The organism is Paenibacillus sp. J22FR21, from assembly GCF_056269135.1.
Genome location: NZ_JBWDNJ010000009.1, coordinates 173015 through 226588 on the forward strand (window position 1 = coordinate 173015; position 53574 = coordinate 226588).

The window sequence follows — 53574 nt, forward strand, 5'->3', positions numbered from 1 at the left end:
TCGATATCATTCGGGGTTGGCACTGATGGATCATCGATATAAATCAGATCCAAGGTTGTCCCTTCAACAACTTTATGTAACGGTACCTTTCTGTTATAAGGATCAACAAAACCGATTATAAATTCTGGCGGATGATTCTCACCAGGAGGGGCAATGATGGCTTGCTCATAGAAAAAGGTTATATACACTTCCGGCAGCGCCGTGGTCAAATTCACGCTTGCGGTCGATCCCGTCGTAACAGTACTAGAAAAGGAGACATAAGATACGTTTTTCCCCTTGACCGTTCCATACGAACTGTCAGCTGCAATCGACCTAGAGTGCGGCAAGGTTGTCACCGGAATTAGCTCTTCACTGCCCTGCTGGCTATAGGTACCGGTAGGACCTGTTCGCACCATATGACGTACGTGAATTTTACCGGCACTGACTACATCGTAGAAGTAAGTTAAATTTACGGTTTCAAAATCACCTAAGTATGGGTTAATGGAATAATCTCCTGCTGTATATGGCGGCAAGAGATCTGGGGCACCTGATTCGATTTTTTTCTTATATCCAGCGTAATTGAAACCAGTTTCAGTTGGATGAATCGGATTATAATTTTTATTCTTTTCGAGAATATCTGTATGATCATGAAAAACGGAATCCAAACTCTGCCCATCGGTTGAGTAGTGCTTTACAATTGCCTCTCCTCCCCCTTCGGGCTTCTTCTCATAATAAAGATTGAGATAATAGGCATCATAAGTTGCATCATATGTCACTGTAGGCGGATTACCTGGTGTGATTACGCCTCCAGATGGTGAAGAGACAGTGCTCTTTTTATAACCTTTATATTCGTATTCTGCATTGGTTGCAGGAACTAGAGTATATGGGCTACCACCTAAATTAGTAGACTGGTCCACAAACAAACTGTCAATATTGGTTCCATCAGTGGTTTTGTGGTGGACTTCCATATATCCATTCAATTCAAATGTAAACAGTACAGGAAAGAAATAGCGATAACCCTTTACATTAGGAGAACAACCGCTACATGCTCCATCCTGCAAACGAATATCATATGGATCGCTTGTAGTTAGATCTCCAGATATTGAAACTGAAAAGGATACTGAACTTGTTCCATACCCAGACACGGTTGATTTACTCGGACTAGATGGATTATTTCCTACATAATCCTTATAGTTTAACCACGACTCTCCTGCCCTTGATTCCGAAAAGACGGTCTGTTGCATTCCGGAGTTTTGGTCAAACCTTGAAACTGTTACATTTTTCACGGTTCTACCAGCGAACGTGAAGGTGTATGGATTGGTGATAGTAACGTCTAACTGGCCCTTAGAGTACGGGTCCCAATTGCCACCAGTCGAATCTGACCAAATATCTACATACACGAACCCAACTGCAAATCGTTTGTTGGAATTAAGATATTCTCCGTTAGCGTCCTTTTCCCTTACTGGAGTAACACTAGGGTTTGCACTAGAAGCAGAAGCTCTTTGAATGGATATTAAAGGGAACATGGAAAATACTAGTGAAACAATTACAACATAGGATATAATTTTTTGAAGTATCTTTTTTCTTTTCAATGAAATTACCCCCACGGATTATCTATCAAAATCACACTACCCGTACCGTCTTTAAGCCGATTAGAAGTGCGAATTCCAATATATTCAACCTTGTTTTCTTCAAAGCTTTTGGAATTGCCTAGCACTGATACATCATTAAAATTAATATGAATCCCTTTCGAAACATGATCTCTTAAATAATTTAATGCAACTCCCTTTTTAGGAGCAGTATTTTTCTTCAAGTAAAAGAGATCTGAACTCCTCTCAAAATTTGTTTTTATTATTGTCCGAAGATATACATTTTCAGTAGAATCATATGCAAGATCAAGTTTAAAGTAAGTAACCACGCCTATTTTAAATGGAAAGTCTGCATTTCTAACAATCGATGCTTTGGTGTAGTCTCCTAACCCATCATCTAAAAGGTATTCCCCACCTTTGAAATATGCTAAATATGGCTTTATATTAACTGGGGAAATAATATCATTTAGCTCTGGGACTTCCTTACTTCCAATCCAAACAAATCTCAATTCAGAATCCCACTCAATCGCCACACCAAGTCCTTCACTGATCACTCGAATCGGTACAAGTGTGCGTCCTTTTTCAACAATAGCTGCCTGTGACAGTGATACGCTTTTCCCATTTATTACTGCCACATTCGATCCGATAGTTAGCTTGATAGTCTTACTACCTTTGGTAACAAGGATCGTATTTCCCTGTTGGGCCACGGTCGCTTGTAATTTCTCAGAAACATACCGAACAGGGATCAGCACAGTACCGTCCACCATTTTAGGCTTTACATCGAAAACAATTTTCCTAGCGTTGTATAGAACTTCGATACTTAAATCCGACTTAACTATGCTTGTAGCTGCTTGCGTTACAGAAGTAGAACCAAGTGGTACAGTCAGCGAAAGAGCCAATACGGTTGCTAGTAATTTCTTTTTCATAGAAAACAATCCCCTTCTATAATTGAATGGATGATGATATTTCTGAATACACGTTGCTCGGATACTCAAGTGACCCATCGTTCTCCCTTGGTTGCTGGCCAAGCACGATATTTAGTTATTTTATATCCTTAATTTAACTATAACATCGTTTCGTGGGTCCTTCATTTTTGGACCCACCTATTCTCGCCTTCGCGCAAAAAGCACCGACAGGCATGGTTGTCCCATACGCTGACGGTGCTTCCGCAGCTTCCTTCAATTTGAACTTTTTTTATTTTAGTATTTTGTTGAATGAAAATTCAATTGCTATTTTTCATCATTGAAGACATTGTTTATGTCCCATTCTTGATGGCCTTAAACCGATCGGCAGCAAATATAAGCTACCATTAATTTATATATCGACCATTCCGGAAAAATCTTGAATATGTAGAATTTCCGTTTTTCAGAACTACTGTTCCATCATATACTCCATCACGGAAACTTCTTTCATGTGGGCTATTTCGTCCGACATACTCGTCGGAAACATATAGCCGCTTATGGCCCCATTTATTTGAAAGAGACTGGCTCGTAAAAAGACTGCTAGTACCCTTTATATTCATGAGAACTTCCCACTATAAAACTCCGATCCGCTGAAATAGCAAACGGCCGCGGATGCCTCATAGAGATAATAGCAACAACAGCTGGACCATCAATTATATCAACATAGCCATAGGTCGCGTTATTGTATGTGCATGGGAATCCTGCAGGACTTCCAGGGCATCCGGTTTCAAGCTTATCAAATACCAACAATTTTACTTGATCGGTTGAGCGAAACATGTTTGGTGCGATCGGAAGATTGCTCGTATTTAACTTCAAATTCTTTTGAAGGGTTGCCATAAGTACGTTCTGTGTATTTGCAGAAAAAACAATCTTCCCGTTCTGTGCAAGTTCGTTCTTGTCGATTTGCAATGAAGCATCATGGGTCGCAAGATCGAGTGTGTTTTTCAGTCGATTATATGCTGTTGCAGTCGTATGATTATCCATTTGCCATATCCAAAGCATTGTACTTATTGCTGATGTGAATAGTAAAAATATTGCCCATTTCATGGTTACTTCGCCTCTTTACGGAATGTATTCCGACATTTCGGTAGCGCTAAATTTATAGTTGCCCGAAGGTGAATCCGAACCGAACCAATTCATTAATATAAACATCGATCCAATTGGGTATTGAACAGAAACATTTACGTCTGTGCCTCGGGCTACCCTACCTGATGTTGTTCCAGTTACTACGAGATTTGCGGTTTTAAAATTAAGTGACTGTAGCTCATTCTTCATGTTATTGATGAGTGTAGGCGACAAATATCCATCCCTGGCTGCGAGTTTAACATATTTGTGTGTCGTGTTTTCTAATACTACGCCCCTCATATGGACTACTTCATTCATGAATGGTTGGAACATGAAGAATACCATAAAAGGAAACACAAGCAGTAAGGTTATGGCTTGCTTCACAAGATTTCGGAGGAAAAGTATTTCACTTCTCCTCCTTCACCTCCTACTGGAAAATAGTTTGGTAATGCTGTTGTGCCCGGTTCTTTGTATCCTTTCCATCCTGCCAGACCGCAGGGAATGCAATTGCGACCAGGCAACTCAGGGCAAGTGCGATTAAAAGTATTTTTACAATGATTTCCTTCATACTCCAACGCCCTTTCTAATTGCGTTACCGTGGGACATTTTTCTCCGAAAGCTTTGTTGATAGATTGGTTTCCGATGTCTTTGCTGTCGGGAATAAACTCAAAAAGATAAAGGCTGTAAAAGCTGAGCATACAAGACCGATAACAAGTATCTTTACAATGATTTCCTTCATTGTAGGATCACCCCACCGATTAGTTTTGCGGTATCGTGGCGCGTGTTACTTGTGCGTCCTTACGTCCATCGACGGCATTGCTATCGCCCCAAAGTCCGGCTGCTACGAAAAATGTGAATGCGGATAAAGCAATGGCGATAAGTAGAACTTTTATAATTACTTCTTTCATGAGTAGAATCGTCCTTTCATCAGCTTATTGATTGGGGGCAATTCTGCTGCCCCCTAAATGTCATTAGCTTTGCGGAATAACGGATCGGGTCACTTCGTTATCTTTTCTGGTATCCGTAGTGCCACTATCAGCCCAAAGACCGGTTGCTATAAAGAATACAAATGCGGACAATGCGATTGCAATAAGTAGAACTTTAACGATTACTTCTTTCATGGATTTAGTCTCCTCACTCATAATGGTTCGATATATTCAGTTAACACAGGAAAGCGCCTTTGTTCAGAACATTAATTTTGGGGAATTGTAGCGCGTGTAACCTGAGTGTCTTTGCGACCATCTACCGCGCCGCTATCTCCCCAAAGCCCTAAAGCAACGAAAAAAGTGAATGCACTTAATGCGATTGCAATAAGTAGAACTTTAATAATTACTTCTTTCATGGGAATATCCCCCCTTCTATAAGATGTATATATTAATATTTTGAAACCAGCGCTAAGGAGGAGGCGCCAAGCTGTTCGTAACCCTTGTATGCGAACGATCGCGGATCGTCTTGCTGTCTCCCCAAAGTCCCGTTTCGCTTGCAGCGTAAACGACAATTGCCGAGAGAGCGACGGCGATCAGTAATACCTTCATGATGACGGGTTTCATCCTAAACCTCCCTTGATTAGTTCATGTTATATGTGGCGCCCATCATGTCCTTGTATTCCAGGTAATAGACATACATCCCACATATAATGACCATCATTACTCCCGAGAAGGTCAACACATAAGCGATAACGCCTCTGTCTTTCATGGCCCCTCGGTAAGCTTCCTGTCGTTTCTTTTTAAGTTCCTCGTACTTTTTTTCTAATAGATCAGCAACTTCATCCGGAGAAGATTGCTCCACTTGGTAAAGAATTTCTGCAAGGGATTCCGCTTCCGGTGTGCCTACTATTTTTGCGAAGCTCTGAAATGCCTTTTCCTTGTTGTACGGATCCAGCGGATATTCTTCAAGGAACCGATCAACGGCAGGTTTAACATAGTTCAAGAAACGACGCATATACAGAAACATGTGATAGACAGTTTGCTTTGTTGTATTCTTATCAGCGTACTCATTTGAGATGAGCTGCTGAAGAATGAAAATCTCAGAATTCTTTTTTCGCTGAAACTGTACCTTTACTGCTTTCAGCAGGTATTCGATCGGAAAGGATTCACGGAGCTGTAATGCAATGTACATAAGTACCAGAATGAAAAGTCCGAACACAGGATAACGTTGGTCCATATTCATCAGGAATCGGATATTGAGAATTGCCGCTAGAATTAGTAACGTAATATCTCGAAATAAACGGTACTTGGTTGGCGAAAAGCCTGCTGCGAGCAATCCCGCTTCTTCGAACTGCTGCAGCATATCTGGCCTTTTATAGAACTCGACAACTCCTTCTTTCTGAACGTCGAAGTAATGCCGCATTTGAGTCCAAATCGACAGCCTTCCGGGGGCAATGCTCAGTCGGGCAAGCTGAAGTACATATGAGACGAATATGAGAGGCAGGATATACAAACATAAAAGGATTATGGTATTTACATCCATGTCCTCACACCTCATTCCGTGGTTTTTGGATAATATAAGCAACTAAGGCGCAGATTAGCGTGAATAGTAGTGTAAACACGATCATTCTTATGCCCGGTGTCGTGTGAAAGTAATAGTGCCAGGATTTTCCTAGTGACGGGTATTGGTTGAGATAGATTACTGCTGGGAATAGAAATGCTGGCATGTATGCTAGTTGGATCGTTTCCCTGTTCTCGGATTTGATTTCCTCTGTTATCTTGGCCACTTCACTCATATCGGTAACGAGCCATCTAAGACCTTGCTCAATGTTGTCGCCCTGCTCTTCCGATTTGTGGATCAGTATTCCAAGTTGAATTGCCCAAGTTGTCTTTATTCGGAATATGAAAAGCTCGATCGAATCCTCAATTTCTGCATTGGCCGAGCCTTGCAGAGCAGGTAGCAGCCCAACAAAGGCATTTAAGATATCGCCATTCAGACCTTTTGTGGTTTCAAAGACCGCGTAATACAGGTTTCCTCGATATTCGGAGTATTTAAGAATCAACGTGTTTACAGCAGGAACAAGATCGTAACTATTCTTGACCCGAACCCGGTGCAATCTCATTCGCATAAAGCAATACGGTAGAGAACTGGCCATTATTGATATTAAGATCAACCATCTATCAACAAAGTCCGAGTACTGAAAGGTAGTCCTATTAAACAATCCCGTCCAAAAACCATATACAAGGTATGTCGCCACGAACGAACCTATCGTCATGAGGATGAATTGCTGTAGCCGCTCCTCATCGCTTTCTTCGCCAGTCTTGATCGAACGAGATAGTAGTACCAGGTGCCTCGCCCATTTTGCAGCAGGTTTATTAGTTTTGCTCTTTTCAAGAGATGCAGGAAGGCCTCTGAACCGAACCACCCTTAAAGCCTTTGTAACAGGAAAGACCAATTTGGCTAACAAATATGCCGTTACTAACGGGACTCCCGCGATCAAAACAGATCGTATGACAGGATCAAGAATCACCTTAATTTTTTCCATTATTGAATGTGGATTCATTGTTCACCTCACCGCTTAAACGGATTATTCATTGAAAGCTTTTCAAGAAGCTTTACCATTTGCACGGTTTCCGAAGGAGCGTATTTCTCCATAATTGATAGGATTCGTTCAGGTATGTAGCTGGAATATCTCCAAGTGCTGTCTTTACGATCCCATTCCACCAAGTCGTGCGTTTTGAACTCTTTCGTGTTCGGATTCCAGTCGAATACAGATAGTTTTACAAGACGTTTGCTCCGGTCCTTCAACTCTTCCATAACGATTGCAAAGTGAATGTTTCTGGATGCTCGTTCGTATTGAGCTTGATATGCTTTATTCGGATGCTCGTCCAAGATAACGTCTGCCAGCTGCGAAGGAATATTATCGGGATCGGGAGTGTGATAGGTGGTAAGCGCGCCCGGTAATCCCCGCTCACATGCTTTCAAGAATATTTCGGCTTCCAGGGAGCGCAGCTCCCCGACAATGATATACTCATAATCGCTTCGGAGAACCAAATCGAAAATCTTAGTTTTATTCTCCTCAGTCAAGATGAACTCCATGACTTTGTGCTTCGGATAATGCTCGGATATCTTCAATTCATCAAAGTCTTTTTGAATTATGAGCATCTTGTCGTAGCTCTTTCGTTCGGCAATCATTGCCGAGAGCAAAGTACTCTTCCCACTCTTAACAGGTCCACAGATCTTTGTTGTGCCACGGCCCTTTGAGATTGCCCTAAGAATGTCCACCATTTCATTAGGAAAGGTTCCGTATTCTGCAATATCCTCCAAACTCACTCGTTTGATCGTATAATGCCTGAAAATGATCGTCGGACGTCTAGTCCAAGGCGGAATTATGATCGTCACACGAGTACCGTCTGCCATGTCGATTTGGAGTGAAGGATTATGCTGGTTCAGAGAAGTAATTGGGTTTCGTAGGCTCAATTGCTTCGCAACCCTCAATACATCAGATTCAGAAGCATATGAGATGTCCTGCAACTCATCAAGTTGGCCAGGAATCTCGAAGAAAATGTTGGTCCCAATTATACTAGCCGCCTGTGAGTCTTGGTATCTTTCGTGTTTCCACCATGTCGAGATCGGTCCAAGACCATATGTTTCTTGATAGAATGCCTCCACAATGTCGGTGTAATAAGATGGGTAAGAACTTCCAAGTAGGTTATTTCTTCGCAAATACTCTTCAATTTCACGCTTGAACCAGTCAATTGCTGTCTTGGAACCGATGATGGCTTCATGTTGTTTGGTGAGCCATGAGGTCTTTTCGTGATCCTTACTTTTTTCGAACCGATCCGTAAAATGGTCAATAATTGAACGCTTAATCTTATTGAACAAGGAATCGGATTCAACGCGAGGGCTCGGATCAGCTTTTCGTTCTTCCTCTTCAAGAATTTGCTGTTCCTGTAGGTAGTCACGGATGCTAAACCTTTCTTCACTCCAGTCCCAACTTTTTACGACGACAGTAGCTTCTTCCATAACCCCGTTTTCTCCTTCGCTGTCTTTCTTCCTTGATTACCCATCAGTCGCCCAACTACAATTTCACCGAGAGCATCGAAAACATCATTTGCCTTCTTTTTCACGCCTTTATTCCGACTCTCGCAGAGCAATTTCTTCTCAATCTCACAAATCATCCCTTCAACGCCGAAGTCAGATATTGTTGCAATTACCGGCACCTCCATGCTGTTTTGGAGAGCCTTTGAATCAATTGGGAGATCCAAATTATTTCTGTTTACAACCAAAAGGAACTCATCTGATGTAATTCCTAATAGTCGGAGAATGTCGTTATTCATTTGACTCCACATTTTGGCCGATACCGGCTGCTGATTACCTACGAGTAATTTAACTTCGGATTTAATCAGGCCTTGCAGGGTTACGTTATTGCATGGCGAGAACCCGACATCGAGAATGACAATATCAAACTGTTCAGCAGCCGCTGTAATAACATGCTCGACTTCCTCAGTTCTAAAATAACCCCGTTTCGTGAAATCTTGGTTCCCCGCAAGGTAATGGAATTTTCTTGAGTCATCATAATGCATATAATTTATCAGTTCACTCGGCTTAATTCTTTGCCGGTTATCAACGATTGCTGCGTACATCTCGTCAAAGGTGTTTCCAACATAATTGTCAACAAAGGCAGTACCTGGATTAAATTGGTTTAGCCCGAGAACACAAACGGATTGTTCATTACTTTCTGCCAGTTTCTTCGCAAGGCTTAAAGCTACGGTTGTACCTCCAACTTGCGGATGTGTCCCTAAAACCGCGCATACGTTTCTGAGCCCTCTAGCCTTGCTTGATATCCCCAAAATCCGTTGGATGATTTGAGAGGTCGATTGCCTAGGATGGATCGGCTTTATTCCATGCTGCTTACAGAGGGCTATTTTGTTCTCGATGATTGATGTCTTTGGACTATTCGAAATCAGATAATATGTTTGAGTTGACTTAAAATCTTGTGCAAATGCGGTTAAGGTTAGTGGCTGTACTTCCCGATCTGAAATAATCAGAATATCATATTCCTCATTCCGAGATGCCTCTGAAGCTTTTGCGGTAATAAAATCGGATTCCGGATCAAAATGCTGATATTCCCTACGAAGATTTGTATCTTCGCCGATAAACAGTATCTTTTTCATTGAGTTGCCTCCTATTACTGATAACTGATGACGAACTTATAATTGTTCTGTACCAGCTTGTTTATCATTGCCCATTGTTCCGGATTAACGGCGACTTCCAGTCGAGCTCCCAAGTTGGAAGAGTTAATCCTCGGAGTCGAATCACTTAGTGCAGTCGAGTTCGGGGGAAGTGAGTCAGTGATTTCGTTTGCCGTGTTGTCTTTGAAGTAAGCAACTGTTATCCCTAGAAGTTTCTCTCTTGCAACAGCCAGTAATGGTGCGTTCGGATCTTCTTTGATTCCTGCATTTACGTTAGCGCTCCCTTGCACACTGTTATCTTGCTGGTTCGCGGTTGCCGTGAAATCAACCCTTGCACTTTTTGACATATCGACTATAGGCAACAGTGACACCTTATCCAAGCGACGGAGGGATTTCGGGAACGACATAACCCATTCTGTCGGAATTTCGATAATCATTTCCCCATCTTTCTTTACTACCGTATTAATCTTATCTGCTGTAAATTGCTCGTTTATCCCCATCGGAGCTTGTGCTTCCTTTCCGATGATTTCTTCAGGATTCACTAAAACACCGGTAACCAGATCGCTTAATCTAACTCGTTTAATCGTTAAGTCCTCCGATCGAATGACCGTATGAATCGGGATTTCACTAACTGTGACAACCACTTCTTTTGAATCAACCTTTTCCGAATAATTCTCTACGTAATAATTAACCCCCGCTATATGCCCTATGAAGACCACCGCGTAGATAATCAACGCAATAAGCAACCTCACCAATTGCGGTAATTTGAAAAACCAATTTCTCAAGTCATTCATCCTTCCGATTTGTTAATTAAGCACCTGTTTTACCCCGATTTCTACGTCAACATCCGAGTACGGGGCCCTGATATACCCATCGATACCGGCAATGATGCTTTGAAGGATTTCATCTTCAGACTTTCTCTCAGTGATCCATAGCACTTTGCAGCCGATTGATAACTTATCAGATCGAAACTGCTCAAATTTCAAACGGTCTAAGTGCTCATTCAAAGCGATGATGCACAAATCAGAATGCAGAGGTCCGACATCATCAAAACCTTTAAACTCGACGACTTCGATTGTTAACCCCATTGTGTTGTTCAGCAGCATAGGAGTTATTCCCGTGTTTCCGATCAACACTGCGTTGATGGGTTTAATTTCTTCCACTTCCACGGACATGTTGATGTTTGAAAGAATTACTCTGTTACGGCCTTGCTCTTTTGCTGTATACACTCCATCATCAGCGGATTTGATCCATTCCGTGATGGTCATACCGGTTTTCCACTCGCAAACTCCGCAAGAGAATGTAATGAAGTATTCCTTTCCTTCATGCTTGGAAATTGCTGTCTTTCTTACATACTCCAAGATTGAATGCATCCTTTCGGAAGCTTGTTTACCATTCGCATTAGGAAGAAGTACGACAAACTCCTCTCCTCCATAACGTGCTACAATATCCGAGGAACGTATCTGCTCCTGTAATGCAGCACTCATACCTTGAAGGACTAAATCCCCTATGTGATGTCCGTAGTTATCATTGATCGATTTAAATTTATCTGCATCGATAAACGCTAACGAAATTGGATATCCATTTCTTTGCGATCTTTGCAGTTCCAGCATGATCTGATGATCAAAGTAACGTCTGTTATACGCTTTGGTTAGCGGATCCCGAAATGCCAACTCTTCGAAGCTTCCAATGCGCTTGATCCAACCCTTGACTCTCGCCAGCAATTCCTTATGGTTTACTGGGTGAAGAAGGAAGTCATCGGCTCCTTTATTGAAACATTCGATCCGAAATACATCTTGGTTATTCCGAGACAGGATGATCAGAGGCAGCCATTTTGTTTCTTGCTGACCTTTCAAGCTAGCAATAAAATCAAGATGATCTTCGTTTGGACCGTCATATGATAAGAGTATTGCTTTTATACTCATTGTGCTTAAGCATTTAATTGCTTCTTCTAAAGAAGGTTTTATGATCGGCGTTAACCCGCCATCTGATAGGATTTCTGCTATCACGGCAGCGGTGGTCGGGTCTTCCTCTATGAGCAGTACAAGCAGTTCCATTCAAGTCCCCTCCCTCAACCGCCAAACAATTTGCTGATAATTCCACTACGCCGTTTTCTAAGATGACTGATCGGGTAATCTTTTGGAACAATCCGCTTGATCACTCCATATAAGGCATAAATTAATTCGTCACGAATGATCTCGTCATCGGCAAGTAATTTGCTGTTCCAGATCGAATCAATCACAGAACTATACGGTAACTCTGGAATCACTGATATCGGAGTAAGTGGTAACGAACGTAACCATTCGTTTCTGTTGGCTACCTTTACATCCCGGTTGGCGATTATGTTTGCCGGCTTACCTAGATTCCGAATTTCGAAAATTACGTCTGTGTTCTTCTTAGTTTCTTGCTTATAAAAGCGAACCGGAAGCAGTGGGTCAACTGTTATCAGTAACTCATCGGCGCTAAGACAAATGTCTCGAACAGATGGGTCGTTCCAATTGTGCGATACATCAAGAAGTACGATTGGTTCCTTAACGTGATAAAGCATCTTAAGGGTATCGTCGGCAGACCAATCATTTGCCTTTTTCAGCCCTTCCGGATGAATTGGATACCAGGTCGTATTCCCGTCTCTCCACTCCTCGTTGCGATTTACGATAACCCCATTTTGTTGAACTTGCTCCGATAAAAATTTATAATCCTTGGGACATTTTTGTTCGCCAAATAATAATGAATATAGGACCGGATCACCTGCAGGATGCTCCACAACTGCGTTGCTAATGCCTATGTGATGGAGTATTCGGGAGATCGCCATTGTCACGAAAGTCGAGCCGGATCCAGAATATGCGCTACCAATTGCAAAAAGCTTTGGCTGAACTTTTATTTCTCTTACTTTCTCTACGTACTGAACTACTTGCCTTTCAATAATCCGTTCCCGCTCAACGATTTTTTCCTTTTCAATTACAACCGGTTTAGTCGTTGTCTCTACGGCTACATTAATGCTTCTCGCACCTTCCACTGCTACAGTTCGATTTCGCCATTGAATGTCAGGATCAACTTCGCGCAAATGCTTAACATCGGAAAACGTTTTAGGTTGTTCCATTAATACAACGAATTCGTCGATGCTAACATTAGATGAAGTGTTTCGAGTGAAAATGTTATAAATGCCAAATGATACAAGGTCGGCTAGTAAAGGGTGTCCTTCGTTTTCGTCACTAAGGAAAATGAAACTAATGTCAGTTTGGCGTTCACGGATCGTCAAAATCGTATCCGAAAGGAGCTCTAAACGTTTACCAAGATTGTTTTTTCCAATTGAGCTGGAGATGATCAGTCCATAAATGTGTGTCCCTTGGGCGATTTTCTCCTCAATTGTTGAAAGCAAATGTTCGAGGACTACGACGATTTCAATCACCTTTAATCCTCTAAGCTCAAACTTTTTCTTCAATTGCTCGGCAAACTTGAGATCTTGGCTTGCTATGATGACGTTTTTTGCGGGCGCTCCGCTTTCTTCCACATTAACTCCCCCCTTCCACTACTGAGCTTCCTTACTATTCAAATTCCAGATTTTATATCCTAACGATCGCTCAATTGCAGATTTTAATTGCTCGTCTGGATATTCTAAGCCTGCTTCGATTCGACTTATCTGCATTTGGTATGTGAGCTGCTTCGGATTTGTCTCATTAATGGCCATTGCTAGTTTTTCCTGGCTCATCTTTTTCCGGACTCTGCAAAGTTTCATCACTTCACCTGGATGTAGATCCACTTTTGCTTATATCTCCTTTCTTCGAAAGCAAAAAAGCACGCCGAGTAACCCTTTCGGGTATCTCGGCGTGCTTCGCCTACAATATGTTTCTATTCGGTTTGTTTAATTAAACAAAGACATTTCTTATATTACTGCTGGAAACTATTGGTGTCAATGTTTAGGCGCCCTTTTAAACCAACTCATGAACCCGCCGCTGCCTTTTTCTTTGTTTTTATCAGCTACGTTATTCGCCGCAGCGATGAACGACCGTATTTCAAAGGCAATATCACTATTGTCTTCCTGAAGCTTTAACAGATTATTCTTCGCATCCTCTACTTCTGATTTCGCTGCAGTCGGATCAATCATTACATTGTATAAACGTTGGCACTCTTCTTTTATAAGTCGTTCTCTTTGCTGTTTTTCTTCTAGCTTTACCTTAACAATCATATCATCGGCCTTATCTCCATAATCACGAATAATATAAAGTAACTCCGATGGATATTCATGCTCCAACTTCCGGATTTGAATGGCCATCTCTTCCATTTCCGAAGTGCTTGAAGCCGTTTTAATCAAGTCGTAGATTGCTCCCGCTTTACTCCGACACTCATTTCTCATCTCTTGCGCTTTTTTATTTTCTGTCGTTTCAGAGTCTATTCTCTTTTTAATTTCCGTAACACTTTCGGAAACGCCTACAACATTTTCATATTTTTGCTGGATGTCATCAAGAACCTCGCGGTTCCGTTCACCTTGACCCTTGAGTTGGATGATTTCGTCACCCAGTTGTTCAAGCTTTTGTTTTGTTTCCTCTGAATCAGCTGGTAGCAGTAGTGATGGAGCCATTTCTTCAACTTGTTTCTCTATCAGCATCCGCAAATCAACATGAAGCTTACCATCGGTCCCTTGTGAAATAGCGCCTGCAGCTGTCAATTGCGTGAATAATGATTCCATGAGTTGTTGATATAAAACATCCTTTTGTGTCCTCGGCGCTGCCGGCGTATGAGGCTGAACGCTGATCGGTGGCCTTTGACTCACTGATGGACTGTAAGCCTTTGCCCCTGCTGTCTCATAAATTAGTGCTGGTTTCATTCCATACTTTCTTAATAGCAGTGCCATTTTGAGTTTTATAACAGCTTGATAGTCAATGATAATTGTCCGTCCAATGCTTCTTGTTTGTAAGTAGTTAGCTAGCTCTTTTACAAACGCTCGCATTATCCCTGGTGTTGATAGATAACGGGTGGTATCTGCTTCAACACAAAACCACTTTTCGAAATCCGTTGTAGTATACTCATGCCGCTCAACAAGGACAGAGAGGGTTTCATGGTCAAATAATTCATCTATTAGATTCATCCGCTGAACGGCATCAAACAGCGGATCATTACCAAACTCCGCTTCAAGCCGCTCTCTTGTTATTTGTTCAACCAGCACAAAATTTGCCCCCGATCTAAATCCGGTAACTTCTACTATCATTTTATAAGATTTCATAAGAATTTATCAATGTAAATTTTCAGATATTTTATTCTCTTTTAGTATATTTGACTTATATTTGTCCTCATTTATAATAATTTAAATTTATTTTCACTTTTCTTCTTTTGTTTAAACTTATTTTGATTTTTTTAAACAAATTTATTAAATTTTATGTTCATAAATTCGAATAAATTTTCATAAATTCCGTTGGAAAGGGGCGTCCGGCCCTAACCCATCCCGTTTCGAGTCATAAAATCATATAAATTTTCATAAAACCACTCAAAGAAGAGGGGACATACACTGATTTCAAAAAACTTAGGTGTAATAACTGCGAACATGCCAAATAGCCCGGTAGATGTGACCTCCGTGCCAAGAGAACATTTTGAAATGACTGGAACCTCAACAGAAATGAGATAGTATGGCGATATGTACCAACCCTGAACGCGCGCGTTTATTCGTAAGCCTTCAGACCAAAATCCTTTTCAGGAATACCGATTCTATTATCTGGACGAGCTCACCGTTACTCCCGGGTTTTATGATTCCTATGAGTGTCCCATAAAATCTTATAAATTTTTATATACAGCACTATGTTCTTATTAATTCTAGTGTTCTCTCATTTCAGCGACTTAACGCGGCGTTACGCTGCATAACGCCGCGTGATCACACTTGCCCTTGTTTACCCCTACCCCAGGAGTACTGCGATGGGGGAGGGCGGCCTTCCCGGACATTTCTAAACTCATAACAACTGGGATGATATAAGAAGACATTGCTACTCATATTGCTGGTTATAAACCACTTGATGTAAATGTATTACGAAATGACCAGACCATAGAATTCAGATTATTTTACGAATAATAAGATCAATAAAAAAGCGACAGATTTGGACTCATACTCGTCCATGGCTGTCGCTTTTCGTATCCTTTTTATAGGTCGAAATTGGAGTTCCTCTTAGTCTTTTCCTCTTGTTTAGGGCTAAACAGATCAAAGTCGTCATTTACAATGCCCTTAACGGCAACCGCTTCTTTTTTCTTCACTTCTTTGAATCCGGAAAGATCAATTACAGGGCGGTTGCTGCGCTGTTCTCGTTTGGTTTCTAACTCGCGTTCTTCCTGCTCGATCTCACTTAGCATCTTTGCAATCCTTAGTGGGAGCTGGGAGGATACGACGCCGGCATAGAGAATTGCCTTAGGCTTTTCATCAACGAGCTTATTTTTGCTTGTAATTGTTCCCCATTTTGCATTCTCGATCAGACCAGAGTGAGGCTTCTCCGCATTGGCGGCAAATTTACCGAATCTCTCTTCAAGTATCCGGAAATCTGAGTCAGTAATGATCTGATTCTTACTTTTAGGGTGCACTACTGCGATAAAACCATTAGTTGCATCCAGCTCATAGTCATAATCACTCGCAGTTGGAGCTTCTCGGAAGCTCTTTTCGATCAACTGACTCATGTTATTAACTTCAAGAGAATCCCCTTCTTGGATATAGCATTTTCCGAGTGAGAGGTATCCTGGTGTACTAAGAACATCGAGAAGCTCGTCCTCGTCAAATGTTTTCCCAGAGGGGAGGGAGGTTAAGAAGGCGACCTCTGTTAACAAGGCTGCTAACATCGAGTTCCCAAAATCCGTCCATTCCAGTTTAGTTTCGGTATCGCTGAATATACCTTCAGTCATCTGAAATAATTTTTCATTGTCAATAATCTGAACCGATCCGCAGCTCTCATTCTGGATCATTTCATGAATATGAGAAAGACCCCAGCTGGCGTTTTTCTTAATACCACGCTTTTCCCATGCACCTGGTACGGAAACGATTGCTCCGAATGATGGCTTACCGTTGAATGGTTCCCGGACACGCGAGAGGTTGTTAAGCAAAATAGGAACTGCTGCGTTCCCAGTACCGCCGCCCATACCTGCGATTACAAATACGAAATCTGCATCAACGACTTCTGGCGATTGCAAAACACTGATTACTTTATCGCGGTTATCTTTAATCGCAGCTTGTCCACGTTCAATGTCTTTAATAGCCCCGTTGTAGCCGTCAAGCTTAATGATATTTTGGACGACTTTCAGATCGGATAAGTCAGACTCAGAAGTGTTGATGGCAATAACATCATGCTTCAGTCTGGCCATTTCATCCCCTTGTCGACCACCGTATTGTCCGCATGAGATGAAACAAAACTTTAGTTTGCGGCTATTACCATCAGTTCTGCTAGTAAATCCTTCAAGAGAAATAAATCCAAGATTAAGATCCATAATTTCGCACGCCTCCTAAATAAATTAAGAATTATCTCGTATGTATTCCGCTAACTGGATGCCACGCAACTCATGAGGGACGTATTTTTTCTCACGTTTGTTCATGGTAGCCCCTACCGATACAAATCCTACAGTTTCCAAGACGAGTAAAGCCTTCTCCACCTTGTATCTATCCCCGATCTCCTTAACAAGATCAGTCCAGTTAATCCCATCAGTCCTATTGTTCCATATGACTCTAAAAACCTCGATCATTTCCCGCGGTATCCGTTTACCCATAAAGTCCACGATCTCTGGCGGAAACTCAAGAAAATCGTTATGCAAGAATTGCACCTCCTTATTGTTGCGTTAGGCACCGTATTCGAGGAGCCAGAGCAAACAATTGTTCAGCATTAGTGTTGCGTTACGCTTCGTGATTATAATTATGGGCTATCATCTCTCAGCCTGTCAATAATAGGATAGCCATATGTAGCCATATTTCTATGATTATTATCTTAATTAGCGTTGCGTAACGCAACTTAAAATTTCTATAGAAGCAATTATTAACGTCGCGTTATGTTGCGTTACGACGCTTAATCTACTTACGATGAAGCCAAACCCCTTATGTTTCAAGGCTTTTATGTTGATTAAATTACGTTGCGTTACGCCGCGTAATCTATGCTCGTTTTCCTCTTACCCTATATATAATAGGGTATATTGCATTTATATTACGTTGCGTTAGGCAACAGAATAGTTTTGAACTAATATCATATCTGTCAACTTAACTTTTGGTCACCTTCAGTCTATCAGGCATCGTTCTAGGGCTAAAAACGCTCGAATTGATTCCAGTTGGTGGTTGAAAGCAGATTACGAAAGAATCTATATGAAGAAGGGCATTTTGATAAAAATTTATAATTTTTGATAAGAATTAATGGGATCTGAATTAACTTAATTCGATTTTAATAGGAACAAAAATAGAGTGGTGGTGGTAGAACGCAGCCCAAATGAGACCCAACGTGAGTCGTCATTCGTCAAAAGGACAAGGCCCGTTTTAATCTCTTTGGTAGAAGCTGCTGAGGTAAAGAAGCTATCCCCATGTGATGAATACTTAGCCTATGATGATTTTATGGAGATAGCTCTGATTAATTACAATTGAAGTCACAACGTTCATAACAATAGCTCCACCCAATTGAAGTTACTTTAGATATGACAATGGATAGGTACAATGGTCATGACAACAATGAGTTATACATTATCATCTGGATTGTTGAACCTGTTGTCACAATAGTTGTCACATGAGCCATAGGTACATAAATACCATATACTTCAAGGCTTTTATCGTGATAACGTAAATGACAATGAAAACGACAATGGTGAGACGCTACTCCTAACCAGAGTTAGTTTGTACTTACATTGACTTGAAAGTAGAGGTTAAATAATGCGGTTCTATTTGGATGGTAATTTTGAACTTAATAAAATCGAGGACTCAATCCTCCAAAATTTATATCGGTTCCGGCTCCTTACGACTGAGCAGATCCTTTTTCTTATCTATCCTGAGCTGGTGACAAACACGTTTCCGCTTAACCCTAAAAACGATTCAGCTTGGAGGAAAAACTACACCGCAAAGTATTCTCGTATTCGAAAGGAAATACTTCGACTCGAACGGTTCAACTTTATAAGATCGCAATTATACAAGGTCACTGCTCGCAAGTTATCCGTCTACACACTGGATACCGAGAAGCTAAGCGTCGTTAAGGATCATCTTGATATTGACCCGCTCCACTTTGGAACAGGTTGGGATGATGACTTTGGCGATCTATCCATCGACTTTTTCGATTTTCCAAAACGGTTCGAGCATCATTTGGACTCCGTTAATTTTTTCATTCGAATGCAGTTCCTAAGCCCTCAATTCACGTTCATGAATGAGATCGACTATGTAGACAATGTGTACGCTGCTCAAACTTATAACCTCGAAAGTGGTGACTCAATAAAGTTCAGGCCGGACGGCGAGCTAAAGATCTACGGATTCCGGCAGGAGAAAAAGAATCCAACTCCAGGGTTCCATTCGTGGATCGAGATTGATCGGTCTACGGAGAACACAAACGAATTGTCGCTCAAGTTTGAGAACTACAGAGGTTACCTGGCGCAAGCAACAGCAACGAAATCATCCAAGCCACCAATTATCCTTGTGTTCACTAATGCCACAACGAAGATCGGCAGAAGGTGGATTTCTCTCTTCAATGCCTATCAAGCCAACTTGATGAATTACAGCTCTTACATGAATATGCTTGTTTGCAATTCGGAGAATTTGTTTCAGACGCTTAGTTCCTTTACCGAGAGGAACGGTATGCTTCTAAAGATGAAGCAGCGGGTAGAGGGAGCCGCTAAGCCTGATATGGGGTTTTTGGGGACGGTACATATGGGGAATGGCAGGAATAACGATCAAGATCAGGATCCTATCACACCTTTACAAGTGATGGCTAGTGATGTGCTTGGTTGGATCCCACATTTTGTAATCACCGAGAACAATCCCAATAGGGTCCAGATTTATCTGTTTCAAAAGTTCGATGGATATGAATCACAGGGATTATGCCGAGTACTAGACTTTCTCAGTAAATGGTCACAATTCCCGGATGAGATAAAGCGGGTTAAGGAAATCGTGCCAGTCTTTTATTTCAAGGACGGCTCGCCTATCGGGGTTCCTAAACAAATTGATGGATGCTCAAACGAGGAAAAAGCTGTATTAGCCAGATCGATATGGTATGGTACGGAACAAGGAACCTGGTACGATGAATCTCTTAAGCCGATGATCAGTGAATCAGTGATAAACCCGCTCACCTATGGACTTCATCTGAAGATATAAAACCAAGACGTGTGTTAAGATTCAATTCTTAGCACCGTCTTTTGTTTTGCTCATAATGAATATGCCCCTATCTGGTCAGGCACGGGGAACATTATGAACACATCAACACCCGTTTCCTCAGCAGCAGCGCGAGAACGATCCATTTTTTCGCTTCAGACCGATTACTTAACCGGCTTTGCTTTTATCCTGATCCCGGTGCTATGAGCAGCTTTTTTTGCTAGTTCAGCAAATATCCTTGCTTGTTCTTTTGTGATCGATGATGATTTTGCCATAAAAATCCCCTCCCTGGTCCAATTCTATTAATCCATTATTGCCATAACTCTTGAGGTTTAAGCATATTCCCCCGGCTGCTCTCATATCTTGTCTAGTAATGATGGACAAATGGACAAACGGACGAGTGGCCCTAGAGCTAATGGAGGTAAGAGGGTCATAATGACGATAGGGAGGAGAGATGTACTGTGAACCTTAACCCAATTTTTCGAGAGCCCACTCCCGCTTCAGCGAATAAGCAACTCTTGGGCAAACCTAACTTGCAACCCGAGAACCCGGTAGAGTTAAAGGAACAACCAAGACAAAGGAAACCGCGGAGCGATAAAACCCATGATATCCGGATCTGCGTCACTCTAAACCAAAAAGCTCTAATTCGCCGATTAGCCAAAGAATCGAAGTTAGCCTCAACGAAGTATGCGACCAAATTATTGGTATCATCTTTATCTTCATGCAGAATCCTACCCGAATACGATTATCACGATACAAAGATCTACGTACACGTAAAACCAACTCAGCTTGATTATCAGAAGGTGTTCGATTTTGCGGTTACCAACGATGTGTCGGAGCGGGAAGCGGCAACACGGCTTGTTATGCATGGATTACGGCAGCGTGGTGGTTTCGATTGAAACCTCTTAGTAAGTTGAATCTCATCTCTAGACGCCTCCAAGAATTATCCTCACCGCGAAAAGGGATACTCGGCGGCTTTTTAGATGCGCTCCTTGGATCGTCTGAGAATCATCGAAATGCCAAAGTAGAGCTTAATGTGCGGCTACCGCAACATGATTATGTGAGAGCTGAGATGTTCGTTGGGGATATCATAGATATGGCCGGTGATGATGTTTACCTTCGTGTCGATGAACTGATCGCAATCTTGTATCAAGATTTCCTAGTCACAATTGTAAAGGGAGTCAACCAGAAGCAACTTGCCGCAAAATTAGCACAGAAGCGGGAGAGGTATCTGCGGCAGTATCAAAAAGTCGAGGAATTTTTGAAAGTATCGCCGAATCATTGGAAACTCAGTGAACGTGTGGTCGCAAGGAAGGTGAAGTGGGTAATCATTCGTTTGGAGGTTGCTCGGCATGTCGCTTTCCGAGGTGAAGGATTCCTATTGGATCTATCGTTAATTGAGCCAAAGTTTCATATGTCCCTTGAGGAACTCATTTCCATACTGACAATGGATTTTATCGCCCAACTTCGATCTGGAAATGACGCAAAAGTAATTCAACATATCATTAACAACCTTCAGGCTGAGTAATGTACACGTACTGGATAGTGGAGAGGGTACCAGTGCTAGCGCAAGGGAAGATCGTCTTCCTTGTTCTTGCGCCAGTAAGTGAGACGCATCGTCTACCTCCAATAATTTAGTTGTCTACAGCTGATATCATGCCGAAAATACATGCCACTACGAGGAAAAACACCATCGTCCCTCAACTCCTTTCTTCTTGTATCTTTAGTATAGTACAGGCTGCGGCTCGAGGCATTTTTGCAGGTACCCAACTTGTCAGTCGAGCGTCACGCTCCATTTTTCCGAAAGGGAGATTGTTCCTTCACGGGTCTTTCGGTTATAATCGGGGTATATAATTTCATAACCAACACGCGAGTAAGAAGCACTTACTTGGGCCATTGGCCTAAGTATGTGCTTTTTTTTGTGGTTAAGGAGAGGAGGGAGTTTATCGAAATGATGATGGCGCTCAAGTTTCTCGTCCTTCTGCCGGCTAATATTGAGTTAAACTATATGGTCGTCCCAAAGGATGATGGTCGTATTTGAGATCGCAAGTACGAGAGAGAGGAAGGAGACGAAGCTTATTGGCTAAAGAAGTTTATATGAATGATGAACATCATTTCGGCAAAGGGTTGCTGCCAGCGTATGGACAGAAGATTTGGGTAGACTTGCGAGAGGGGTTGCTAGAGCTATACCGACTCTATTTTCACACCGGTTTGGTATCCCTTTTCATACTGGTTAACACGGCGATAGCCATTTCTTCTGCAATGCTGTGCATCATGCAATTTAATCAGGCTGCAAACGGTCCCGACGCCATCGCTCAATTGCTTCCGGATAAATTGGATTGGATCGCAAAGGGACTCGGTATTCTGTACCTTCCTATCCATCAACGTCCGCTTGTATGGCTATGCTGCATCTTCATTTGCTATTTTGTATGGTGCTATTCCACCATAACGCAGCCGATCCAACGCGGGCACAAAACGATTCTATCCTACACATCAGAGCGAGGCCGCAAGTACACCTTGGTCATTACCTTTGTACAAATGTCGCTCATGTACTGCGGATTATTCGCTTGGTATATCCACACGTTCACCTTCGATTACTTTTCGAAGATTCGTGTAGAAGACAAGCCCCATTTGAAAATAACGACCATGGAGGGGTTTGTTGATTTTCTGATGGTCATACCGATTATCATTTGCCTTATCGTTGCTTTTTTCGTGGCCAAGGAGTTCTATAAGAACGAGGACTTCAGGAAGCGTTTCTATACGTGGGAATTCTCCTTCTTATCGGATCAGTCGTTCTCATTGAGAAACAAGATGTGCGATATAGTTGTCGGTTGGGATAAGAAAACGAACAAGCCTATTGTATTGTCCGAAAAATCCCGCTTCCTCCACGAGCTTGTTGTTGGTGCGACAGGAAGCGGGAAAACGAGTACCACCATCCTCATCCGGATCGTACAGGACTTAATCCGGATAGCCAGAGGTCACAAAATGGGTATAGTAGTTCTCGAACCGAAATCCGATTTGATCCGTGATGTAGAGAAGCTTGCCGATAAACTCGGAATTCCTAAGAGTAAGATCAAGGTAGTTGATCCTACGGACCTGGTAAAGTCGATCCGATTTAATCCAGTGGCCGGCCCGTTAGAAGCGGCAGCTGAAACATGGCGCGGTACACTTGATGCTTTAACAGGCGACCAGGATCCTTTCTTCAAGGATCAGCAAGGGGAAACCGCTGCCGCGTATGTCATGCTAGGTAAAATTCGCTACGGTAATCAATTCAGCTTCATAACCCATTTGCAGCGCATGTATTCCGAGCCACGTTTCTTAGCGGATATGACTGAAGATGTACGTAAGTGGATCGAAAACAATTTGGCAAACCCAGCCATTACTCCTGAAGAGCGCAGCTTGCTCGAAAGGTATGATCGTGTCTGCGGCTTCTTCGAAAACGACGTGCTCGAATATACGGTTACTAATAGCAAGGACAGCGGTCAACTTCCGGTTCTCTATCCGCAGGGTCATAAGTATGCTGGTAAACAGGTTGTTTTGAATAAGAAGGACAAGTTTATCGGCGGTGCGAAAAAATACATAACGGATATTAGCTTGAACGCTATGCTTAGCCAACTCCTTATGGCGAAGGAGGGAGAGGAAACCCTTGACCTTGATTCCTTCCTCAATGATGGGGGTATCCTCTTGTTCAATAGTGCGCTTGCGGAGCTCGAAGAACTCAGCCTTATATTTGGACAGTTCATCATTCGGCAAATGCAATCCGCTGTATTCCGTCGTCCAAAGCAAGAAGATGGCTATAAACGGATTCCTATCTTCTTCACGATCGATGAGTTCCCGTTATACGTTAACGAAGCATTTCAACGCTTCCTCACGCTCGGGCGTTCTTACTTGGTCGGAACACTCATTGCAATTCAAAACTTGGCGCAACTTCGAGATGTCAAACCGGGTTATGATGAAACCATTCTCGCCAATGCCTCCAACAAGACGGTATTTGGACGCGGTGAGTTAAAGGATAACGAGTATTTCAGTAAGAGTTTCGGGGAAGAACCTATCATTGAGGAATCCATGAACGAGTCGGTGACTCCAATGAGTATGCCTAATCAATCTCGTGGACTCCGATACAATACGGCCCGCACGCTCCAGCCACGATTTACGCCAACACAGATCAAAGAGCAGCCGTTCAAACATTTTATCGTTGAATTAGTAGGCAGAGACGAAAGTATTAAGCCGGCTACTCAGTCATACGGAAAATTCGTGAATGAAACGAAGTTTTTAAAACGATTCATCGATATAGGCAAAATTGAGCTTGCCACTAAAAACTATAAGGCGCTTTCGTTCAAAGGGAATATCAATCAACTTTCCTACTTGGTTCGTCAGCTCGATGACAACAACCAAGATGATAGCATTGCAGAAGCGGGAGTATCATCTGAAACACCGAATGCGAAGCAGCCCACCACTCAATCTCAGGCGGAAGCAGTTAAGGAAATCAAGGATGGAAATAATCAAACTGCCGCGGCTTCTGCTCCACCACAACCAAATACTGTGGATGAGGATGATGACTCGTTAATAGAGTGGCCGGAATCAAACGATGAAGATGGCAATTTCGACTGGCCAGATCCGGACGCAGCGAACTTCGCGGCAGGTGAATCTACTCAACAGGTAGAAGTTGGGGCGTCAGAGGACTCCGGAATTTTAGCTGATCCCATCCTTGCAGAGCATCCGATCAACAATGAGAATGAGCAGGAAGATGTAATACCGCAGCATATCCATTCCATTCCGGATGATATTGATGCTCTGGTAAAGTCGGTCCACGATAATCTTGTTGGTACCGGCTCATCATCTAGCGGACGTGCTCCCACTCCAGCTGCAGAGAATCATCCGGTTGATCCAGCTTCAGCACAACAACCAGAGAAACCGAGAGTCAATCCTTTTGGTGATCACCTCGATGATCTCGCTGCATCTGATAGGCAGAACACTGACACTGACAAGCAAAAACAATATGCAAATGTCAACATCTCAAAGGTCGATGATTACAAAGAGGATTTGTAAATGAGAGAACCGTGTCCATGAGGCACGGTTTTTCTGTCTCTCTTTGCTGGAAAATTCACGCTACCTAATCGTATAACTTTTCTCTAAATCAGCTGATATTGCGCTAAAACGCCTTATTTCATGCGGTTTCTCACCTACCTCAACTCAAAATAGGGAAGTCAAAAACTGGTTATTTATGGTACAATACACGATATCAAACAGTCATTACACGATTTCGTGTTTTTAGTTCGGAGGGCGATTATGGATCTTATCTCCGAATATCAGAAGAAGCTAGAGGATTTGGAGAATTCTAAGCGGGCGTTACAATCCTTGCCTGACGGAACACCGGAACTCTCCTTTTTGAAACTGGTTACGGACCAGCAGATAAGGGACGCTCAAATGCGGTTGGAACGCTTTACGATGGGCAAGCTCCCATATCAATGCAGCTATTGTTCCGGTTGGATCAAGACAGAGGGCATACCTACGATGGTCGGCTCTATCGTCATGTGCGATGCCTACAAATCGACGATCAATGGCGTGATCAATACACAGCAGGCCGAGGATGAGTGGGGGCTTTCGAAGGGTACAATCCGTCAAGATTGTCACCCACGCCACGCTGTTTTACAACCATATATTGAAGCAGGCTTAGTCTTTCAGTCCGGACGGTATTGGCACATCCATCGATCAGCTATGTATGTCCACTATGGCAACCCCACCGCAATAAGAGACTCATAATTCCAAGAATTATTCCGAGAGTAATTTATTAATTTCATACTCCCAATAAGGGCTGTATCGGCGCAGGAGCATGCAGAAATCCTAAGTAATCATCTCAGTGGGGTGAAAAAATGGACCGTGATTCGCAAATAATACGTGATCGGCTCACGTATTTGTATCCTAATAAAATCGTTGAAGGGCTAAGCACAAAGGATCGATCTCTTTACAGTGTGATATACGGGTATCTCAGGGAAAATCATCCAGATGTTGGTATAGAGGAATATATCCGCTCTCTTGGGTTTGATTACATACGTAGGGCCACAGGAAATAACGTGGTGGGGGATTTTGACTTTAGCTCGGTTCATTATCTTACTAATCATTTCGATGATGTCAACCAAACTATACTCGCTCAGTTCCTTGGCATTTCTCGGCAGCGAGTTTCTCAACGTCTATCTGAAGCTACACAGGGAGGAAGAGATTGGAGGGTATCTGGTCTTACGGATGAAGAAAGCCTTATTGTGAAAAGCATGGTCGAGGAGAACCTTTTTGTTTTTGAATATGATGACGACAGCATGGCGATATTGACCGCTGCGCCAATGGGTCCGGTGTTTTTGCATCGAAATGGTGGGTCTATTAGGTTTCATTTCAATTTTGATCTCGAAACACTTCAATTCCTTGCATCAAAAGATAGAGATCGGCTTAGTGAAATAAATTATGCCCATCGCCGTGTTTTTGAACAAGTCTACGTCGGAGGCCAGATGTTTTATCGGCCAAAATCGGGAGAGAACACCATGAACATAAGACATTACTGCAGCGTCCGTGGACTTGATTATGATGAGTATTTAAATCATCTTAGTATTCACCCGATTATGGATGGAAGAACGTTAACAGATGAAGAGTGGTTTAATAAGTTGTATCCCTTTGTAGAAAGCGATGGGGTGCTTCGCGTCCCTCACCAGTCTACTGTTCAAACAGGTTTGGTGCGGCGTGCAAAAATGTTTGATAAGAGTGCTCAGGAATATGCAGAAATGCTCGGATTTCAGTGGAGACAGCGCGATTTTGCTTCAGAACATCAACGGCGTATGGTGAGGTATGAGGAACTTGTGCGGGAACAATCGTTTGACGGGTTTGTTTACTTACCTACGGAAGAGGGATTGTATAGGTCTTTATACTATTTTTTACGGGGTCGCAACGAAACCATTCAAACGTTTTTAGATAGAATCGGTCTTGAGCGGCTGGATAAAGAAGAATACCAGTCTCGTTTTGGGATTACAGGCGCAATTTTAGAGAAGTTAGAAGAATTGCAGTCGGCTCCTCAATATGTTACGAGTCCAACTGAACGGATTGCAAGAAACAAAAAAATGGTGACTTTGCTCAAAAAACTGTATGACTACCATTGCCAAATTTGCGGAACGGGTTATCCTCTCATACCACGCATCGAAAAGGATGATGGCACATATTATTGTGAAGTCCATCACGTGACTCCGCTCGGAACAGCTGAGACGGCTTTCGACGTCGAGACGTTGGACCATTATTCAAATGCCCTTTGTTTGTGCTCCCACCATCACTCCTATGTCCATTATCACAAAGGTCTGTAATCAATATGGAAGGAAACCAAATTTGTCTTCTATCGGTTCAGGGTGAGAAGTTGCCTATCCGAATAAACAAGCACATCAAGCTCGAAATAAAGGTTTCATAAAACAGCAGTAGTCTGAACTTTTATTTTCTCATCCATCCATGACTGTTGTTTAAGTTTTATGAGGTCTTCAAAGACTATATTTTCTCACGACAATTAAATCAATTAATTGACAGTTGAGATAGGTTCGCTTTACAATGGACACAAGTAAATATTTCCGGATTATCTCAGGAAGCACCTGCGATTTGGGGACCCCCCATGCGCTGGTGCTTTTTTGCGTTTCCGGACCTAACTCTATATCAACACGAAGGAAAGGTGATTTTGCATGTCGAGTCAATTTGAGCAGGAGTTCGACATTACTCCTGCAATGCGCTCCTGGGCAGATATCAAGGAAGCACAACGTACAGGCCGAATCATGGTTGGCCACACGATCGGTATTGAAACCAAAGCGCTTGGTGGCAGCAAAGAAGAAGTTTTAAAGATCGATTTTAACGGTGTATACGGCTACCTACCGAAATCTCGCGTAGATAACTACAATCTGCGAGGCATCCAACATTACTTGGATCGGGAACTGGAGTTTGTCATCGATGAAGTTATTATCGACAAAGCAGCAACAGTTGGCATTTTCCTAGCAAACCGTGCGAAAGCTCTTGAAAAGAAGGCGGAGCGTTTCTGGAAAGAAGCTCAGGAAGGACATGTTTTCGAAGGGTTTGTTCGCGGCGTCGATCAATATACTTTGTTCTTGCTAGTTGAGGGCGTTCCATGTGAGTTGAACCGCTCTGAAGTTGGCTACGTCTTCTACGAGGACCTTACTGAGGCGTTCGAAATCGGTGATACGCTTCCTGTAAAAGTCACAAGTATTAACCGTCCAACGAAAGAACAGAAAGGCAAGATTTTGATTGACTCCCGGACGCTGCAGGTCGATCCATGGACAAATATCATCAACTACCAAGTAAACGGGATCTACGTAGGGGAAATCACAAAGATTCATCCTGAACACGGTATGTTCGTTGAACTTATTGATTCACCTGGCCTTGTCGTCCGGACAAATTTCCCTCCTTATAGTGGGAATCATATTTTCAAAAAGGGAGAAAGCATTCGGGTTCGGATTGCGAAAATTGATGCAGCGGGTCGGCGCATGAAGGCAGTCGCTTTCGTTCCCCAAAACTCCAAGAAGCGGGATACCGCCCGCTACGGTCAGTTCGGTTCTTATGGTTCAAGGTAATCTTACCAGTTTCGAAGAGAGTCCGAAGGGAGGAGCGGGGGAGCGGGAGACACCGATCCCCTTTAACTCACCGATGGTGCCTGAGCACCTGAACCCCTATACCGACTCCGTATGCCCGAGGGATATTTCCGAACTCTTGCTTCCGGACGGAAAGAGGTTCGGGATGTTTTCCGACCCGTATGCCACCATCGAGTACCACGATCCAAAGTTCGGTTTGCAGAATGGTCGATATTGGCTGGATGCTCAATTGAATGGCGCTGATGTTTCGAAGAACGACCTAAAGCTAGTCGATGTGCTTTCCTCAAACAGAACGATGACTAGAAAGCAGCTGGAGAGAGTACTCTTCTCTGATCTCCAACCTGGCGACCGGACCGGTATTGAATTCATCAAGCGATGCCGAAGCCGCGGCATTATATGTGCCTACCGATGGGCTACCCCGCTCAAGGAAGATCGGAAAAAGCCGCTTGCGTACATACTGACCAAGGTTGGTGCCGATGCGGCCGAGATTCTCTTTCACCGCAAATTAAACGAGGAACAGTGGGCACGACCGGTTGAGTACGGACCAGGTCAAGGACCAGAAATGACATCATATTTCGTTGATCTTGCGGCGAATGAATTATATGCTGAGCTCGTCCGAATTGAACGCCTCATATCATGGCAGCGTCGGCCGGTAATCCGCGTCGATCAAAAGGTATTTCATATCCCAGTTGCCGCTTTCGAGGTAATTCGGGACCGCAACGACTTTCTTCAATTCTGGGTAGAAGTGTTCCGGCCGAGCAAAGACTTTATCCGAAAAACAGCTGAACGCTTTGCTCGTTTGCGGCAAGTTTATCTCAAACTTCCGGATCACAACCGACCGGCTCGTATCATGTTGATCGCCGACGGCGAAAGCCGGATCCCTCTTCTAAGCCGAATTGCTGAACAATATATGCCAGAAGTCCCGCTCCGTTTCACAACGGATGAGCGGCTGCTTGCGGGCATCAGTCGGGACACCTTCCTCGAATATAACAATTCCGAGAAGAAGATGACGGCAAGCACCATTTCGTTCCTACTGGAAGACGCACCTGGCATGAAGGCCTCCGCGTATTTCTCGGAATTGAACAAGACGGATGATGACGCTTTTGAAGATTAAAACATATTGCTGAAAAAGGTTTGGATTCTAGTCATCAAGCCTTTTTTAGCAGGAATTCTTCTCCGAAGATAGGTGAACCAATGAATACGCGCATCGATGAGAATATACGGAGAAAAGTGACGGTCGACTTTATTCTAGCAAATGAAAATAACGAGACAATAAAATGCTCCTTTAGGAAGCTGTTTGATTATGACGGCAATATGTATGTTGCATTTGAGGACACCAATGAAATGATACACATCTTACGAATAAGAGATCCTTACAGTGAAACTCCAAAATTAGTAGAAGTACCGCAGGATCACAAAGCTATTATATATAATCACTTTCAGTCTTTAATTGGTGAACGCATGATTTATGATGGCCACATTTGAGGAGTAGAGTTCGGAATAATTACCACTCTGCTACTCTTATAAGTTTGAATAATCCAATAAACAGTGGCAATCTAGGACTAGTCCAAGGCTGCCACTGTTTTTATTTTGGATAACCTGTCTCTTCGAGATGTCTTATAAACTAGCAGTAAGGCTGCCTCAGCTATTTTATATTTGAGTTCTGTTATTCATCTGTAAGGAGTCGAGCCGTGCGTAGGTTGACCCTGCGCGGCTCAACCAAGCTATTTCTTTACTTTCACAGCAGTTGTCTCAAATACCTTAAAATATGACAGCTATTCTTTCCAACTCAGCCTCCAGCATGGTATAATAGGGACATTCTTTAATTATCATTTCTTGCTCCTGCCAAGCGGCCCAGGGAGTACCGTCAGATTCACCTTTCTATTAATTGATCTACGGGTTTACCATGCCCAATTTCAAAGAACCGTCTCTTGAGACGCAGATTATGAAGTCCACTTGGATTTCAAGATTCTATCTGCTGCTGAAGAGTCGGTTCTTTTTTTGTTGATTTTTACCGACTAATTAAAAGCTGAAGGGAGAGAGAGTATGTGGAATGGAATCTGAAACGAGTCAAGACAATGTGGGATCACGTCGAGGTTAAGCCACCGAATATACCGGAGTTTCGGGTTAATCGGTACAATACCACGATTGTACATCACGAGATCGAATCTGCAAACATAGCAACCGTTCCGAAATTGTTCGCTGAGCTGCAAAGCTTGCTTCAAGGACGTTGCTTGGATCTGCAATTCATTTTTGATGGAGAGTATCCCTGTTCTGAGCTTAAGGCTCTCGGATTTACGCTAAGTCATGGGGAGAGCCGCATTTGGAACAAATCGCATCCCGAATACCGTATTTCAGCGATCCGCATTGAATCTACTAACTCATGGATTCTGGAGGTCATGAAACGCTCTGGCCGCGGTGTTCTTAGCGATGCTGCCCGTCTTGATTTTCTAACCAGTAGCGGAAAGTATGAAGTGCAACTCACAATTCCTCTTGAAGTGGATGTGATTGCCTCATGAAAGCTGCGATCCTGGTTGATGAGATCAATGCAATGATTCAAATGCACGATATTGGCATTCACGGAATCCGCCCATGGGTTGAGTTTTACCGTGCGATCCATCAAGTGCTCACGAAAGATTTTGGCCAAGCAGAAGTAGGGTACCATTTCTACGGAAGCCTGCCACCAAAAGATGTAGCCGGTACGAGGTATTTCGATCGGAAACGGTTTTTTCAGGCACTCGAGCGCGATAAGATACAGGTTCATGAAGGATTTTGTATTACGGACCGCGCCGGCAGCCTGATGGAGAAGGGAGTCGATATGTCGATTGGACTAGACTTGTTTGAGTTTAGCCTGAACGATTTCGATCTCCTTTTTGTTTTTTCCGGGGATTCTGATCTTGTCCCTGCCATCCAGCGAGCGAAGCTTCGATCTAAAGTCGTTGCTGTAGTTGGGCGAAAGCAGCCTGCTCGACTCTTCAAAGAAATGGCGGACGGCATTCTGTACCTGGAAGACGTAATTGATTTGATTGAGGATAAGCATTTAATCCGAAAAAAATCCAAATCCCCTCACACAAAGGAGCGAGTTACACATGTCCCACACAACCAATCTGAGCTTTCAGCTTAATGCACCATTTCCATATCGTGCATATGGAGTGAACTATGAAGGACAAGCATATGTCAGTGTCCAATGGGTGGTCGATCGACTCAACGACGTCATCGGCCCGCTAGATTGGAGGCATGAGTTCTTCGATGTGAACGAAAGCATGGATGATTTCTCCGTTGAGTTGCTAGGGCGTCTTTCGATCTGGAACGAGTCGAGACAAGAATGGATGGAACGCGTAAATTACGGTAATGACACCATGACCATTATGCGTGAAGCCCAAGTCCCTACCGCTCAAGACCGAATGGACTGTAAGAAGTCTGCTGTTTCGGATTCGCTCAAAAAGTGCGCTTGCTGGTTCGGTGTTGCCTCTGATGTCTTTAAAGGCTTTATCGATGTAATCAAGCCAAAGAAATTCGATAATGGAAACAACCCTTTGTATCACCGTCTTGTTTCAGCCCATGGAATTGTTGAGCAATATGGGGCCCACAAGTACGGCATCCCAATCCTGCCGGATTCTTACCGGGATTATTACAGGGATAAGGGATGGGAAGGTATCTTCCAATCGGATATCAGAGCTTTATTTACCAGTAACCAAGGCGATACTGGCGCATCCATCAGTAATAAGGGAAACTCCGAATCCTCAGAGCCTACATCGATCCTTCCGGATGAACAACAAACCGGAACATCTTCAGGCAAAGGGAACGGCGGCTCTTCATCCCGATCTACTGGGGGCAGAGGAGGCGGCAGCGGTTCCGCAACTAGCGGTTCCCGCAGCAGCACTTCTAGTAGCGGCGCTAGCAAACCGACTCTCATCCGTATGAAGGTGCTTGATGCACCAAAGTTCAATCCGGATGGATCGGCTACGTTCCGTGCGAAATTGGAGAACAACAAGGAAGTCACCGTCATTGCCGGCAAAGCGCTTGCAGACGAAGTGAGAAAGATCCAGCCTAACCACGTCGTCAAGACGAACGGGTGGTATCGTGAAGATCAGCAGAAGGTCACGCTGGCCACTAAGGACGGCAAGATCGAAGTAGAAACTGCTGCATAATTTCGGGCAATTACGCCCCGTGTAGAAATGCCAAGGAGCTCAGCACCGCTGGGTTCTTTGGCTTTTTGATTATTTCCCCAAATTCGGAAGGAGACATAACCATGAAATTTTCGAAAAACAAGTTGCCGGAGATCGTAACAAAGCAATATATGGAAAAAAAGATCGACTACGTATCTCGGGTCAAACGAGCTGAAATTTTAGAGGCTGGCGAGGTCGCTTCCTACGTGAAAATCGATTTCCTAGACGGCAGTAAGAGCTTGTGGGTCAGTAAAAATGGTAAGTCGGATTACGTACATTTCTGCGAATCCTTCGCCGGTGGACGCCCGTGCCCACACCTTGGATGTGCTGTTGCAGTTGCTGATATGGCCAAGAGCCAAATCGATCGCTTCGCTCTCCCAAAAGATCCGGCTGAACTGAACACATTCATTTCAGCTATTCCTGATTCCGAATTCGAAGATGTTTCTGATGTCTTCGGAATCCCTTCATTCGCTGAAGAAGTGGAAGAGGCTCCGACCGTAACAGCTGCAACTCCCGCTTCTGCACCATCTGTACCAACTCCCGCTTCTGTAGCAAACCCAAAAGTAAAGCGAGATTGGAAAGTGGGATGGACGGAAATCGAAACATACTTGCATAGTCAGAGCGTTGATCGTCGCCTACTCGTAAAGATTCAAGAAAAGCGTAAAGCTGTTTGCGATCTAGCTGCCACTACGCCTATGTCTATTGAGCCTCTAGCTCCGCCGACACCATACCAAGGTCAGATGCTGGAGCGTGCACTACGCCACATCATCATGGGCAAGTCCTTATTACTTGTAGGGGACAAAGGTGCGGGGAAGGATACGCTCATCAACACAATTGCTTGGATTTTGGGGTATCCTCTGTATCTGCAAACAGGACACAAGGGATATACCTCCGAGACAATTGTTGGCGAGAACATGCCGACTGGCAAAGGACTTGAAGTGGCATTTAAGTATACTGCATACGCAACATGCGTCATGAACGGCGGTTTGGTTCATTTCGCCGAGCTGAACATGCTGATGCCAGATGCCACCTCAATCTTTCATTCCGTCTATGACGACAATAAACAGCTCTCCACACCGCTTGGCACTGTGCCTGGCCACCCGGAGCACCTGTTTATTGCATCGATCAACGTCGGAGAGCATTACGCGGGAGTTAAGGCGCTTAATGCGGCTCTGAAGGACCGTCTTGCGGTTCTCCATCTGTCGTATACAGCGGACTTTAAGTTCCTGATAGAGAAAAAATCCGGGCTCACCGATCGTCATGTTCTTCAGTGGCTTGAGGACATCAAGAGTCAAATTGATCTCCTCTACGCAACTGAAGGCGCAGGTGATGAATCCCGGACTGTTCGTGGTTACATTGATGCTGCCAGGTACCTAAAGGAGTTTGGCATCAATGATATGACCAAGATTGAAGCGATCGAGGACTTTGTAATCAACAAGTGCGAAGATCGAGATGAACGTTTCGCCATTCGTAGCCAACTTCGCATGTCGGTTTGGAAAGCACTTCCGAAGACAAAGGAAGAGGAAGACTACGAAACTGGCGTAGCCTGAGATGATTGAGGGACCTCCTAGTGAGAGCGTCCCTCTTTCCCATTTATTTAAGGAGAGTGATTCGGTATGTCAAGAACGGCAACCGCTTTGATAAACAAAGTACAAGTGATTAAGGAACGAGAAAGAGTTCGCGTCAAACGTTGGCTTCATATCCTGTTCGGCGGCCGAAAATTCGGTTTCCAATGGACGGATGCGCCTACATCGTACACCGATGGCAAGGACGTTTTTTCCAAGTACGATATCGTTCGACCGGGTGGGGGACCAGAGTTTACCGAGGACGAAAAACGGGTGATCCGGAAGGGAACTTCCGTCCATGAGCGGGGACATATTGAGTACGATGTCATTGAGGATTATATCAACTGGTTAAAAGAATACTCGAGCCCTAATCGTTCGGATTGGGAATCAAATCTCAAGTATCCTAGCGACTGGACGAAATTTTTCGGTAATGTCATTTTAGATGGTCGCATGGAGAACTTTACGATCATCGATCACCCTGAAGTAGACGAATACCTTCAGTTCAAGAATTACAACTGGAAGTGTGCACCGATGATCCCACAAAACCGCGTCCAAGATTTTCGGCTGCTGTATATGACTCGCTCCCTTGGCATGCTTGATCCCGAAGGTCTCGACCCTGATTCAGTCGCATTAATCGACTCGGTACAATCTTTAATCGAAAAAGCCCGCTTCGAATCCACAACAAAAGAGTGTATGGAATGCGCCACAGACATCGTTCGGGCGACATGGCCAACACTGATGGAGTGGATGGAGGCGGATGGGCAATCTCCAGCTGAGCCGATGTTCGGTTTTCCAAGCGATGATGACGACCCCAATGTTTCTTGGGGGGATCGGGATGAAGTGGAACAGAACGTCATTCGCGTCAAGGTTCGTATCAAAACGACTGAAAAACCTGATGAATCTGAACCTGACGGCGGTCAAGACTCAGAAGACGTTGACGGCGGATCTGGCACTGATTCGGAAGGGGAGGAGGAGTCCGAAGACTCTTCTGAGGCTCCCGATTGTTCAGGCGCTCTAAGCGCTGCTGCGAAAGAAGCGGAGTCAGACGAAAACGATGCGGAAGAAGAGATTGGTCCCTATGGGGAGATCGAGATTACGATCGAGATTGACCCTGGCATGAAAAGACCGTCATTCGCAGCAACCGTTAAGTCTATGCCTTACAAATACCAGAATCTTCATCTTTACCAGTCCGTTGAGCGGACGATGAAGCGGGATATTGATCTTACCTCGAAGGTTCTGAAGGAATTGTGTGAACCAACACCCGACGAGCTGCTGTTAAACCAACGGAGCGGGAAAGTGATGGTAAACAGAATGTGGCGCAGCCAGGCCCTTGGCGAAACAAACTTCTTTGCACGTAAGCTCAATGGCACGCCTGGTACAGAGGTTCGGATCGCTATGATGGCCGATATCTCGGGCTCAACTAACAGTAGCTTCAGAGGGACTACCTCTAAGGTAATTGACGAAATTCGTAAAGCCCTCATTATGATGACGGCAGCATGTGAGAAGGCCGGCATCCCTAATGCGGCTTATGCGTTTACAGACTACAACGATACCGTGATCTTCCCGTTAAAACCAAGTGGTCGTTTCGGTAGTATAGAGAAAGGATTCCTTGGCGGCATAGAGGCTGAAAACGGAAATCGGGATACGTTAGCGCTCCAACACATGATTAACGAAATGTCCAAGTACAATGAGGGCATTCGGCTGGTGATCATGATTTCTGACGGAATGCCGTGTTTTGAACGGCATGAGGACGAGAATACCATGAGGCTCATGGTGCAACAGGCGGAGAAGCAGGGCATCGATGTTCTTTGCCTTTATTGCGGACCGGAACAGCAGGACATCCTTGAGTTGGTTCAGCACATGTATCCGGGCGGCGCAATTAACGTCGGCAAGAATCTTGCCCGGGATCTTTCCCGCCACGTAAAGCGAATTATTCGCAAAAGAAGATAGTCTTAGACTAGGGAAGCACACCATGTGCTTCCCTTTCCTATGCTTTAAAGAGTTATCCAATCCAATAACAAGGAGACGAAGAATATATGAACCCTATTAAAACTCAGTTTACCGGTGCAATCGAAACGCTTAAAGCGGAATACTATCGGCTGGAAGAGCGATCAAACTCCTTATCCCATGAAGAAAAAAACCGCCAGGATGAAATTACCCGAGCTATAACTCTCTTATCCGGTGACTCGCAAGTCTTTGCCCACCTGTTCTCTTTCGGTGCGGATACGAATATCAGTCTCCATCCTACGGAGGAGCTGGCGATCCGCGATGTAAGGACCGTTTGGAGCAAGAGCGATTACAATCCGGAGGAAGACGGTTCAATCATCTTAGCAGCAAAATTGAACGGGGAACCGGGAGAAGGTAAGTGGAGCCTGACACATGAAGGCGGGCTAATCAGCAGCCACGGCTCTAATTTGATTGGTTACTCCATCTTTGAGCCGGCTGTAGATGATAACGAACCTGTTTCTTTCGAAGCTCGAGCGAGCAGCTCGATCGATTGGAGCCGTTATGAACTCACTGCCCAGGTCATGGCCACGCAGCAACTCACCATCAATGACGAAGGCACCGAAATGAATTGGAACAGCATTGATGAGATCTTCAATACAACGCTGATCTTCGTCAAAGATATCTTGCAGGATGTCGTCTTCGATGTCGATACCGAGGATATAGGTGACGATCAAATCATCGAGGCTGTTGTCCAAGCTGTAAAGTTGCATGAGATGGAGTACGGGGCTGATGAATAATCGTTACGTACGGTATAAGCTCATTGCTCAATACCGTCAGAGTCAATATAGACCTTCGTTTACTAATCCAATAATCATGAAGAGGAGTTGCTTCTGAATGAAGAACATTGCGAAGTTTGGCCGCTATTTTGAGAAGAGAATAGAAATAGCATTCTGGGTTAATATCCTGATGTGCTCAGCATTCATTTTGACAGGACAATACATGTTTGCCGGCATGACGCTTGCTCTTGCAGTTGTACAATTTCAGCCGCGGATCATAGTCGAGAAAATTCCAACCGCTTGGCAAGAAATGATTCGGAATCGGGTTCTGCAGTTGACGTACTGCTTCGGAACGAAGAGCTATCTTGTAACCACCAGCGGGGTGATGAAGGTCGTACGCTATAAAAAGATCGATGACAACACATTGTTTGTCTGCAGATACAGCGCGGGATACAACTCGGCAATTGCTGAGTCAATCCGGTTCTGTAAAACTACTGAAGAAGCTGTTCATCTCCTTGCTTCCATGTATCACCAGGAGCTGAGGGAGCTGCGCAATAAGTTGGATCAAAATCTGGAGAATGTTTAGCGAAAAGTGGGGGATGGATTTTCCGTCCCCCACTTTTTTACTGCCTCCATCACAATATAAGCTACACGACATTATCTTTGGAGTATTCCATATAGTGAGTCACAGCGTGCCTTCTATGAGAAGATACTAGGTTTCGACATGTATGAGTCCTTGTTGCAATCTAGTGTCGAAAGATGTACGATTATGGTAATTTCATTACATATCAACTCACGGAAGCACCGTCGGGTCATGGCATAGCCATGTCCGGCGGTTTTTTTGTTGGATCTTTTTGCGATTGTCTTGTTTGAATCAAACAGATAGAATGAAAGGAGGAGCCTTTGGTGGAAGGAGGCAAGAATCAAATGAGCAAAAAACTTATGAGCTTATTGGATGAGATAGCAATGGAGAATTACAAGGTTATCAGTTCCAATAAAACTCTTTCAAACTCGGCCGAAGATATGATTAAACACATGCTAAATGATAGATATAGTAGAGTCGTAAATTATACCTCTGGTGATTTGGATAAAGCTTATATTGCCATTGGACGTAGTATCAACACGCTCAAAGAAAAGCAAATAAAAGCAATGGAGTCCGGATCGGACTTAGATGACGGCGAGATTTATGATTTAGCTATTCTTGAACTCAAAATGATGATTATTGATACAGCTGTCGTTGTTCGGAAAGAAGCCCGCGCTAAAAAGGGTGAACACCCTGTTCTACATAAACATCTTGATTATCCTGTCTTCAGCGTAGATAATCCTCGCCGCACTACCCTTGAAAAGTTGCAGAAAAACAATGGGGTTATCATAGAGAAGCGAGAAGGGGGCTTCCGTCAACTCACTTTTAGAAATGCTAACGGCATGTTCCTTACTGACTATGATCATAAAGTCTTCGCTTCACTGTGCAAGATTTGCCTTGATCGTGGATTCCCAAAAGAGATGCATGTTGGGGTAGGCGAAATAATCGAGGAAATGAAGGTACCTTCGCCTGGCGGAAAAGACTATGAAAGTATTCGTAATAGTCTGACTGATATCTATAATACCTCGATCGTTTTCGAGGATTCGAATACAGAAGATTTTGACGATAGCAGTTCATTCGAATACCATCGAATTTTCCAAGCGCTTTCGGCAAACGGTAAGAAGTTTACCAGTTTCAAGGTGCTATTCCAGGATTACATACATGCTGCCTTAAAGCAGGGCGATTTTATTAGCATCAACATGTACCTAATGAACGACCTCACGATGGATACAGCCCGGAGCTTATATAAAGTCATCCTGAATGAGTATAGTAAAGAAGAGAAGGAAGTTTACGAATTCGAATTCAAGACTTTAAGAGCCCACATAGATGTGGACCGCAGCAATGACCATCGTGCGAACCAGTCGATCAAAAAAGCATTCCAAGAGTTATGTGCTTCTGGCATTATCAGCAATTTTGATGATGTTAAGATCGGTACAGGTAATTGGATGTACTATGTCAGACCTAATACAGCTCAACTGCAGTATGCAGCAAAAAATCGTGATATGGATCCGATAGGTGAATTGGGTAGAACAGGACCGGTTCAGCAATCGTTTCGATTTCTTAATGAAGTAGCTGCTGGATCTGAATAACTCAGCCCAACCAAAAAGCCCCCCAACTCATTCTCATTTGATAGGGGGGTTTTTCATTTTTATTTAACGGATATAAATATTTTTTTTGATCTTTATCGGCTTTTCTACAATAAACCCCGAGATTTTATACATTAAACCCCGAAATCTTATACAATAAACCCCGAAATTCTCTACATTAAACCCCGAAATCTACATTAAACCCCGAGATCTACATTAAACCCCGAGATCCTATACATTAAACCCCGAATTCTACATTAAACCCCGATATTCTCTACAATAAACCCCGATATTTTCTACATTAGTTCCAGTTTGCGCCATTTAGAAATAGATGTTAATGTCGAAAAAGCAAGGAAAATAAATGCAAAAACCTCCGCTTCAACGGAGGTCGGATTTTGCGATATAATGCCCGGCGCCAACCGGTCATCGATTTTGTTTCCCCAAGATGTTAGTTTTCTAACCCGCTACAATCTGCGCCAACAGAAAGTAGCAGCGAACCAGAAGATAAAATTGCCTTCTCGCAAAAATTGCGATTATGAAGGTCTACTTTAATTTTGCCTTCATTCAGTTTGAGCTTCATTATATAACGAATTCACAAGCCCGTAAAGAGATCCACCATATATAAATCGTGAAGAAAGGAGGTCCACCAGACGATGGGAGAAGCCAAACGCAAACTCGAAACCTACTCGCAGCGTTTCATGCAATTGAACAATAAAGTCCAAGGTGCAACTTACCCTGTCTCAGTGGACTATACCTTTCTTTCTGATATATTCAATCTTGAGAAAATGTATGCAAGCGATGAGGTAGTTATGTTCCGCCGTAACAGCCACCCGCTTCGTAAATTCCATGTAACGGAGACAACTATTCGACTGATGATCGTGATCTCTCGGCGTTTTAACTCTCAAGGAACGCTGACGGGGTGCCCCACACACAAACTGTATAGTTTGATGGTTGAAGAGTACGAGGATCCGTGTTCGAAAGAACAGTTCTATGCCGAAATCCATAAGTTCAAGGAGCTTGGAATCCTTACGCTTTCTCAAGATGGCGTCGTTGACACATGGAAGCTGGAACCCTTCAAGCGCGATACAGGGCGTTTTGTGCTTTTCTCCCCAGTTGTATTTTCAAAAGCTTTCACTGATCTACCGATCGCATCGCAAAAGCTATATATGTATATTGTTTCGCGTAACGGTGACCGGGTTGGGTCAGAGTTCAAAATCAACCTGGATAAGAATTCATGGATCTATACACTCACTCACAAATCACGTCCAATTCAAATTCGTGAGCTCATGAATTCATTGGCAAAACTAGAACCAGTTAATAGACAACCGCTAATCATCCAAAGTGCAGTGGAGAAAGATGATTTAGGCCGGTGGTCACTTCGTTGTACCCTTAATCCTGCATTCATCATTAAGCATGAAGAGGGAGCACATTACCGTCTGGTACCCAAAGCTAAGATTCCGTACAGCAAGACTGTCGCGCGCCTTCGGATTCTCTTTGCCCAGTACAAAATAGGTGAAGTCGAACAATTGGATCAAGGGGTACTCTTTTTAGACTTGGTCCGGCTTCTCAGTAATGCCAGCATCAAAACGCTTCGATTTGCTGTGATCCGGATTAAAGAAATGCTGCAGAACAACTTCGGCGGGCCTTACAACCTGGTTAGTGCGCTTGAGACAGAATTGAAAGATCGCACATTCATTGCTTTCTCGGAAATCTTGAAGGAGACAGGCGCTGATCGTTACCTGGGTATCGAGGAAGATTATGCTGATGCTCGTCCGCTGCAGTTCTTTAGAACTGTAAAAGAGGCGTTCACGGTTAGTGAATTCAAATCTGTTTGTGCCACTGCTATCCCGCTTCTTCGCAAACGATTCGGCCGCCAGCTGGAAATTGATGATCCACATTATTCACTCAGGAAAATTCGACCTGGAACACCGGCAGATGATGAATTCTATCTGGAAGATTTCCTAATAGAGTTGAAATCCAAAATGAATAATAAATCGCACATCGCGTCTTAATCCGCTCCCCTGTAAAATGGGGGGCTATTTGTCGTATAGTATATGGCAATCTACAAAATCCAGATCGTTTATCTATTAGATAAAACATAGGGTTAAACCATTATTTCAACCAAAGGGCAGCCAAGTTTCAGTAAATCTGACGACGACTGCCCTTTGACTTTTTATTAAAAGTTATTATTTAAGAAATTCATTCCCCCGTGCACTAGTCATTTTGGTGATATTGGTTATTTTTTTAGACAGTTCCTGTGTATTGTGACTAATTACTCTGGATTTGTGGACAATGGAAGTAGACTAAGCTCGTTGAAAATCTAAATTTGCGGTATTTTTCTATTTTCTTAACCACTATCTCAAAGAGTCTAAATTAATATCATAATACTGCCGGATGTCTAAATTAATATTCACAGCATCCTTCGAATCCCTTGTCCCATATGAGATAAAAGAGTTGATAACCGGTCCTAATAGGTTTTGTTTTAGTAGGTACTAATCTTAAATCATATATACATCTAATCAGGCTTAGCCTTATTATCTTAACTTGAAAGAAAATGGCTAAACATGATAAAATGAGAGCATACTTCATTTTATGTTTTAATTGCATCCGCCAAGCGGCTCAGGATGTTATGTGTGGGTATTATTAAGACCCAGAATGACCTCGTTAGGTATTGACTAGCACACACCTTATTTTTGTGTGCAAAAACGTCGATGGCTAACGAGGTCATTTTGTTTTTTTGACCTAATTTTACGACGAAGAAGGAGGTTGGCAAATGCCAAAAATATCTCAAAGCACCATTGATGCAGTAGAGCGCGTACATACGTATGACCTCGCCATGCAGATGGGACATTGGACGAAGGCGCAAAGTGGCTCTATTCAAGTTCGCTGTCCAAATCCAAGTCACGTTGAAAGAACCCCCGATACGTACATCAAAAAATCGACAGGTATTTTCATGTGTTATGGTGGCGGCGGATGTGGAGCGAAGGGAAAAGCACTTCAGTATTACGCGTGGGCTACATGGGGCTGTTGGGATCCAAGAACTCATTTTGTAGATGCCGTAATCGATGTTTGCGAACTCATGGGTATTCCCATAGATTATGACGTTACGAATCAAGAAACTTCGCGAAAGAAAAGGCAGCCTGCAATGCAGACTCCTGCAGAACCTAGCACTGTTTTTGAGGACGTTCCGGCACAGCCAGCCCAACTATGTGACCGTGTATATCGGCGCTTTCTTGAATTATGCCCGATTTACCGAGAGCACGTACAGGAATGGGCTACGAAGCGTAAGTACACGAAGGATCAGATAACTGCCTTTGGTCTTCGCTCCATTCCAGTCACTTGGCAGGAAACCAAACTCATTGTGGACACGCTGCTAAAAGAAGGATTTTCGCTCGAGCGAATTCCAGGGTTTACAAAGCGGATCCGCAAAGACGGTAATCGGCTCAACGAAAAGGACTGGTACTGGACCATCAACGCCTACGGGAAGTATTTCATACCAGTGCGTGATGATTCCGGCTACATTGTCCGTCTTCGGATGGCAACAGGTCAAGACAAGAAGAAATATACATGGTTTTCTTCCGGTCCGAACATTCTTCCTGTTCGCAATCCTGATGGCCAAATTACAGAATTGAAGGTACTGGACCGTACCCTCGACATTAATGCTGAACCGCATAAGATGTGTTGGGGTGGAGCGTCTTCGAGTCATCACATCAATGTCGTTCCGCCATACCAGCAGCTGGCTCATTGGGAACCAGGAGACGAAATCACCGATATCATCGGATTTGATTCAGTCGTTATAACCGAGGGAGAACACAAGTCATTCATCTCGGCGAACATCCTGAAGAAACCAGTTGTCGGCGTGCCTGGTGTCGGCAATTATCGTGATGTTCTACCCGCTTTGAAAAAGTGGGGAGTTAAAAAAGTGATCGTCGCTTATGATGCTGATGCATTTGTAGCGAAAGAGAAGGACGGGCAGAAGAAAAAAAACGAAGAGGTATTCAAAAACCTCATTAAGTTCGCAAAGGAAATCCTCGAAAACGATGGAATCGAACTGGTCTTCTGGATCTGGAACATCGCGGACGGAAAAGGTTTGGATGATATCCTCTCTAAAGGCAAACTGCCGATTGAGGTAAATCCCCGCACACAAGTACGTACCCCTGTGGCTATCTAAATATTCTAATTCATTTACTAGAAGGAGTTGTCTATTAAAGTATGAACCGAGTTATTTTAATAGGGAGATTAACTAAGCAGCCTGAAATGAGATATACTTCGACCGGAATCGCCGTCACGCAATTTACGCTTGCGGTAGATCGCCAGTTTACGAGCGGCGGTCAAAGTGAACGAGAAGCGGATTTTATCCCGATCGTCACTTGGCGGCAGTTGGCTGAAACTTGCGCGAACTACTTGCGTAAAGGCCGCTTAACGGCGGTTGAAGGTCGTATTCAGGTACGGAATTACGAGAACAACGAAGGCAAGCGCGTCTATGTGACGGAAATCATTGCCGACAACGTTCGTTTTTTGGAATCGAGTAACCGCGAAAGTGGTTCAAGTGATGAAGGTGCGGCAAACCATGGCAGTAGTAGCAGCTATGGAGGCCGTTCTGAAGGTGCGTCTCGGAACAGTAATCGCGATCCATTCTCTGATGATGGGCGTCCGATCGATATCACTGAAGATGATTTGCCATTTTGATAGTGGCGAAGTGTAATCAGAGGGAGGAATAAAAACGATGCATTGTAACCATGGAAAGACAGCCCTTGTTTATTGTGCAGATTGTCACGTTACCACATTGCAGGCTGAAATAGCCAAACTCAATTCCAAGATAGAGAAGCTTAGGGCCCGTCCTGATGTTGATTCCATTCACCAGCACGACGAAGCACTAAGTACGATCTACTTAGAATTGAAAGAACAATGTAGGAATCGTCACGATTTACGATGCGATTCGCATTCCGAAATTGCCCCAGTTCGAATGGTGGCGCAAAAACCATAATTGGATTGTGTAGGAGTCTTTCCCTTTTCCAGATGGGGAAGGCTCCTTTTTTTATTTGAGAGGAGAGTGTGTATGAGCACAAAAGTCTACAGCCATTCGCGTCTTACGACATACGAGAGCTGCATGAGAATGGGCTACCACAAATATATCGAAGGCCGTCCAGACCCGTCGGGGCTCCCTGCTCTTATAGGGAAGATATTTCACTTCGCTTTTAGCAATCTCATAAACGAGGGACATAGTCCTGAGGATTCCGTCATGTTCAGCATCCACGAACACGGTGGTCTGCCGGAAGGAGAGCGAGCATCGGATTTGATCCGAATGATTGAGTACGCATTCCGACGCATTTCAGCGATTCAGGGGGAGTTCTCCGACATTACTTCAGAGACTCACCTGAAGATCGAAATTGCACCCGGAATCATTGTTCAGGCCTACCTCGATTTGATTATCGAAGATCCTGCTAACGATGAAGTCATTATCGCGGATCTGAAAACGAGTTGGGCTCCGTTTGAGGCTTCTTCAACGAAACAATTACCTCTCTACGGGCTTCTTTTCAAGGAGATGCGCGGTGGATTTGTTCCGACCTCATTCAAAGGGATGCTGATCTTCCCACGGGTAGCAAATGCGGACTCGGAGATCTTCTTCACCGATGAAATGCTAGAACAAACGCGAGAATGGGTAGTGAGTCTGGTACAAAAAATAGAGGCTGCCGGGACGGATATGAACAATTATCCGATGACCAACAACCGAAAAACATGTGAATTTTGTCCGTTTTCTTCTCTTTGCGCTGCAGGTTTTGTTGATGGCTTGCCTGGAAATGGCATACCAATAAATGATGCTGAAGCCGCACTCATAGGCCAATATCTGCTGTTTCAGGAGCAGGCACTGAAAAAGATGAAAGATGGGCTCAAATCTTATGCGAAGAGCGTCAAGTCGCCAATAGATTTACCGATGGGACGATGGGAGTTTAAATTGAGCGATCCGACTCCAAAAATTCCGCTTGATATTCTGCGGCAGTTTGCTGAAGACCACGGCCTTAATGTGGATGACGTTATTACAGCCAACTCCCAGAAGGTGAAAGAATGGGTTGAATCTGATGTAACCGGCTACCTCAAGTCGAATGCTTCATTTACCAATCCCCGTTCAACATTTGTCTTTACAGAATTTAAGGAGGAGAAGAGTGATGCCACTATTTGCGTTTGACATCGATAACACGCTGGCTGATACGGCTAGTGAAATTAAGAAGCGGGTTACAGATTTCTCGGAGAAAATTTACCCCTTCCCGCTAGAATCTAATTTTTTTGAGATGAACCCGGTTGTGTTTGCAGGTGCCGATGCAATTGACGGTGCTGCAGACGCCCTCCAAAGCCTTTACAAAGCTGGTTCAAAGATCATATACATTACCGCTCGATCAGCGTGGTTTGAATCTCTCACCAGACATTGGCTTCGTCTGAATGGCTTTCCAGATGGGATAATAATCTGCACATCAGATAAACGCTCAGTCATTCAACAGTACAAGCCTATATTTATGGCGGATGATGCTCCACACGAAATTGATCGCTTAATAGATTTAGTTAACGTTCTCGTTCCTGCAAAACCTTATAACGAGGGTTATGCCAATCGTTTTGAGAGATGGGATATGTTTCCGCAGCTGCGGAACATGGCTTAAGAACGATGAGAACAGAGATGGGGAATTTAAGCTATATTTGCAACCGATGCGGTAAAAACATTCGGTTTGATGGAAAACACGGCGAATGGTGTGTCTTGCAGCATGTCCGTCATGGCCAATTGTTTGGTCAAGCGGAAGGGGAATATAACGGGTACGGCCGTATTGTCGGAAACCCGGTTTTTCGCCACCCGAGTCCAGCGAATCCAAATAGTCAACAAAAAATCGAACGTTCGGAAGCGATGCCTGACTCCAGCAGAGAGCTAGGGGCTTTCGCGATGTCGGGGATCTCCGCGTGGCATAAGAAGTGTTATTATGAGACGCCCGAAAATAAGAGAAATGCACTCCTGATTTCTCGAAGTGATCCGGAACAGGGAAGTGGCAGCCTTAGAGCTGTATATGTCGAGCGAGTGGATGCCGGCACTATCCTGGATATCTTGATGCAGAATGGATTTGAACCGAGTGATCATGCCTCTCATGTCGCCATAACGTTGCCATCTGGTCATACGCTCGTTCTTCGAGATTACGGACTAGAATGGCCGCCGCTAGTGGCGATTACAGTTGGAGCGAGATAGTCTACTAGGTAAACTAGTTTACTTTGTAGATTAATCAGAAGAGTATTCATATTTTTGAGTGAAAGGCAGTGGAAGTCAATTGAATTATTTTGACATCAAGGCCCGGGAATGGGAACGCCGCTTCATCAAGCGGCTTTCCTCTGGTGATATGGTATGCATGACGGGAACCGGCAAAACGAACGTTATTGAAAAGGTGACGCAGATGACTTTCTGCTTCAAAACTGCTGCGGAGAAAGCTTCTTATAGCATACCTCGCGAAAAAGTAAGGAAAGCCATTTCGTTCCTTCTCTTTCGAAGGACGACGATGCGGAAGCAGCTGGAGCAATTCTCGCATTTTAATTCGTTTCTCATGGGACTGCTTCGACTGATCTTTGTTCAGGTATCCAAGTTAAGTTTCACTCCAAAAGGTTTGCGGTTAAGCATGCGCGGTTTTCGTTTCATACCGGCCGGCATGGACCGGGATCCTCGGAAAATCGGGTTAGCAAAGGAAATGGGCACATCAGTAATTCTATGTTCGTATTTTCATTTGCGAGATGACCTAAACGAGAATTTTCGTTCATATTGCAGAAAGTTTGGAGTGAAGATTCTTCTTGATTCAGGCGCTTGGTCACTATTCAGCGCCCAGGAGAGAGGTAGAAGAGTTGAGCCAATTAATGTAAGGCATCTAATCCACTTTATCAAGCGTCACCGTGACATATTATATGGTTGGATTAACCTGGATGACCTCAAAAGCCCGGTAGCGACGAAGGTGCACCAACTCGTGATGGAGAGGGCGGGAGTAATACCGATCCCTGTCTGGCACGCTCATAGTCCTTTGGATGAGCTCGATCGTATCGTGCACCAGTATGAGTCTGAAGTAGACTTTATCTGTATCGGAGGTTTGGCAAAAGCTTCAGCTGATGAACGAATAGAGGTGTTAGACCGAGTATTCGAGAGACACCCTAATTGTAATTTCCATATCCTCGGCTTTTCGTCTCCGGAGATTCTGCGCTACCCCGTTTTCTCCGCCGATTCTACTGCCCCGATTTGGAGTCACCGGAAGCGATTTTTAATTACGGAGAACGGTCAAGTACCGGCAGATAAGGTAAATACGGATTGGAGTGGAGAAGATTGTTTTGCCTATAACTTGAGCTATCTTAACCGTTTTGAAGAGGAATATGCAGGACATGAGATGCAGCTGCCGATCCTCCCCAAATACTCCAGAAGAAACCTTCAGTTTTCATTATTCTGATAGGATGGTGTATAAGAATGATAGATGTAAATTCATTTTTGAACAATCCGCTAGTATTGGTTGTTGCATTAATGATCACGGTTTTCCTAGTTCGAAAAACATACCGAAAGGTAACGGGTCTAATAGTTACTGTTTTGGGAATTATAAAGCTAGTTCATTTTTTTGCACTACTCCAATAAGAAAAACACCCCAACGGACTTCCGAAGGGGTGTTTTTCTTATTGCCTTATTTTCGTCGGCGTTTCATCTCTAATGCTACTACCTTGCCACCTGACGCTCTAGCAACCTCTCTGATCTCCTCACGCTGTTTCTCCTGGTGTTCCTCTTGAAGTCCCTGATACATGGAGTCGTAATTTTCTGCCCAATCAGGAATGTGCTCTTCAGGATATGGGCAAGTAGGCAGGGAAGGGTTATCGTATGCATAATTCATCTGTCCGGTCACCGGATAATGAAGTGGTGAGCTCGTATCCAGTTTTCGAGTTGCTCTGTATTGATAATCACGGTCCTGACGGAGGCGACACTCTGCCTTCCATGTCTCCAAGATAATTTTACCTGCTTTTCGATTCGGGTATAGTTCCATCCATCGGGTTTTTGGTTCAACCTCACCAAATGTTTCCTTCACTAGCTTATCGATTTGTTTCCAGTTTGAGTGATCCTTAATTGCGAGAGCCAAAACAGCAGCTCTAGACAAGAAAGCAAGAAGAACCGGAAAGGTCAGCGCATAATAACCGTCGAAAAGATTTGTACCATTCTGTTTTATGTTATTGGCCAGAATTAGTAAGGGGATCATCGTGAAGATGGTTAAACTGAGCCAGGCTTTGCGAGGTACAACTTGCCAGATCGTCGGCCGTTTTCCCGCCGGGGTGAACACCTTATATTCATATCGTCTATAGATCAAATCCCGGTATGCTTGGACTACAAACGGGTAAAAGGTGTTTCGGAACGGATTGTTGTTTTCCCACCGAATCCACCGCGGGGGACGTAGCATATAAAAATGGTGTAAAGGAGAGATGTAAGGCGTATTAAACCACCGGATTATCTCCTTTTCAAACAACTTTTGCCGAATTTCTTCAGCTAATGGTGCATATATAGAATAGGCTCCCTTGCAAAGAATCGGCGTTGTGAAGGCTACCGTTACCCATACCCAGTGAGCCGTAAATAAGGTCCATGCTGCACTGATCAATTTCTTGTACTGCTCGTATGGAGAAAACAGCCCGTCGGTGAAATAATCTATACCCGCGAGAACGGGGAATGCAATGAGTGCCAAAAGAATGAGTTTAGAGCATATAGAAAGAATTTGTTTTCCCGCTTCCTTCAAGTTGGTCACCTCGATACAGAATTGTGTAGCTTACTTACTTTTATGTTAAGCCAGTATGGAGAAACTAGCAAACTTACTTACCTATCACTTATGACATATTTTGTCGAAAAAATAAGTAATTCAGTCGTAATATGTCGAACTATGGCGAATTAATTAATACTGTGGTAAAATTATCTATGATACAGCTCTATCAAAAATTGTCAAGGGCCATTTGTAAGGTCGAATAGTCGATGACTTTTCTAATTACGAGTATTATAATGAGAACAATTGGATATTTACAATTATAAAGGGGGGCTTATCTTTGGATAATACAACTAAATCACAGTTAACCTGGAGAAATCTCCTCAATATGAAGGAAGAGTCATCTCGGACTGTTACCGTTAATATAACATTTGATCAAGAGATCGATGAAGAGGCAGTCAAACTTTTCATTTTCAATGCACTTTCGAAGCACGCACAGAGTTCATATTTAGATACTAATCTTGAGGATGCACCGAAGCCAAGCGTTATCACAGTGGAATAACATAGAAGAGTATTTTGTAAAGGACTGATTAGTGCTTAAAATCACTAATTAGTTCTTTTTTTTTTGAGATCAAAGAGAACGAATTAACCGCCCCTGATCATGAGGCGGTTTTTCTTTTACCATAACCAAAATCGTTTGTGCTTCACAGGATCTCCGGCGTTTCCGTAATTCGTTCGCTATTGTTCAGTGAAAATAAAGTATTAGATTGAAAAAAGTATTAGCCCGTGAAAATAAAGTTGTAGACTGTCACTGGCGTTAAGCTAACGGGTAGTTTACTACAATAAATACCACAACAAAACTCATTATCTACCGTATATATGGTGAATTACTTTACAAGTGGTTTTAGGGTTATTACTTTAATTTCGTTAAACATAAGAAACTGAGGGGAAAGAAATTGATGAATGAGACTACAGTTTTACAAGCAGAAAAAATTGCAAGCCATTTTCTAAAGGAGCAAGTAAAAACATCATATCCGATTGTAGATAAAGGTATCATGAATCAGATATGCGTGGTTGAAACGGACAATCATAAAGTTGTTGTACGTATGAATAACAAAGATACTTATTCAAGCTATATCAAGGGAAAATGGTGTATCGAGCAAGCGACTAAAGTAGGGATTCCTAGCCCTAGAGTCTTGTCTGTAGGTGTTGATAATGAAACTGAAACTGCGTACATGATTCAATCTTTTGTAATTGGTAACAACGGAGTGGAAAGTTCAGTTTCTAAGCTATATGCATGGAGACAGCTTGGCGAATATGCAGAGCTTATTTCTTCGATTCCAGTAGAAGGGTATGGAGAAAAACTGTTAGATCCAGTGCAAGGTGTGTTTTTTTCTCCGCCGCATGAAGGGTCAGACGGTAGTTGGCAAGGTTATTTACAACATAATATCAATAGTCTGACAGATGGAGATCGCTTGATTGAGCTAGGAGTCATCTCTCAAGCGGAATCGCAGGAAGTAAAAAAGCTATTTGAAAACCTGAAGAATGAGTCGTTTCGGTTTGGATTAATTCATGGTGATATATCTCTAAAGAATATTGTTGTCAATGAAACAAACCAAGTTAGCTTGCTGGATTGGGGCAATGCAACAGTGACCGTAGTACCCCATGGAGCTGTTGCTCAATTAATGCATTATCAAATACTCGGATTAGCAGAAGCTCCAACTATGGAAGAATTTAAAGCGTTTCTTGAAGGGTACGGGTTGAGCGAAGAAAACTTTACTGAAATAAGACATTTTCTGTTATTGAAGGCTTTTGATAACCTTAGATGGGCAATTAATTGTAGTCCAGTCCATATTGAATCCTTTTCTGCGTTCGCGAAACAAGTCGTTGACATGATAATGGGGAAGAACGGTAAACTATAACATCATTGTGGTGAAGTCAGCCGACGAATACGTTAAGCTAACGGGTACGATAGCTCAATCACACCACAAGCCGAGGCTGCCTGTAAATGGAGTGGCTGGCTTAAAAACATTTATGAATTTATTGGAGTTGAGACCGAGATGAGTAAAGACAAAATAGATAGAAGGAAAGTACGCAGGCAAAAACGGAGGGCGGCTCTCAGTAATAGTTACGAAATAGACAAAAGTGATGCACAAGTCATTCTGGACGCAGTGTTCTCCTATATAAATGACCGTCGTCACGAGCCCCGTATGATATTATTTATGGTTAGTAGGGATCAAGGGGAAACTTGGACAGATGAATTAGTAAACATAGCTGTTACCGACCCTAATTTGTCCACCTTAAAGATAGGAGATTGGGTTAAAAAGAGGGGAGATGAAACGACCTACGTAATCGTAGCTAATGAAGGCGAGAATAAAATCCATGGCGCTTTCCAAGACGATCCTGACTCCCCTCTATTTCTTCCAGAAGGTCACTTGTATCAATATGCTTTACCATACACTTAACCTAAACCTTATCTAAATTATACTATGATTAAGCTAACCGGGAACGATAGTTTAATAAACATCAACGAGGCTGTCGAACTATTGATTCGGCAGCCTTCATTACGCTAACGGGCAGGTTAACGTAACTTATTTTGCGAATACATTAGGGCAGGGCGACGAATACGTCGGGTTCCTTTCTTGTTAAGTGATAAGAGTATACCTTCGTAGACCTTACCTCCATTGAGCTGCGTGAAGCGCAGAAAGTAAGCTCCCTTGACCAGAAAAAAGGGACCGAATCCACATCGGACGAGGCCCCTGCTTCTTTTTCTTACGGTTTGGAGGTCTCGTTAATCTTCTCGAAGTACGGGGCTAGCTTGGAGGCGAGCTGCTTAAACTGCTGCTGTTCTTCTTTAGTCAGTCTCTCTTCATGTACTACCCCATTTTCATCGGTGATTTTCAGCTTTAATTGCACAAGCTGCTTGGTCAGTGCCGTATACTCCTTAAACTCGTCTTCCGTGAGCTTTCCTTTTGCTGTCTGAAGCATACCCTCAATCTCTTTATAATCTTCCTGCGTACCGCCGTGCTCTTCAATGGTCGTAGAAGAACCGAAAATATCATTAGCCAGATAGGAACCAGCAAATGCGGCGGATGGAATTAAGATGACTATTGCGGCAATTCCAATGAGAATACGTTTTTTCATGGGAGATTTACCTCTCTTTTCGTTCGCATAGTGTTGATATGACTGTCGGACACGTCCATACAAATCGGGAGGGCATTGCATCGAATCTGCCACCTGACGAAGCTCGTCTCGTAACTGCTTGTCAATAGACATACGCGTCTCCTCCCGTCATTTTGAATCGTTTTCGTAGTTCTTTCAGTGCCAGGTGCTGCCTGGATTTCACTGTGCCAACGGGGATTTGCAGCATATCTGCGATTTCTTCCATCGTATAGTCGTACAAATAACGCAGGATGATGACCACTCGTAGTTTGTAAGATAACTGGCGGACTAGGCTGAACAGCTCATGCTGCATTTCGGACTGCAGGACAGTTTTGTCTGTCCAGTCGAAATATTCGCCAGTCGTCTGGCGGTTACGTTCAATGAGTCGAATTCGCCGCCAAGCCTTTCTCTTCCAATCCTGGACCTGATGTATAGCGATACCGTGCAACCAAAATTTGAAAGGCCGGCTCGAGTCGTATGTGTGAAACGACCGCCACATTCGCAGATAAACCTCATTCACTATGTCCTCAATGTCCTGTTTGTTGTAGACGAGAAAAGCAACCGTCCGATAGACATCTTGGTGAGTCGCCTGATAGACAAGCTGAAAAGCCGACTCGTCGCCCAACGTCGCGTTTTCAAGCAATGGAATTAATTCTTTATCATTCATAGGGGCCCCTCCTGAACGTGTTACAACTCTTAATTCGCTCCTATAAGGAAAAAGGTTCAGTAAGAGAGGAATTTTTTTAATAATACTATCTTTTTAAGAACTTTGCCTTTATTCATGAGCTTTCCCAAACGAGGAACACCGGGAAAAATCTGGGGCACGATAGCTCAATAACCATAACCATCAAGAGACGGTATCTGGCATAAGGGCTGCCATTTCTCAACTACCATGAAAGAACGAATTAACTTTCATGCTCTGTGGTGCAAAGAAGAGATGCATGAATGGCTAACGGGCAGGATAATTTTAGATTCAGTGGAATATCTTGTATTGGTAAAGGGCTTTGATATACATAACATGTATAAAAGGAGGGCGAAGATGGGGAGCTATAATGACTTTGCAAAGCAATATAACGACATGGTGACCTCCGGGGGACCTAGTGTCTCATACAGATATATTTTGCAGTACTTAAAAGATAAATCTGATCTTGCCGGTCTAAATGTATGTGATATCGGTTGTGGACAAGGTGAATTAGCTTATCAACTGTCTCTGCTTGGAGTAAAGGTAACTGGTGTCGATTTAAGTGAAAAGCTTCTGGAGTACGCAGAAAATCATACAAATCAGGTTACTTGGGTGCAAGATGATGCTATGTCGCTACATAAATTGGAAGATAGTGCTTTTGATTATGTAATATCTAGCGTAATGCTGATGGATGTTCAGGACCATAAGAAGGTGTTTGATGCTGTATATCGAGTCTTAAAACCA

The 53574-nt window shown here is 43.5% G+C and carries 45 protein-coding genes (1 of these 45 running past the window's edge); 25 read left to right on the plus strand and 20 right to left on the minus strand.

What is annotated here, in order from left to right; all coding sequences use genetic code 11:
* From AC0YNS_RS26795 to AC0YNS_RS26875, 17 genes are all read right to left on the minus strand, one after another.
* Nucleotides 1-1571, minus strand: partial view of a glycoside hydrolase family 78 protein gene (locus tag AC0YNS_RS26795; RefSeq protein ID WP_475783992.1) — the 5' portion only. Its footprint begins 5098 nt before the window's first position; 1571 of the gene's 6669 nt are visible here — the first part of the coding sequence; it begins with the start codon at nucleotides 1569-1571; the stop codon falls past the left edge of the window.
* A gap of 5 nt (nucleotides 1572-1576) precedes the next feature.
* Complete coding sequence (locus tag AC0YNS_RS26800) at nucleotides 1577-2494, minus strand: copper amine oxidase N-terminal domain-containing protein (RefSeq protein WP_475783993.1); 918 nt, start codon at nucleotides 2492-2494, stop codon at nucleotides 1577-1579.
* Nucleotides 2495-3070: 576 nt separating this feature from the next.
* Complete coding sequence (locus tag AC0YNS_RS26805) at nucleotides 3071-3577, minus strand: hypothetical protein (protein ID WP_475783994.1); 507 nt, start codon at nucleotides 3575-3577, stop codon at nucleotides 3071-3073.
* A gap of 776 nt (nucleotides 3578-4353) precedes the next feature.
* Entirely contained in the window at nucleotides 4354-4503 is a 150-nt protein-coding gene (locus AC0YNS_RS26810; protein ID WP_475783995.1) for a hypothetical protein, read from the minus strand.
* A gap of 63 nt (nucleotides 4504-4566) precedes the next feature.
* Nucleotides 4567-4716 carry a hypothetical protein gene (locus AC0YNS_RS26815; protein ID WP_475783996.1) on the minus strand — a complete coding sequence of 50 codons (150 nt, stop codon included), beginning with the start codon at nucleotides 4714-4716 and terminating at the stop codon, nucleotides 4567-4569.
* A 71-nt stretch (nucleotides 4717-4787) separates the two neighbouring features.
* Nucleotides 4788-4937, minus strand: coding sequence for a hypothetical protein (locus AC0YNS_RS26820; protein WP_475783997.1), 150 nt, complete (start codon nucleotides 4935-4937; stop codon nucleotides 4788-4790).
* Between the two features lie 52 nt (nucleotides 4938-4989).
* A complete protein-coding gene (locus AC0YNS_RS26825; RefSeq protein WP_475783998.1) occupies nucleotides 4990-5145 on the minus strand; it encodes a hypothetical protein in 156 nt (51 codons plus the stop codon).
* A gap of 16 nt (nucleotides 5146-5161) precedes the next feature.
* A complete protein-coding gene (locus tag AC0YNS_RS26830; protein WP_475783999.1) occupies nucleotides 5162-6064 on the minus strand; it encodes a hypothetical protein in 903 nt (300 codons plus the stop codon).
* Between the two features lie 4 nt (nucleotides 6065-6068).
* The gene (locus AC0YNS_RS26835; protein WP_475784000.1) at nucleotides 6069-7085 is read right to left on the minus strand and encodes a hypothetical protein; all 1017 of its coding nucleotides are present in this window, start codon (nucleotides 7083-7085) and stop codon (nucleotides 6069-6071) included.
* A gap of 8 nt (nucleotides 7086-7093) precedes the next feature.
* Complete coding sequence (locus AC0YNS_RS26840; protein ID WP_475784001.1) at nucleotides 7094-8548, minus strand: ATPase, T2SS/T4P/T4SS family; 1455 nt, start codon at nucleotides 8546-8548, stop codon at nucleotides 7094-7096.
* Nucleotides 8524-9699 carry a CpaE/TadZ family protein gene (locus AC0YNS_RS26845; RefSeq protein ID WP_475784002.1) on the minus strand — a complete coding sequence of 392 codons (1176 nt, stop codon included), beginning with the start codon at nucleotides 9697-9699 and terminating at the stop codon, nucleotides 8524-8526. Before AC0YNS_RS26845 ends, AC0YNS_RS26840 begins: the two co-directional genes overlap by 25 nt.
* A 14-nt stretch (nucleotides 9700-9713) precedes the next feature.
* Complete coding sequence (locus tag AC0YNS_RS26850) at nucleotides 9714-10502, minus strand: SAF domain-containing protein (RefSeq protein ID WP_475784003.1); 789 nt, start codon at nucleotides 10500-10502, stop codon at nucleotides 9714-9716.
* Between the two features lie 21 nt (nucleotides 10503-10523).
* The gene (locus AC0YNS_RS26855; protein ID WP_475784004.1) at nucleotides 10524-11774 is read right to left on the minus strand and encodes a GGDEF domain-containing response regulator; all 1251 of its coding nucleotides are present in this window, start codon (nucleotides 11772-11774) and stop codon (nucleotides 10524-10526) included.
* Between the two features lie 14 nt (nucleotides 11775-11788).
* The gene (locus AC0YNS_RS26860) at nucleotides 11789-13228 is read right to left on the minus strand and encodes a hypothetical protein (RefSeq protein ID WP_475784005.1); all 1440 of its coding nucleotides are present in this window, start codon (nucleotides 13226-13228) and stop codon (nucleotides 11789-11791) included.
* A gap of 399 nt (nucleotides 13229-13627) precedes the next feature.
* Complete coding sequence (locus AC0YNS_RS26865; RefSeq protein WP_475784006.1) at nucleotides 13628-14881, minus strand: hypothetical protein; 1254 nt, start codon at nucleotides 14879-14881, stop codon at nucleotides 13628-13630.
* Between the two features lie 962 nt (nucleotides 14882-15843).
* Entirely contained in the window at nucleotides 15844-17169 is a 1326-nt protein-coding gene (locus AC0YNS_RS26870; protein ID WP_475784007.1) for an FtsZ/tubulin family protein, read from the minus strand.
* Nucleotides 17170-17193: 24 nt separating this feature from the next.
* A complete protein-coding gene (locus AC0YNS_RS26875; protein ID WP_475784008.1) occupies nucleotides 17194-17490 on the minus strand; it encodes a hypothetical protein in 297 nt (98 codons plus the stop codon).
* Between the two features lie 1105 nt (nucleotides 17491-18595).
* Here AC0YNS_RS26875 and AC0YNS_RS26880 point away from each other — a divergent pair.
* The 22 genes from AC0YNS_RS26880 to AC0YNS_RS26985 all read left to right on the plus strand — a co-directional run bounded on the left by AC0YNS_RS26880 (nucleotide 18596) and on the right by AC0YNS_RS26985 (nucleotide 47708).
* A complete protein-coding gene (locus AC0YNS_RS26880; protein ID WP_475784009.1) occupies nucleotides 18596-20008 on the plus strand; it encodes a hypothetical protein in 1413 nt (470 codons plus the stop codon).
* A gap of 892 nt (nucleotides 20009-20900) precedes the next feature.
* Nucleotides 20901-21533 carry a hypothetical protein gene (locus AC0YNS_RS26885; protein WP_475784010.1) on the plus strand — a complete coding sequence of 211 codons (633 nt, stop codon included), beginning with the start codon at nucleotides 20901-20903 and terminating at the stop codon, nucleotides 21531-21533.
* A 1103-nt stretch (nucleotides 21534-22636) separates the two neighbouring features.
* Nucleotides 22637-25054: a type IV secretory system conjugative DNA transfer family protein gene (locus AC0YNS_RS26890; RefSeq protein ID WP_475784011.1), complete on the plus strand. Its 2418-nt coding sequence runs from the start codon at nucleotides 22637-22639 to the stop codon at nucleotides 25052-25054.
* Nucleotides 25055-25294: 240 nt separating this feature from the next.
* Nucleotides 25295-25768, plus strand: a complete 474-nt coding sequence (locus AC0YNS_RS26895) for a helix-turn-helix domain-containing protein (protein WP_475784012.1) — start codon at nucleotides 25295-25297, stop codon at nucleotides 25766-25768.
* 110 nt (nucleotides 25769-25878) lie between these two features.
* Nucleotides 25879-27345: an HNH endonuclease gene (locus AC0YNS_RS26900; RefSeq protein WP_475784013.1), complete on the plus strand. Its 1467-nt coding sequence runs from the start codon at nucleotides 25879-25881 to the stop codon at nucleotides 27343-27345.
* 363 nt (nucleotides 27346-27708) lie between these two features.
* On the plus strand, nucleotides 27709-28608 hold the full coding sequence (locus AC0YNS_RS26905) for a 30S ribosomal protein S1 (RefSeq protein WP_475784014.1): 900 nt from the start codon (nucleotides 27709-27711) through the stop codon (nucleotides 28606-28608).
* 163 nt (nucleotides 28609-28771) lie between these two features.
* Entirely contained in the window at nucleotides 28772-29740 is a 969-nt protein-coding gene (locus AC0YNS_RS26910) for a replication-relaxation family protein (protein WP_475784015.1), read from the plus strand.
* 934 nt (nucleotides 29741-30674) lie between these two features.
* Nucleotides 30675-31145, plus strand: coding sequence for a hypothetical protein (locus tag AC0YNS_RS26915; protein ID WP_475784016.1), 471 nt, complete (start codon nucleotides 30675-30677; stop codon nucleotides 31143-31145).
* Complete coding sequence (locus tag AC0YNS_RS26920; RefSeq protein WP_475784017.1) at nucleotides 31142-31750, plus strand: NYN domain-containing protein; 609 nt, start codon at nucleotides 31142-31144, stop codon at nucleotides 31748-31750. Before AC0YNS_RS26915 ends, AC0YNS_RS26920 begins: the two co-directional genes overlap by 4 nt.
* A complete protein-coding gene (locus AC0YNS_RS26925) occupies nucleotides 31716-32777 on the plus strand; it encodes a Rad52/Rad22 family DNA repair protein (RefSeq protein WP_475784018.1) in 1062 nt (353 codons plus the stop codon). The genes AC0YNS_RS26920 and AC0YNS_RS26925 overlap by 35 nt, the downstream gene beginning before the upstream one ends.
* Nucleotides 32778-32878: 101 nt before the next feature.
* Nucleotides 32879-34345: an AAA family ATPase gene (locus AC0YNS_RS26930; protein WP_475784019.1), complete on the plus strand. Its 1467-nt coding sequence runs from the start codon at nucleotides 32879-32881 to the stop codon at nucleotides 34343-34345.
* 66 nt (nucleotides 34346-34411) lie between these two features.
* Entirely contained in the window at nucleotides 34412-36310 is a 1899-nt protein-coding gene (locus AC0YNS_RS26935; RefSeq protein ID WP_475784020.1) for a vWA domain-containing protein, read from the plus strand.
* Nucleotides 36311-36396: 86 nt separating this feature from the next.
* A complete protein-coding gene (locus AC0YNS_RS26940; protein ID WP_475784021.1) occupies nucleotides 36397-37104 on the plus strand; it encodes a hypothetical protein in 708 nt (235 codons plus the stop codon).
* 97 nt (nucleotides 37105-37201) lie between these two features.
* On the plus strand, nucleotides 37202-37669 hold the full coding sequence (locus AC0YNS_RS26945) for a hypothetical protein (RefSeq protein WP_475784022.1): 468 nt from the start codon (nucleotides 37202-37204) through the stop codon (nucleotides 37667-37669).
* 341 nt (nucleotides 37670-38010) lie between these two features.
* A complete protein-coding gene (locus AC0YNS_RS26950) occupies nucleotides 38011-39255 on the plus strand; it encodes a hypothetical protein (RefSeq protein ID WP_475784023.1) in 1245 nt (414 codons plus the stop codon).
* Nucleotides 39256-39905: 650 nt separating this feature from the next.
* Nucleotides 39906-41264, plus strand: coding sequence for a hypothetical protein (locus AC0YNS_RS26955; RefSeq protein WP_475784024.1), 1359 nt, complete (start codon nucleotides 39906-39908; stop codon nucleotides 41262-41264).
* A gap of 761 nt (nucleotides 41265-42025) precedes the next feature.
* Nucleotides 42026-43423, plus strand: a complete 1398-nt coding sequence (locus tag AC0YNS_RS26960) for a toprim domain-containing protein (protein ID WP_475784025.1) — start codon at nucleotides 42026-42028, stop codon at nucleotides 43421-43423.
* Between the two features lie 86 nt (nucleotides 43424-43509).
* Entirely contained in the window at nucleotides 43510-43941 is a 432-nt protein-coding gene (ssb, locus tag AC0YNS_RS26965) for a single-stranded DNA-binding protein (RefSeq protein WP_475784026.1), read from the plus strand.
* A 370-nt stretch (nucleotides 43942-44311) separates the two neighbouring features.
* Nucleotides 44312-45439 (plus strand): RecB family exonuclease, encoded by a 1128-nt coding sequence (locus AC0YNS_RS26970; RefSeq protein ID WP_475784027.1) that lies wholly within the window; start codon nucleotides 44312-44314, stop codon nucleotides 45437-45439.
* The gene (locus tag AC0YNS_RS26975; protein ID WP_475784028.1) at nucleotides 45420-45905 is read left to right on the plus strand and encodes an LNS2 domain-containing protein; all 486 of its coding nucleotides are present in this window, start codon (nucleotides 45420-45422) and stop codon (nucleotides 45903-45905) included. Before AC0YNS_RS26970 ends, AC0YNS_RS26975 begins: the two co-directional genes overlap by 20 nt.
* 17 nt (nucleotides 45906-45922) lie before the next feature.
* On the plus strand, nucleotides 45923-46477 hold the full coding sequence (locus AC0YNS_RS26980) for a hypothetical protein (RefSeq protein WP_475784029.1): 555 nt from the start codon (nucleotides 45923-45925) through the stop codon (nucleotides 46475-46477).
* Nucleotides 46478-46556: 79 nt separating this feature from the next.
* Nucleotides 46557-47708, plus strand: a complete 1152-nt coding sequence (locus AC0YNS_RS26985; protein ID WP_475784030.1) for a hypothetical protein — start codon at nucleotides 46557-46559, stop codon at nucleotides 47706-47708.
* Between the two features lie 225 nt (nucleotides 47709-47933).
* On the opposite strand, the gene AC0YNS_RS26990 is transcribed toward AC0YNS_RS26985, so the two are convergent.
* The gene (locus tag AC0YNS_RS26990) at nucleotides 47934-49025 is read right to left on the minus strand and encodes a hypothetical protein (protein WP_475784031.1); all 1092 of its coding nucleotides are present in this window, start codon (nucleotides 49023-49025) and stop codon (nucleotides 47934-47936) included.
* A 920-nt stretch (nucleotides 49026-49945) separates the two neighbouring features.
* On the opposite strand from AC0YNS_RS26990, the gene AC0YNS_RS26995 reads away from it, so the two are divergent.
* Together AC0YNS_RS26995 and AC0YNS_RS27000 are read left to right on the plus strand one after the other, a co-directional pair.
* Nucleotides 49946-50908: a phosphotransferase gene (locus AC0YNS_RS26995; RefSeq protein WP_475784032.1), complete on the plus strand. Its 963-nt coding sequence runs from the start codon at nucleotides 49946-49948 to the stop codon at nucleotides 50906-50908.
* 138 nt (nucleotides 50909-51046) lie between these two features.
* The gene (locus AC0YNS_RS27000; RefSeq protein WP_475784033.1) at nucleotides 51047-51451 is read left to right on the plus strand and encodes a hypothetical protein; all 405 of its coding nucleotides are present in this window, start codon (nucleotides 51047-51049) and stop codon (nucleotides 51449-51451) included.
* A 307-nt stretch (nucleotides 51452-51758) separates the two neighbouring features.
* On the opposite strand, the gene AC0YNS_RS27005 is transcribed toward AC0YNS_RS27000, so the two are convergent.
* Both AC0YNS_RS27005 and AC0YNS_RS27010 read right to left on the minus strand, forming a co-directional pair.
* On the minus strand, nucleotides 51759-52130 hold the full coding sequence (locus AC0YNS_RS27005) for a DUF3600 domain-containing protein (protein WP_475784034.1): 372 nt from the start codon (nucleotides 52128-52130) through the stop codon (nucleotides 51759-51761).
* 121 nt (nucleotides 52131-52251) lie between these two features.
* Nucleotides 52252-52815, minus strand: a complete 564-nt coding sequence (locus AC0YNS_RS27010; RefSeq protein WP_475784035.1) for a sigma-70 family RNA polymerase sigma factor — start codon at nucleotides 52813-52815, stop codon at nucleotides 52252-52254.
* Between the two features lie 372 nt (nucleotides 52816-53187).
* Here AC0YNS_RS27010 and AC0YNS_RS27015 point away from each other — a divergent pair.
* The coding region (locus tag AC0YNS_RS27015; RefSeq protein ID WP_475784036.1) for a class I SAM-dependent methyltransferase at nucleotides 53188-53574 on the plus strand (387 nt) is incomplete at its 3' end.

Excerpts from the sequence above, each read along its gene's own strand:
- AC0YNS_RS26800 (WP_475783993.1), bottom strand. The coding sequence starts at position 2,494 with ATGAAAAAGAAATTACTAGCAACCGTATTGGCTCTTTCGCTGACTGTA.
- AC0YNS_RS26805 (WP_475783994.1), bottom strand. The coding sequence starts at position 3,577 with ATGAAATGGGCAATATTTTTACTATTCACATCAGCAATAAGTACAATG.
- AC0YNS_RS26810 (WP_475783995.1), bottom strand. The coding sequence starts at position 4,503 with ATGAAAGAAGTAATTATAAAAGTTCTACTTATCGCCATTGCTTTATCC.
- AC0YNS_RS26815 (WP_475783996.1), bottom strand. The coding sequence starts at position 4,716 with ATGAAAGAAGTAATCGTTAAAGTTCTACTTATTGCAATCGCATTGTCC.
- AC0YNS_RS26820 (WP_475783997.1), bottom strand. The coding sequence starts at position 4,937 with ATGAAAGAAGTAATTATTAAAGTTCTACTTATTGCAATCGCATTAAGT.
- AC0YNS_RS26825 (WP_475783998.1), bottom strand. The coding sequence starts at position 5,145 with ATGAAACCCGTCATCATGAAGGTATTACTGATCGCCGTCGCTCTCTCG.
- AC0YNS_RS26830 (WP_475783999.1), bottom strand. The coding sequence starts at position 6,064 with ATGGATGTAAATACCATAATCCTTTTATGTTTGTATATCCTGCCTCTC.
- AC0YNS_RS26835 (WP_475784000.1), bottom strand. The coding sequence starts at position 7,085 with ATGAATCCACATTCAATAATGGAAAAAATTAAGGTGATTCTTGATCCT.
- AC0YNS_RS26840 (WP_475784001.1), bottom strand. The coding sequence starts at position 8,548 with ATGGAAGAAGCTACTGTCGTCGTAAAAAGTTGGGACTGGAGTGAAGAA.
- AC0YNS_RS26845 (WP_475784002.1), bottom strand. The coding sequence starts at position 9,699 with ATGAAAAAGATACTGTTTATCGGCGAAGATACAAATCTTCGTAGGGAA.
- AC0YNS_RS26855 (WP_475784004.1), bottom strand. The coding sequence starts at position 11,774 with ATGGAACTGCTTGTACTGCTCATAGAGGAAGACCCGACCACCGCTGCC.
- AC0YNS_RS26870 (WP_475784007.1), bottom strand. The coding sequence starts at position 17,169 with ATGGATCTTAATCTTGGATTTATTTCTCTTGAAGGATTTACTAGCAGA.
- AC0YNS_RS26895 (WP_475784012.1), top strand. The coding sequence starts at position 25,295 with ATGGATCTTATCTCCGAATATCAGAAGAAGCTAGAGGATTTGGAGAAT.
- AC0YNS_RS26900 (WP_475784013.1), top strand. The coding sequence starts at position 25,879 with ATGGACCGTGATTCGCAAATAATACGTGATCGGCTCACGTATTTGTAT.
- AC0YNS_RS26905 (WP_475784014.1), top strand. The coding sequence starts at position 27,709 with ATGTCGAGTCAATTTGAGCAGGAGTTCGACATTACTCCTGCAATGCGC.
- AC0YNS_RS26910 (WP_475784015.1), top strand. The coding sequence starts at position 28,772 with ATGTTTTCCGACCCGTATGCCACCATCGAGTACCACGATCCAAAGTTC.
- AC0YNS_RS26920 (WP_475784017.1), top strand. The coding sequence starts at position 31,142 with ATGAAAGCTGCGATCCTGGTTGATGAGATCAATGCAATGATTCAAATG.
- AC0YNS_RS26925 (WP_475784018.1), top strand. The coding sequence starts at position 31,716 with ATGTCCCACACAACCAATCTGAGCTTTCAGCTTAATGCACCATTTCCA.
- AC0YNS_RS26930 (WP_475784019.1), top strand. The coding sequence starts at position 32,879 with ATGAAATTTTCGAAAAACAAGTTGCCGGAGATCGTAACAAAGCAATAT.
- AC0YNS_RS26935 (WP_475784020.1), top strand. The coding sequence starts at position 34,412 with ATGTCAAGAACGGCAACCGCTTTGATAAACAAAGTACAAGTGATTAAG.
- AC0YNS_RS26940 (WP_475784021.1), top strand. The coding sequence starts at position 36,397 with ATGAACCCTATTAAAACTCAGTTTACCGGTGCAATCGAAACGCTTAAA.
- AC0YNS_RS26945 (WP_475784022.1), top strand. The coding sequence starts at position 37,202 with ATGAAGAACATTGCGAAGTTTGGCCGCTATTTTGAGAAGAGAATAGAA.
- AC0YNS_RS26950 (WP_475784023.1), top strand. The coding sequence starts at position 38,011 with ATGAGCAAAAAACTTATGAGCTTATTGGATGAGATAGCAATGGAGAAT.
- AC0YNS_RS26955 (WP_475784024.1), top strand. The coding sequence starts at position 39,906 with ATGGGAGAAGCCAAACGCAAACTCGAAACCTACTCGCAGCGTTTCATG.
- AC0YNS_RS26960 (WP_475784025.1), top strand. The coding sequence starts at position 42,026 with ATGCCAAAAATATCTCAAAGCACCATTGATGCAGTAGAGCGCGTACAT.
- ssb (WP_475784026.1), top strand. The coding sequence starts at position 43,510 with ATGAGATATACTTCGACCGGAATCGCCGTCACGCAATTTACGCTTGCG.
- AC0YNS_RS26970 (WP_475784027.1), top strand. The coding sequence starts at position 44,312 with ATGAGCACAAAAGTCTACAGCCATTCGCGTCTTACGACATACGAGAGC.
- AC0YNS_RS26975 (WP_475784028.1), top strand. The coding sequence starts at position 45,420 with ATGCCACTATTTGCGTTTGACATCGATAACACGCTGGCTGATACGGCT.
- AC0YNS_RS26980 (WP_475784029.1), top strand. The coding sequence starts at position 45,923 with ATGGGGAATTTAAGCTATATTTGCAACCGATGCGGTAAAAACATTCGG.
- AC0YNS_RS26995 (WP_475784032.1), top strand. The coding sequence starts at position 49,946 with ATGAATGAGACTACAGTTTTACAAGCAGAAAAAATTGCAAGCCATTTT.
- AC0YNS_RS27000 (WP_475784033.1), top strand. The coding sequence starts at position 51,047 with ATGAGTAAAGACAAAATAGATAGAAGGAAAGTACGCAGGCAAAAACGG.
- AC0YNS_RS27005 (WP_475784034.1), bottom strand. The coding sequence starts at position 52,130 with ATGAAAAAACGTATTCTCATTGGAATTGCCGCAATAGTCATCTTAATT.
- AC0YNS_RS27010 (WP_475784035.1), bottom strand. The coding sequence starts at position 52,815 with ATGAATGATAAAGAATTAATTCCATTGCTTGAAAACGCGACGTTGGGC.